General features: G+C 62.8%; 32 protein-coding genes. 16 read left to right on the top strand and 16 right to left on the bottom strand.

The features are described from left to right. Positions 1-102: 102 nt before the first annotated feature. The 4 genes from QRN10_RS22345 (at position 103) to QRN10_RS22360 (ending at position 3,425) form a co-directional block, all read left to right on the top strand. Positions 103-591, top strand: a complete 489-nt coding sequence (locus tag QRN10_RS22345) for a DUF1289 domain-containing protein (RefSeq protein ID WP_181081815.1) — start codon at positions 103-105, stop codon at positions 589-591. Positions 592-684: 93 nt separating this feature from the next. Then, on the top strand, positions 685-1,611 hold the full coding sequence (locus QRN10_RS22350; RefSeq protein ID WP_253507126.1) for a class I SAM-dependent methyltransferase: 927 nt from the start codon (positions 685-687) through the stop codon (positions 1,609-1,611). 147 nt (positions 1,612-1,758) lie between these two features. After that, positions 1,759-2,475: a phosphatidylcholine synthase gene (pcsA, locus tag QRN10_RS22355; RefSeq protein WP_181081817.1), complete on the top strand. Its 717-nt coding sequence runs from the start codon at positions 1,759-1,761 to the stop codon at positions 2,473-2,475. Positions 2,476-2,645: 170 nt separating this feature from the next. Next, a complete protein-coding gene (locus QRN10_RS22360; protein WP_181081818.1) occupies positions 2,646-3,425 on the top strand; it encodes a TSUP family transporter in 780 nt (259 codons plus the stop codon). Here the strand turns inward: QRN10_RS22360 and nudC are convergent. Further along, the gene (nudC, locus tag QRN10_RS22365) at positions 3,393-4,226 is read right to left on the bottom strand and encodes an NAD(+) diphosphatase (protein ID WP_285429171.1); all 834 of its coding nucleotides are present in this window, start codon (positions 4,224-4,226) and stop codon (positions 3,393-3,395) included. The genes QRN10_RS22360 and nudC overlap by 33 nt on opposite strands. A 5-nt stretch (positions 4,227-4,231) precedes the next feature. Beyond that, entirely contained in the window at positions 4,232-5,044 is an 813-nt protein-coding gene (locus QRN10_RS22370) for a crotonase/enoyl-CoA hydratase family protein (protein WP_181081820.1), read from the bottom strand. A gap of 185 nt (positions 5,045-5,229) precedes the next feature. On the opposite strand from QRN10_RS22370, the gene QRN10_RS22375 reads away from it, so the two are divergent. The 3 genes from QRN10_RS22375 (at position 5,230) to QRN10_RS22385 (ending at position 7,553) form a co-directional block, all read left to right on the top strand. After that, positions 5,230-5,784 carry a UPF0149 family protein gene (locus QRN10_RS22375; RefSeq protein WP_285429172.1) on the top strand — a complete coding sequence of 185 codons (555 nt, stop codon included), beginning with the start codon at positions 5,230-5,232 and terminating at the stop codon, positions 5,782-5,784. Between the two features lie 91 nt (positions 5,785-5,875). After that, positions 5,876-7,132 carry a 3-phosphoshikimate 1-carboxyvinyltransferase gene (gene aroA / locus QRN10_RS22380; protein ID WP_285429173.1) on the top strand — a complete coding sequence of 419 codons (1,257 nt, stop codon included), beginning with the start codon at positions 5,876-5,878 and terminating at the stop codon, positions 7,130-7,132. 31 nt (positions 7,133-7,163) lie between these two features. Next, positions 7,164-7,553 (top strand): hypothetical protein, encoded by a 390-nt coding sequence (locus QRN10_RS22385; RefSeq protein WP_253507116.1) that lies wholly within the window; start codon positions 7,164-7,166, stop codon positions 7,551-7,553. A gap of 1 nt (position 7,554) precedes the next feature. Here the strand turns inward: QRN10_RS22385 and QRN10_RS22390 are convergent, their stop codons facing one another. Beyond that, entirely contained in the window at positions 7,555-8,154 is a 600-nt protein-coding gene (locus QRN10_RS22390) for an NAD(P)H-dependent oxidoreductase (protein ID WP_285429174.1), read from the bottom strand. 71 nt (positions 8,155-8,225) lie between these two features. Between QRN10_RS22390 and QRN10_RS22395 the strand changes: the two genes are divergently transcribed. Continuing rightward, entirely contained in the window at positions 8,226-8,828 is a 603-nt protein-coding gene (locus tag QRN10_RS22395; protein WP_181081825.1) for a TetR/AcrR family transcriptional regulator, read from the top strand. Here the strand turns inward: QRN10_RS22395 and QRN10_RS22400 are convergent. Both QRN10_RS22400 and QRN10_RS22405 read right to left on the bottom strand, forming a co-directional pair. After that, positions 8,809-9,489, bottom strand: coding sequence for a GNAT family N-acetyltransferase (locus tag QRN10_RS22400; RefSeq protein WP_266249065.1), 681 nt, complete (start codon positions 9,487-9,489; stop codon positions 8,809-8,811). The genes QRN10_RS22395 and QRN10_RS22400 overlap by 20 nt on opposite strands. 57 nt (positions 9,490-9,546) lie before the next feature. Then, on the bottom strand, positions 9,547-10,428 hold the full coding sequence (locus QRN10_RS22405) for a LysR family transcriptional regulator (protein WP_285429175.1): 882 nt from the start codon (positions 10,426-10,428) through the stop codon (positions 9,547-9,549). Between the two features lie 113 nt (positions 10,429-10,541). On the opposite strand from QRN10_RS22405, the gene QRN10_RS22410 reads away from it, so the two are divergent. The 3 genes from QRN10_RS22410 (at position 10,542) to QRN10_RS22420 (ending at position 15,030) form a co-directional block, all read left to right on the top strand. Further along, the gene (locus QRN10_RS22410) at positions 10,542-11,750 is read left to right on the top strand and encodes an MFS transporter (RefSeq protein ID WP_253507105.1); all 1,209 of its coding nucleotides are present in this window, start codon (positions 10,542-10,544) and stop codon (positions 11,748-11,750) included. An 81-nt stretch (positions 11,751-11,831) separates the two neighbouring features. Further along, complete coding sequence (locus QRN10_RS22415) at positions 11,832-12,686, top strand: CAP domain-containing protein (RefSeq protein ID WP_181081829.1); 855 nt, start codon at positions 11,832-11,834, stop codon at positions 12,684-12,686. A gap of 157 nt (positions 12,687-12,843) precedes the next feature. Beyond that, on the top strand, positions 12,844-15,030 hold the full coding sequence (locus QRN10_RS22420) for a GAF domain-containing hybrid sensor histidine kinase/response regulator (RefSeq protein ID WP_285429176.1): 2,187 nt from the start codon (positions 12,844-12,846) through the stop codon (positions 15,028-15,030). Between the two features lie 5 nt (positions 15,031-15,035). Here the strand turns inward: QRN10_RS22420 and QRN10_RS22425 are convergent, their stop codons facing one another. The 5 genes from QRN10_RS22425 to QRN10_RS22445 all read right to left on the bottom strand — a co-directional run bounded on the left by QRN10_RS22425 (position 15,036) and on the right by QRN10_RS22445 (position 24,739). After that, positions 15,036-16,202, bottom strand: coding sequence for a GGDEF domain-containing protein (locus QRN10_RS22425; protein ID WP_285429177.1), 1,167 nt, complete (start codon positions 16,200-16,202; stop codon positions 15,036-15,038). Between the two features lie 51 nt (positions 16,203-16,253). Continuing rightward, positions 16,254-18,491 carry a 1,4-alpha-glucan branching protein GlgB gene (gene glgB, locus QRN10_RS22430; protein WP_253507098.1) on the bottom strand — a complete coding sequence of 746 codons (2,238 nt, stop codon included), beginning with the start codon at positions 18,489-18,491 and terminating at the stop codon, positions 16,254-16,256. Further along, complete coding sequence (gene treS, locus QRN10_RS22435) at positions 18,488-21,835, bottom strand: maltose alpha-D-glucosyltransferase (RefSeq protein ID WP_285429178.1); 3,348 nt, start codon at positions 21,833-21,835, stop codon at positions 18,488-18,490. Before treS ends, glgB begins: the two co-directional genes overlap by 4 nt. Positions 21,836-21,902: 67 nt before the next feature. After that, positions 21,903-23,888: an alpha-1,4-glucan--maltose-1-phosphate maltosyltransferase gene (locus QRN10_RS22440; RefSeq protein WP_181081834.1), complete on the bottom strand. Its 1,986-nt coding sequence runs from the start codon at positions 23,886-23,888 to the stop codon at positions 21,903-21,905. Positions 23,889-24,244: 356 nt separating this feature from the next. Next, positions 24,245-24,739, bottom strand: a complete 495-nt coding sequence (locus QRN10_RS22445; protein ID WP_266249055.1) for an MgtC/SapB family protein — start codon at positions 24,737-24,739, stop codon at positions 24,245-24,247. Between the two features lie 119 nt (positions 24,740-24,858). Between QRN10_RS22445 and QRN10_RS22450 the strand changes: the two genes are divergently transcribed. The 3 genes from QRN10_RS22450 to mapR all read left to right on the top strand — a co-directional run bounded on the left by QRN10_RS22450 (position 24,859) and on the right by mapR (position 28,178). Next, positions 24,859-25,098, top strand: a complete 240-nt coding sequence (locus QRN10_RS22450) for a DUF3203 family protein (protein ID WP_253507089.1) — start codon at positions 24,859-24,861, stop codon at positions 25,096-25,098. A gap of 184 nt (positions 25,099-25,282) precedes the next feature. Continuing rightward, on the top strand, positions 25,283-26,692 hold the full coding sequence (gene ccoG / locus QRN10_RS22455) for a cytochrome c oxidase accessory protein CcoG (protein ID WP_253507086.1): 1,410 nt from the start codon (positions 25,283-25,285) through the stop codon (positions 26,690-26,692). Between the two features lie 76 nt (positions 26,693-26,768). Further along, a complete protein-coding gene (mapR, locus tag QRN10_RS22460) occupies positions 26,769-28,178 on the top strand; it encodes a GntR family transcriptional regulator MpaR (protein ID WP_181081838.1) in 1,410 nt (469 codons plus the stop codon). Between the two features lie 703 nt (positions 28,179-28,881). On the opposite strand, the gene QRN10_RS22465 is transcribed toward mapR, so the two are convergent. From QRN10_RS22465 to tpx, 6 genes are all read right to left on the bottom strand, one after another. Continuing rightward, positions 28,882-30,978, bottom strand: coding sequence for a putative bifunctional diguanylate cyclase/phosphodiesterase (locus tag QRN10_RS22465; protein ID WP_285429179.1), 2,097 nt, complete (start codon positions 30,976-30,978; stop codon positions 28,882-28,884). Between the two features lie 201 nt (positions 30,979-31,179). After that, positions 31,180-32,631 (bottom strand): efflux transporter outer membrane subunit, encoded by a 1,452-nt coding sequence (locus tag QRN10_RS22470; protein ID WP_181077341.1) that lies wholly within the window; start codon positions 32,629-32,631, stop codon positions 31,180-31,182. Further along, the gene (locus tag QRN10_RS22475) at positions 32,628-35,735 is read right to left on the bottom strand and encodes an efflux RND transporter permease subunit (RefSeq protein WP_285429180.1); all 3,108 of its coding nucleotides are present in this window, start codon (positions 35,733-35,735) and stop codon (positions 32,628-32,630) included. The genes QRN10_RS22470 and QRN10_RS22475 overlap by 4 nt, the downstream gene beginning before the upstream one ends. A 112-nt stretch (positions 35,736-35,847) precedes the next feature. Continuing rightward, positions 35,848-38,940 carry an MdtB/MuxB family multidrug efflux RND transporter permease subunit gene (locus QRN10_RS22480; protein ID WP_181077338.1) on the bottom strand — a complete coding sequence of 1,031 codons (3,093 nt, stop codon included), beginning with the start codon at positions 38,938-38,940 and terminating at the stop codon, positions 35,848-35,850. Next, positions 38,937-40,235, bottom strand: a complete 1,299-nt coding sequence (locus QRN10_RS22485) for an MdtA/MuxA family multidrug efflux RND transporter periplasmic adaptor subunit (RefSeq protein ID WP_181077336.1) — start codon at positions 40,233-40,235, stop codon at positions 38,937-38,939. Before QRN10_RS22485 ends, QRN10_RS22480 begins: the two co-directional genes overlap by 4 nt. Before the next feature lie 233 nt (positions 40,236-40,468). Beyond that, positions 40,469-40,969 carry a thiol peroxidase gene (gene tpx, locus QRN10_RS22490; RefSeq protein ID WP_181077334.1) on the bottom strand — a complete coding sequence of 167 codons (501 nt, stop codon included), beginning with the start codon at positions 40,967-40,969 and terminating at the stop codon, positions 40,469-40,471. Between the two features lie 159 nt (positions 40,970-41,128). On the opposite strand from tpx, the gene QRN10_RS22495 reads away from it, so the two are divergent. Next, positions 41,129-42,418: a glycosyltransferase gene (locus tag QRN10_RS22495; RefSeq protein ID WP_253507074.1), complete on the top strand. Its 1,290-nt coding sequence runs from the start codon at positions 41,129-41,131 to the stop codon at positions 42,416-42,418. Positions 42,419-42,489: 71 nt separating this feature from the next. Further along, the gene (locus QRN10_RS22500) at positions 42,490-43,395 is read left to right on the top strand and encodes an AraC family transcriptional regulator (RefSeq protein WP_181077330.1); all 906 of its coding nucleotides are present in this window, start codon (positions 42,490-42,492) and stop codon (positions 43,393-43,395) included. Positions 43,396-43,475 lie beyond the last annotated feature (80 nt).

Genomic DNA, 43,475 nt, shown 5'->3' on the forward strand with positions numbered 1-43,475 from the left:
TCGAAACCCGCGTGATCGAGTACCAGACCGGCGGCGCGCTGAGCTGGGATTGATTGAGACGGCCCCTTCGGGGGCCGTGTTGTTTACTTGCCGATATCTTTTATGCCCAATCACACCATCAAGACCCCCTGCGTCGGCCTGTGCTCCACCGTATACGGCGACCTGGTCTGCAGGGGCTGCAAGCGGTATCACCATGAAGTGATCCAGTGGAACGGCTACACCGCCGAAGAAAAGCAGGCGGTGTGGCAACGCCTGGAGCAGTTGCTGGTGCAGGTGATGGCCAGCAAGCTCGAAGTGTTCGACGTCGAGCGCTTGCGCCAGCAGTTGCAGGACCGCCAGATCCGTTTCATGCCGCACCAGTCGCCGTATTGCTGGGCGTATCAATTGATCGCGCGTGGCGCACGAGTAATCTCCAGGCTGGACGCCTACGGCCTGGCGCTGCTGCCGGAGTTTCGCGAGCGCCATCTGGCGGACTTGCGCGATGCCATCGACCGAGAGTTTTTCCTGCTGTCCGAGGCCCATTACCAGCGGTATATCGCACCGAGCTTCCTGAAAGACGCATTTGGGCCCGCCCTGATTGCCGCGTTGTAACCCCTGGGTTCAAACAGGTGCCCGTCGGTTCATACCGCTCAACCCCCTGCTTGTGGTTAAAATGCCGCCCGCTCAATGACCTGATGCTCAACGATGACCCCTGACGCACTTGCTACTCTGCACACCCATCTGCTCACCGCACTGGCTGATCCGCCCAGTGAAACCCGGCGTCTGTTCCACGGCCGAGGCCGTTGCTGGCCGGGCCTGGAGCAATTGACCGTGGACTGGTTGCAAGGCGTGGTGCTGGTGGCGCTGTTCAAAGCGCCGGAACCGGCAGATCTGGAGGCATTGAAAAGCATGCTGCTGGACATCGACTGGGCACACGCGGGTGCGCACACCGTCGCCCTGCAGCACCGCTACCTGCCACAAAGCACCACCGAATGGCTGGTGGGGCAAGCGATCGATGAGCTGATCATTACCGAGGGCGGCCTGCGTTACCTGATCGATCTGGGTAAAAAACAGAACACCGGTCTGTTTCTCGATATGCGCTACGGGCGCAACTGGGTGCGCGAACAGGCCAGGGGCCAGCGGGTACTCAACCTGTTTGCCTACACCTGCGGCTTTTCCGTGGCGGCCATCGAAGGTGGCGCCGAGCAGGTGGTGAACCTGGACATGGCGCGCGGCGCCCTGAGCCGCGGCCGCGATAACCATCGGCTTAACGGCCATGATCTGAGCAAGGTCACGTTCCTTGGGCACGATCTGTTCAAATCCTGGGCCAAGGTGATCAACAGCGGCCCTTATGACCTGGTGATCATCGACCCACCGTCGTTCCAGAGGGGCAGTTTCCTGCTGACCAAGGACTATCAACGCGTGCTGCGCCGCCTGCCGGACTTGCTCGCCGCCCATGGCACGGTGCTGGCGTGCATGAACGACCCGGCCCTCGGCGAAGATTTCCTGATCGACGGTGTGACACGCGAGGCACCGGGTCTGCGCTTCGTACAGCGTCTGGAAAACCCGCCCGAATTTCCCGATATCGATGCGCAAAGTGGTCTGAAAGCCCTGGTGTTTCGCCAGGACTGATGCCGAAAAGTCCTACGCTTGCTACCCTAAGCGATACGCCGGGCGGTGAACCTTATCCCCCCCTACCCGGTCGATACCTGCATTCCCCGGCCAGACCCGACGGCGTCACGTTGTCGGCTGCCCCGTTCCACCTTTGGAGAACCGCCCGTGATATCGACCCTGCATGTAGCCAGAATCAAAGCCTGGGGCGCCCACGGCTTTACCGCCACCGGTGTGGTCCTGGCCTTCCTCGCCACCCTGGCCCTGCTGGAAAACTCGCCCAAGGCCTGCCTGCTGTGGCTCGGCCTGGCACTGGTGGTGGACGGCGTCGACGGTTCCCTGGCGCGCCGCCTCAATGTCAGCACGGTGCTGCCCAGCTTCGACGGTTCGGTGCTGGACCTGGTGATCGACTACCTCACCTACGTGTTCATCCCCGCCCTGTTTATCTACCGCTACATCGATCTGCCGGACTTTACTCACCTGTTTACCGTGTCGGTGATCCTGGTGTCGTCATTGTTCTGCTTCTGCAACGTCAATATGAAAAGCAAGGACAACTATTTCGTCGGCTTCCCCGCCGCCTGGAATGTGGTGGCCCTGTGCGTGTACATCATCCAGCCGGACGCCTGGGTGACCTTGCTGACGGTCATCGGCCTGGCCCTGCTGACCGTCACGCCGATGAAGTTTCTGCACCCGTTTCGGGTCAAGCGCTTTATGCCGATCAATATCGCGGTGACCACCATCTGGTTGCTGTGCAGCTTTTTGATGGTCGTGGATTATCCCAACACCAATCCGTGGACATTCGGCCTGTGGTCGCTGATGTCGGCATACTTTCTGGGGATTTGCATCTGGCGCACCGCGCTGGAGTGGCTGGGCACCCACAAATAGCCAAATAGGTGGGAGAGGACTTGCCCCCGATGGCGATGTGTCAGTCAGCTTATCTGTCACTGATACACCGCAATCGGGGGCAATCCCCTTCCCACAGTTGGTTCTGCATACATTCGGCAGGTAAGATGGCGACCTTCCGCATAGCGCCCTGCCAACCATAAGCCCTGCCCATGCCCTTCGAACTCAGCGTTGACCTCACCACCCTCGCCATTCTTGCCGTTGTGGCCTTTATTGCCGGATTCATCGACGCCATCGCCGGCGGCGGCGGGCTATTGACAACTCCGGCGCTGCTCACCGCCGGCATGCCGCCGCACCTGGTGCTGGGCACCAACAAGCTCAGTTCCACGTTCGGCTCGGCCACCGCCAGCTTCACCTTCTATCGTCGCAAGCTGTTCCACCCGCGCCAGTGGGTGCACGCCATCGTCGGTACGCTGGTCGGCGCGCTTGCCGGGGCGGTGGTCGCCCATTACCTGCCGGCCGAGACCCTGAACAAAATGCTCCCGGTCATCGTATTCGCCTGCGGCCTGTACCTGCTGTTCGGCGGCACGCCCAAGGCACCGCTGGAAGCCGACGCACCGATCAAGAAGAAATGGCAGGCCACCCAAGGCTTCGGCCTGGGTTTCTACGATGGTGTAGCAGGCCCGGGGACCGGCGCGTTCTGGACCGTCAGCACCCTGCTGCTGCACCCCATCGACCTGGTCAAAGCCAGCGGCGTGGCGCGCAGCATGAACTTCGTCAGCAACGCGGCAGCGCTGTCGGTGTTTATCTTCAACGGTTCGGTGGACTGGATAGTCGGCCTGGCGATGGGGATCTCAGTGATGGGCGGCGCCTTCTTTGGCGCCCGCAGCGCAATCAGCGGCGGCGCCAAATTCATTCGTCCGGTGTTTATCACCGTGGTCCTTGGCCTGACCGTGCGCCTAGCCTGGCAGCACTGGTTCAGCGTGGCCTAAGCGGCGCGCCACATAGAGATCGATCAGGTAGCGCGCAATCGAGCGTGACGCCGGCAACGGCGGCAGGTCATGGATGTTGAACCACTGCGCGTCTTCGATCTCGTCGGCCTGGGGCACGATATCGCCACCGGCGTATTCGGCATGAAAGCCCAGCATCATCGAATGCGGGAACGGCCAGCACTGGCTGCCCACATACTGAATATTCCTGACTTCCACCTGCACCTCTTCGCGCACCTCGCGGATCAGGCAGTCTTCGGCCGACTCGCCCGGCTCGGCAAATCCGGCCAACGTGCTGTAGACCCCGGTCACAAAACGCGGCGAACGCGCCAGCAAAATCTCGTCGCCACGGGTCACCAGCACAATCATGCTCGGCGAGATGCGCGGGTAACTGCGCAGGTCGCACGCCTGGCAATACATCGCGCGTTCGCGCGGCACCTGCATCATGGCTTGGCCGCAGCTGCCGCAAAAGCGATGTTCGCGGGCCCAGGTGCCGATCTGCGCGGCATAGCCCAGGACCTTGTAGAGCGTGTGATCGCCCTGCAGCATAAAGCCGCGCAAGCCCTGCCAACTGCAACCCGGCACCTCGCCGGCCGAGTTGAGCTCAAGCAGGTACACCGGCTCGCCGTCGAGGTGGCCGATGCCGTGTTCGGCGAACACCGACAGGTCCTGGCGCTTGAGCCATTCCCGGGGGAACAGCGGGCCATTGGCGTCATGCAAAAAGCCCTCGCGGCTGCGGGCGACGGCCCAGCCGCCGGGGGCGCCGTTGTCCAGCAGCGTTGTGGTAATCCAGCCTGGGGTCATGTTTATCAATCCACGAATTCGGGTGTCTGCTTGCTCATGTGAGCCGCGATGGCCACACGCAGGTCGTTGGATTGCAACATAGCCGAGTTCCAGGTGGCAACGTATTCCAGGCCATCATTGATCGTGTGGTCACGCATGTAGCTGATCATCGCCTTGGTGCCGGTCACGGCGATCGGCGACTTGGCCGCGATGTCACGGGCCATCTCCAGCACGCCGGCCAACAGGCTCTGGTGATCGGCATACACACGGTTGACCAGGCCGATACTGCGCGCCTCTTCGGCGCCGAACATGCGCCCGGTATAGGCCAGTTCGCGCAGCATGCCGTCGCCGATAATGCGCGGCAGCCGTTGCAAAGTGCCGACGTCGGCAGCCATGCCGATATCGATTTCCTTGATGGAAAACTGCGCGTCCTCGGCGGCGTAGCGCATGTCGCAGGCGCTGATCAGGTCGATGGCGCCGCCGATGCAATAGCCCTGGATCGCCGCCAGCACCGGCTTGCGGCAGGTGTCCACGGCGTTGAACGAGGCTTGCAGCTCAAGGATCTTGCGCCGCAGCAGGCGCGCGTTGCGGCCCACATCCTTGCCCAGGTCATTGGCCACCGAGGCCAGCATCATCAAGTCGATGCCGGAGGAGAAATGTTTGCCGGCGCCGCTGAGCACCACGGCGCGCACGGCGTCGGTGTCGTCGATCCATTGGAAAATGTCGATGATCTCGGTCCAGAACGCGGCGTTCATCGCGTTGATCTTTTCCGGGCGGTTGATCTGCACATGGGCAACGTTGTCGTGGAGTTCGACGACGAAGGCTTGGTATTCGGACATGGCCATGATCCCTGACTGGCGGGTGAGAAGGCCCAGACTATAACAAGGCTGCGCGACGGCGCATCGGCCAAATGCGGGACTGGTCGACGGGATCGAAAAGACGCTGGATAAAACCTCGCGCACGCGCCATCCTTCGCGCTTTAAGCCGCGCAGTGCGCGGCGCTCGACGTTTGAAGGATATGCCCATGCACGCCCAGCCCCTCGCCCCCGCCGATTTCGAAGCCCTCGAAGACACCCTGCTCAGGTACGGCGATGACCATTCGGTATTGAACGTGGCCGAACTCGACGGCTACTTCACCGCCCTGGTCTCCGGCCCGGCGCCGGTGGCCATCGACGAGTGGTTCCCGGCGATCTGGGGCGGCCAGAACCCCAAGTGGGAAAGCGCCGACCAAGCGCAGCAGTTTCTGGACCTGTGCGTGCGCCACCTCAACACCCTGGCGGCCCAACTGGCCGGCGACGCCCGGGGCTTTACGCCGCGCTTCGACGAAACCGAGCATCGGGCCCAGACGGTGACCCTGGCCGAAGAATGGTGCTTCGGCTACCTGCGTGGCGCCGCCATCGGTAACTGGCCACCCCTGCCGACGGAACAGGCGGCGAACCTGGAAAAAATCTCCTGGTGCGCCGAGCAGGACAACTTCGAATTGCCCGCCGACCTGGATATCCCGGCCCACCAGCAGCGCGCCAGCGAGATCGAACCGGCGGCGCGGGCGCTGCATGATTACTGGTCGAGCCAGCGCTAAGCCTCGACAGCACGGCATCAATACCCGATTATTCGGGTCCGCCCCGTCGGCCACTCCGTGCCACTTTGCCTTGAATCAGGAGCCTTGTACCTTGAGTTCGCAGAAAACCGTGACCGTTACGCCACCCAACGCCCCGCTCATCGGCAAGGTCGCGCCCCCCGGCTCCAAATCCATTACCAACCGCGCGCTGCTGCTGGCGGCCCTGGCCAAGGGCACCAGCCGCTTGAGCGGCGCGCTGAAAAGCGACGACACCCGCCACATGTCGGTGGCCCTGCGCCAGATGGGCGTGACCATCGACGAGCCGGACGACACCACGTTCGTGGTCACCGGCCAGGGCAAGCTGCAGTTGCCGACACAACCGCTGTTTCTCGGCAACGCCGGCACCGCCATGCGCTTTCTCACCGCCGCGGTGGCCACCGTACAGGGCACCGTGGTGCTTGATGGCGACGATTACATGCGCAAGCGCCCGATCGGCCCGCTGCTGGCCACCCTCGGCCGGAACGGCATCCAGGTCGACAGCCCGACGGGTTGCCCACCGGTTACCGTGCATGGCCGTGGCAAGGTGCAGGCCAAGCGCTTCGAGATCGACGGCGGGCTGTCCAGCCAATACGTATCGGCCCTGCTGATGCTTGCCGCCTGCGGTGAAGCGCCGATTGAAGTGGCACTGACCGGCAAGGACATCGGCGCCCGCGGCTATGTGGACCTGACCCTGGATTGCATGCGCGCCTTCGGTGCGCAGGTCGACGCTGTCGACGACACCACCTGGCGCGTCGCGCCAACGGGCTACACCGCCCATGACTACCTGATCGAACCGGACGCTTCCGCCGCCACCTACCTGTGGGCCGCCGAAGCGCTGACCGCTGGCCGCATCGACATTGGCGTGGCCGCCCAGGATTTCACCCAACCGGACGCCAAGGCGCAGGCGCTGATCGCCCAGTTCCCTGATATGCAGGCCACCGTGGTGGGCTCGCAGATGCAGGACGCGATCCCGACCCTGGCAGTGCTGGCGGCGTTCAACAACACCCCGGTGCGCTTTACCGAATTGGCCAATCTGCGGGTCAAGGAATGTGACCGGGTACAGGCGCTGCACGACGGCCTGAATGAAATCCGCCCGGGCCTGGCGACCATCGAAGGCGACGACCTGCTGGTGGCCAGTGACCCGGCGTTAGCCGGCACCGCCTGCTCGGCGCTGATCGACACCCACGCCGATCACCGCATCGCCATGTGCTTTGCCCTGGCCGGGTTGAAGGTGACGGGCATTCGCATCCAGGACCCGGACTGCGTGGCCAAGACCTATCCCGACTACTGGAAGGCCCTGAGCAGCCTGGGTGTCGCGCTGACCTATTGAGCCCGGCGCGCCGGAATGGGGAGGACTGAACATGAACATTCGCCAACCCTGCCCACCCGGCGCCTGCGTATGCGAGCGCGAGCAATTGCTGCAAGCACCCGACGCCGACTTACGCATCCTCGGCCTCACCCGCCAGGAAGAAAAACGCCTGCTTGAACGTCTGGAAAACCTGCAGAACCTGCAGGACCTGGAGCGCATGCAGCAACGCATGTACGAACTGCTGGGCATCCGCGTGCACGTCGCGCCGGGCCATACTGAAGTCAAGAGCATGCGCGGCATTCAGATTGTCATCGACGACCTGCCCGGCCTGTGCCGCAAAACCCGGCAGGCCATTCCGGCGGCGATTCGCCGCGGCATGGAAAAACGTCCGGAGATTGCCTATCGCCTGCTGGACGCCCACGACCTGTTTCGCGACGGGTGAATCAACCTGCCACCGTCTCGGCCTTGAACAGGCCCTGGCCCACGGTTCTCGCGGTGCTCAAATGGGCCTCTGCGCTGCCGCTTTCCGACTCCAGTAGCAGTTCGGATGTGAGCACCTTCGCGCCACAGTAATCAAAGATGCCGTAGTCAATCTGCGTGTGCATCGATTGGGCATAACCATGCCGTTCGAACGCGCTGAAGTCCGCCGCGCCAAGCGCCAGCAGGTGCACCTGTAAATGCCCGAGTTTTTTCACGACCGGGGTGTCCGGGCCGTAGCCGATGGCCCAACCGTTGACGAACACGCGGTCAATCCAGCCCTTGAGCAGGCCAGGCATCGACCACCAATAAATGGGAAACACCAGAACCAAAGCATCGGCGCGGTCGATGCGGGCTTGCTCGGCCAGCACATCGGCCGGTGGTGTGGCGCGCTCGCGGTGCACCCGATGGTCGGCGGCGCTGTAACGGGGGTCGAAGCCCTCAGCGGCGAGGTCGGCGATTTCAGAGGTGTGACCCGATAGGCGCAGGCCATCGGCTACCTGGGCGGCGATGCTGTGAGTCAGGGATTGTGGGTCGTGATGGGCAACAACGATCAGTGCGTGCATGACATTCACTCCGGTTCGGTTTAGGCTCTGGGCTTAAGTTACGAACAGTAAGTTACTTTTGGTATATAAGCATGTCAAGTCACGATTCCCCTGCACCCCGCCGTCGTCTGTCCCGCGAAGATCGCCTGCAGCAATTACTGGAGGTGGCCTGGCAACTGGTGCGCGATGAAGGCACCGATGCCCTGACCCTGGGTCGTGTTGCAGAGTTGGCCGGCGTCACCAAGCCGGTGGTCTATGACCATTTCGTCACCCGCGCGGGGTTGTTGGCGGCGCTGTACGAAGACTTCGACGGGCGCCAGAACCAGGCTTTCGTCGACGCACTCGACGCCAGCGAGGCCACCCTGGAAGGCCGCGCAGGTGTGATTGCCTCGTCCTACGTCGATTGCGTGTTACTGCAGGGCCGTGAGATCCCGGGCGTGATCGCGGCGTTGAGCAGCTCCCCGGAACTGGAAACCCTCAAGCGCAAGTACGAAGCGATCTTCCTCGACAAGTGCCGCGATGTCCTGACGCCCTTCGCCCCCTCCGGCACAGTGTCTCAAGCCGGTTTGAGGGCAATGCTCGGGGCGGCCGAGGCGTTGTCCCACGCAGCGGCCAACGGCGAGATCAGCCGCGAAGAGGCGCAACAGGAATTGCAGGCCAGCATTTCAGCCATGGTCAATCGCCCGCGCCCGTGACGAACACCTGCACCTTGCGCGCCAGTTGATCCAGGTGCCGGTCGCGCTGGCGCTCCGCGTCGACCATGGCGCGTTTGCCGTGCCGTTGCAGCAGGTAGGTGTGAATCTGTTGCACTTCCAGCGAGCGGTAAATCGCGGCCACGTCCAGCACGCCCATCAACCCGTCGGTGCCGTAGTGGCGCGTGTTCATCAGCACCTGGGTGTCGCGCGCACCGCGTACCTGAAAGCCCATGGCCTGGAAGGCCGGCACCTTTTCCACGGAGCAGGCCAGTTCCGCATGGGGATAGCGCCCCAGCACGTCCTGCATCATGGCGCGCCCTACCCCGTGGCGCCGCGACCCGGCCTGCACGGCCATAAAGGGAATGCCGCAGGCCTCGGGGTCATCCTTGACCGGTAGACACAACAGAAACCCGATCACCTGTTCCGGGTCCTCGGCATCCGTCGCCACCACCAGCTCGACCGCGATGCCCTTCTCACCGTTCAACGCCTCCAGGTACAGGTGCACCTCGTAGCCGATGGCGTACTGATAAATGTTGTACAGCAGGTTGCTGGGCGGCAGCGCGACGCTGCTGATGTCGGTGAGGTTGTCCACCACCATCTGCAGGATCTGGCCGTTGATGGGTTCGGGGCACGGTGCGGTGTAACGGGTGAGGCTGAACATGCACATTCCTGGGGGTCGGGCTTCAAGGCAGTGGCGATTGTACCTGTTACGCCGGGGTCATGGTCCGCACACCTCACGCAGGCAGCCGCGCAGCCAGCGATGGGCCGGGTCCGCGTCCAGCCGTGGGTGCCAGAGCATGGCCACGCTGAAGGTGGGCAGGCTCAGCGGCAGGTCAAAGCAGAACAGCTCGCTGCGATGGGCGATGTAGCGTTCGGGGACGCTGGCAATCATGTCGGTGTCGCGCGCCAGGGCGATGGCGGTGGCGAATCCGGCGACGATGGTGTGGATCTGCCGCGTAACGCCCAGGGCTTGCAGCGCATCGTCGATCTGGCCGCGGTCCTGGCCTCGGCGGGAGACATACAGGTGTTGGCCGTCGGCGTAGCGCTGCAGGCTGACTGCGCCGCGACTGAGGGGATGGCCGCTGCGCACCACGCCGACCAGGCGATCGCGGAACAGTGCCTGGGTCAACAGCTCGGGGCCGGCGTCGGCGTCGACCACGCCGATGTCCAGGTCCACACGGGCGTCGCGCAGCGGCGCGGTGTCCTTGTCGGTTTTATTCAGCAGGCGCAGGCGCACACGGGGTGCCTCCAGGGCCATGCGGGCAAGCAACGCGGCGCCGAAACACGCGACGAACTCCTCACTGGTGCGCAACGTAAAGGTGCGCTCGACCTGGGCCATGTCCACCGCCCGTGCCGGACGCAAGGCCGCCTGGGCGTCCTGCACCAGCCGGCCGACCTGCTCGCGCAACGCCAGCGCATGGGGGGTCGGCACCAGGCCCCGACCGGCGCGCACCAGCAACGGGTCGCCCGTGGTGTGCCGCAGGCGCGCCAACGCACGGCTCATGGCCGAAGGGCTCAAGCGCAGGCGCTTGGCCGCGCGTTCGACGCTGCCTTCGGCCAGCAGCACATCCAGGGTGATCAGCAGGTTCAAATCGGGCATCAGCACTCCCCAACAGGCGTTTTGTGCAGGTATTCAATGCAATCCCTGCGTCTTCCGCCATGGTAGGTCAGGCCGTAGAGTTGCGACAGTCACAATCATTAAGGAATCCCCCCATGCACGCTTCTTCGCGCGGCGCTCTGGTCAGCCTGGGCCTGGCCATGCTGCTGGCCTCGCTGGGCACCAGCATCGCCAATGTCGGCCTGCCGACGCTGGCACAGACCTTCAACGCAGCGTTCCCGGCAGTGCAATGGGTGGTGCTGGCGTACCTGCTGGGCATCACGGCGGTCATCGTCAGTGCGGGTCATTTGGGTGATCGCCTGGGTCGGCGCCGGGTGTTGATCGCCGGGTTGCTGCTGTTCGCGGTGGCGAGCGCAGTGTGCAGTGTCGCCCCGTCGTTGAACGGCTTGATTACCGCGCGCGTGCTGCAAGGCCTCGGCGCGGCAAGCATGATGGCGATGGCCATGGGCCTGGTGGGCGATACCGTGCCCAAGGCGCGTATGGGCCGAGTCATGGGGCTGCTCGGCACCCTGTCGGCACTCGGTACGGCGATGGGTCCCAGTGTCGGCGGCCTGCTGCTCAGCCTGTGGGGGTGGCGCGCGTTGTTTGGGGTGGGCACGCCACTGGGGCTATTGGCTGCCGCGCTGGCCTGGCACTATCTGCCGGTGGATCTGCCGCACGCACGCGCGCCCGGCAGCTTGTGGTCACCCTTGAAAGCCGCGTCATTACGCACCGGCCTGGCCATGAGCGCGCTGGTGTCGGCGGTGATCATGGCCACCTTTGTGGTCGGTCCGTTCTATTTATCCCGTGGGCTGGGCCTCGCGCCTGAATGGATGGGCCTGGCGATGGCCGTCGGGCCGGGTGTCGCCGCGCTCACCGGCGTACCCGCCGGGCGCCTGACCGACCGCCTGGGCAGCCGACGCGTCACACTGATCGGGCTGAGCACACTGCTGGGTGGCGCGCTGCTGTTGTCCCTGGCGTCGGGGCTGATGGCCTATCTGGGAGCGCTGGTGATGCTGACCTGCGGATACAGCCTGTTCCAGGCCGCCAATAACACCGCCGTCATGAGCAACGTGGACGCCGCCCGCCGTGGCACGGTCTCGGGCTTGCTCAACCTGTCACGCAACCTGGGCCTGATTCTCGGCACGTCAGCCTTGGGCGCGGTATTCGCGTGGGCCAGTCCGGACGTCATCCACGCCACACCTGCATCTGTCACCCACGGCCTGCACATCACATTCCGCGTCGCGGTGGGCCTGATCGTCCTGGCCGCTGCGATGGCAGTTTGCCGCATTGCCACTTTGAATACCCCGCTGAACACCCGTTGAGGCAAAAAAACAAAAAAGGCGTTGCGCCAGACCGGGTTACATCGCGCATCATGGGCACTTTCAAGCTCAAGGGTAACGTCCATGCGCGTTCTGTCATTGATGATGGGTCTTACGACGCTGGCCGCCACTACGGTGTTCTGCGCCAGCGCGATGGCGAATGAAGAAAGTCAGTTGGTACAACAGATCAACGCCTACCGCAGCCAGGTGCAGCGCTGCGGCGACCAGGGCTCCCAGGAATTGCCGCCGCTGACCAGCGACACGCGCCTGGTGCTGCCGGCCAACAGCGCCGGCGATCTGCAGCAGGCGCTGGCCCGGGCCGCGTACCCGATGGTGAACGTGCAGGCCATCAGCCTGTCCGGTCCCAAGGACGCGGCAGCGGCCATGAAGGCGGTGAGCGAGAGCTTCTGCCGTGTAGTGCTCGACCCGCAATACGTCGATATCGGCGTGAGCAACACCGGCCAGGACTGGCGCATCGTGCTGGCCCGCCCATTGCTGTCCAGCGGCCGAGGCGACTGGCAGACCGAGGGCAAGCAAGTGCTCAGCCTGATCAACGCCGCCCGCGCGCAGCCGCACCAGTGCGGTACGCAAGCCTTTACCGCCACCACCGCGCTGACCTGGAATGACAACCTGGCGGGCGCGGCCAACAGCCATACGCGCAATATGGCCAACGGTAATTTCTTCGATCACCTGGACCACGATGGCCGTACCCCCGGCGACCGTGCCGAACTGGCCGGCTATACCGCCAAAACGGTCGGCGAAAACATCGCCGCCGGCCTCGACACGCCGCGCAAGGTGGTAGACGGCTGGCTTGCCAGCCCCGGCCACTGTGCCAATCTGATGAACCCGCAATTTCGCGAGCTGGGCGCCGCGTACGCCATGGACCCGAAGAGCGATGCAGGCATCTATTGGACGGCGCTGTTCGGCACACAACAATAGAGGGCGGTCGGCAACCCTCGCCTTTTAAAACCAACAGAGCATCAAAATGCCATCTCGTGGATAATCCGCTGAACTGGCGGCGGCCATTCGGGTCTGTAGCTTGGCTGCCTGGCCTATCCAAGTAACTAACGAGCGTGGCAAACAAGGTGTTACCCCAATGATGAATTGGCTGCAAAGCAGCAGCGACATGGCTGAACAGGTTCGTCAGCATGATTGGGCAAGTACGCCCCTGGGGCCGTTGGAGCAGTGGCCGGATGTTTTGAAGACCACCGTGGCGCTGTGTTTCGCGTCGAGCTTTCCCCAGGCGATCGTCTGGGGGCCGCAACTGATCACGCTCTACAATGACGCCTTCATTCCGATCCTGGGCAACAAGCCCTATGCCCTCGGCCGCCCGTTCAGTGAAATCTGGAGCGAGGTCTGGGACGAGGTCAGTCATATCGCCAGCGCGGCCTTCGAAGGCCATGCGACCTACATCGAAAACTTCCCGCTGATGATCGAGCGCGGCCCGACGCCGGAACAGGCGTACTTCACGTTCTGCTACAGCCCGATACGCGACCCTCAGGGCAAGGTGGTCGGCATGCTCGACACCGTGACCGAAACCACCGCCACGGTGTTCCTCGCGCGTCGCCTGGCGCTGCTGGACGCCATCGGCAGCGCGGTAACCAACGCCAACGACGCCCAGGCGATCATGACCACCACCACCCGCCTGGTGGCTGAACATTTGCAGGTGAGCAACTGCGCCTACGCCGACATGGACGACGATGAAGACGGCTTTACCATCCGCGACAATTGGACCGCACCCGGTTCGCCGAGCATTGTCGGCCGTTACAGCCTTGCGGCATTCGGCGAGCGCGCGGTCAAGTGCCTGCGCGCCGGTGAGCCGCTGGTGATCCATAACAATCTGCGCGAACTGCCGCCCCATGAAGCCGCGCAATTCCAGGCACTGGGCTTGACCGCCACCATCTGCATGCCGCTGATCCGCAACGGTCGCCTGAGCGCGCTGATGGCCGTTCACGACAAAACGGCGCGGCCGTGGTCGCAGTACGACCTGGCCGTGCTGCGCGAAGTCACCGAGCGCTCCTGGGCACATATCGAGCGCGTGCGCGCCGACGCCGATGTGCGCGCCGGCCTGGCCGCCTATGCCGAACTCAATACCACTCTGGAACAGCGTGTCGAAGAGCGCACCCTGGCGTTGGCCCAGGCCGAAGCGGCACTTCGCCAGTCGCAGAAGCTGGAGGCCATCGGCCAGTTGACCGGCGGCGTGGCCCACGACTTCAACAACCTGCTGACCATCATTCGCTCCTCGGTGGACTTTCTGCGCCAACCGGGCTTGTCCGAAGAGCGCCGCCAGCGCTACATGGGCGCGGTCTCCGATACCGTCGAACGCGCCAGCAAGTTGACCAGCCAGTTGCTCGCTTTCGCAAGGCGCCAGCCGCTGAACCCGGAAGTCTTCGACGTCGGCCAGCGCGTGCAGAATATCGGCGAGATGCTCGAGAGCGTCACCGGTGCACGTATTCAAGTGCGCGTCGAGCTGCCGACGCAGCCCTGTTTTGCACGGATCGACCCAAGCCAGTTCGAAACCGCACTGATCAATATCGCCCTCAATGCGCGGGACGCCATGGACGGCCAGGGCACGCTGACCCTGCGCGTCACCGGCCAACGCCCGCTGCCGCGCATCCGTGGCGATGCCGGCTCGCGCCAGGCGCATATCGCTATCGCACTGGCCGACACCGGCCCCGGCATTGCCAGCGACACCATCGAGCGTATCTTCGAGCCGTTTTTCACCACCAAGGCTGTCGGCAAAGGCACAGGGCTGGGGCTCTCCCAAGTGTTCGGTTTCGCCAAACAGTCGGGAGGCAATATCGACGTGGCCAGCACCCTGGGCCAGGGCTCGGTGTTCACCCTGTACCTGCCGCAGGTCGAAGCTCAGGCGTCGGTCCACCCCGGCCGGACTGACGAACCGGCACCGGCCCATGACACCGCGCACTGCCGTGTGTTGATCGTGGAAGACAATCTTGAGGTCGGACGCTTCGCCAGCCAGATCCTGCAGGACCTGGGCTACCAGACAACGTGGGCCACCGATGCCGAACAGGCGTTGACCCTGGCCGGCCAGGACGCGAACGCATTCGATGCGATTTTCTCGGATGTGGTGATGCCCGGCATGACCGGCGTAGCCATGGCCAAGGTGTTGCGCCAACGCCGCGCCGATCTGCCGGTGGTGCTCACCTCGGGCTACAGCGAAGAACTGGCGGAAAACGGCTATGAGGGATTTGAGTTCCTGCCCAAGCCCTACTCGGCCGATCAGGTCTCTCGCGTGCTGATCAAGGCCATGCTCAGGGATTGAGCGCCCTACTCCGCCACCGCGACCTGGTTGCGGCCCAAAGCCTTGGCGCGGTACAGCGCTTTATCTGCGGTATTCATCAGCCCGTGCAGGTCCTGCTGCCCAGGGTGGGTGGACGCCACACCGAGGCTGGCCGACAGGCCCTTGACCGGCTCGGCGGCCATGCCGGCGATGGACGCAATCAACTGCTCGGCGATAGCGCGCGCCGTCTCCAGCGAAGTGTTGGGCAGCAGCACCGCAAATTCCTCGCCGCCCAGACGCCCGTACACGTCGGCCTGCCGGAACGAGGTGCTGATCACTGCGCCGATCTGGCGCAGCACCTGGTCGCCGGCCTGGTGGCCGTAGGTGTCGTTGATCTGTTTGAAATGGTCCATGTCGAGCATCAGCGCGCACAGCGGCTGCTGGTGATGTCGACACTGTGCGTACAACGCCTGGGCACGCTCGAAAAACGCCCGGCGATTCATCAGCCCGGTCAGTTCGTCGGTCTGTGCGGCACGAGTGGATATGCTATGGGCCCGTTCCATCTGCCGCGTCAGGCGGAAAGCCTTCTCCAAGGCGTCGGACAGCTTGCGGGTGGCGCTGAATACAAAAGTGGAGAACACCAGCACCGCAATCGCGACGCCGACCTGCATCGACGACGGCTGCAGCAACAGCCACACCGTGCAGGGCATCAGCACGAGGCTGATGGAGACCACCGTCATGTAGCGATACGCCGAATAACAGGACACCGCAGCCACCGACATGCCCACGGTGAACAGCATGACCAGCACCTGGGACAGGCGGTCATCGGTGGGTATCAGCGCAAACGCACCGCCGCCCCAGATCCCCGCAGAAAGCACCAGCGTGATCCAATAGCGCCGTTCCCAGCGCGCCGGCAGGCGCTCGCTGTTGGGGCAGCGAAACCACTCCATGAACATCAGGATGCGCAACAGCGATGAAACGCCCAGGGCCGCCAGCCAGAACAGCATGATGGGTTGATCCAGGCGGTCCCAGCACAACCAGCACAGCATCGCTGCCGCCAGATAGCTGCCGAATATCGCCGCGAATGACTGCCGGAACAGCTGGTGCAGGCGGTCGGCCCGCACTTGCTGCTCGATGCGCTCATCCTGATCCTGCCCGTGTCCAAGGCCATTCATGAAATACGCCTGATTCCGTTGCCGCGACAAAGGCGCCATTGTGGCACCCTGCCAGCAACGCGGACAACAGAATCCCGCACCGCAGAGCCTTTAACTCGGCTCGGGCCGCAGAATCAGCACCCCCAGTGGCGGCAGATTCAACGACAGCGAAACGGGCTGACCATGGCGCGGCTCGTCGACGGTGAACACTTCGCCACCATTGCCGAAATTGGAACCGGCGTACATATCCGCGTCACTGTTGATCACCTCGCTCCAGCGCCCGGCAAACGGCACGCCCACGGCATAGTGCTCGCGAGGCACCGGCGTGAAGTTGGCCACCACCAACACCGGTTTGCCGTCCTTGCTCCAGCGCAGCCAGGCGTAGACGCTGTTGATCGCATCGTCGCCGATCAGCCACTGGAAACCTTGCGGCGCGTCGTCCTGCTCGTGCAGGGCCGGCTCCTGGCGGTACAGGCGATTCAAGTCGCCCACCAGCTTTTGCACACCCTGGTGTTCCTGGTATTGCAGCAGGTACCAGTCCAGTTGCTGGTCATGGTTCCACTCGCGCCACTGGCCGAATTCGCAGCCCATGAACAGCAACTTCTTACCCGGATGCATCCACATGAACGCCAGGTAGGCGCGCAGATTGGCAAATTTCTGCCAGCGGTCGCCGGGCATCTTGTCGATCAGCGAATGCTTGCCATGGACCACTTCGTCATGGGAGATCGGCAGGATGAAACGCTCGGACCAGGCATACACCAGACCGAAACTCAGCTCGTTGTGATGATGGGCACGGTATACCGGGTCCTGCTGGATGTAGTGCAGCGAGTCGTGCATCCAGCCCATGTTCCATTTGTAATTGAAGCCCAGGCCGCCTTGCTGGGTCGGCTGGCTGACGCCAGGCCAGGCCGTGGACTCCTCGGCGATCACCAGGGCTCCCGGCGCTTCCAGCGCAACCACGTCGTTCAAGTGGCGCAGGAAGTCGATGGCCTCCAGGTTCTCGCGCCCGCCATGCCGGTTGGGCACCCACTCGCCGGCTTTGCGCGAATAGTCGCGATACAGCATCGATGCCACCGCATCCACGCGCAGACCATCGACGTGGAAGTGTTTGAGCCAGTGCAGCGCCGACGCCAGCATAAAGCCGTGCACTTCGGTGCGGCCCAGGTTGTAGATCAGCGTGTCCCAATCCTGGTGGAAGCCTTCGAGCGGGTTGGCGTATTCGTACAGCGCGGTGCCGTCAAATTGCGCCAGGCCGTGGGTGTCGGTCGGAAAATGCGCCGGCACCCAATCAAGGATCACACCGATATCAGCCCGGTGGCAGGCATCGACGAAGTAAGCGAAATCTTCCGGCGAGCCGAAGCGCGCGCTGGGCGCGAACTGCGACAGGGCTTGATAGCCCCAGGACCCGCCAAAGGGGTGTTCCATGATCGGCATCAGCTCGATATGGGTGAAGCCCAGTTGCTGAACATAGGGAATCAAACGCTCCGACAGTTCCCGCCAGCCGTACTGCCGGGCCACTTCACCGGCCTCGTCCAATTCGCACTGCCAGGAGCCGACGTGCAATTCATAGATCGACAAGGGCGCGCTGGACTTTTGCTTGTCGGCACGCGCCTGCATCCAGTCGTGGTCCTGCCAGTCTACTTGCAGCGGCGCGGCAACTTTCGAGGCGGTGTCCGGCGGCAGTTGGGTCGCCAGCGCCACGGGGTCGGCCTTGAGGGGCAAAATACCGTGGGCACCGAGAATCTCGTATTTGTAGGCGGCACCCGGCTGCAGGCGTGGGATGAAGATCTCCCACACGCCTGAAGGATGGCGCAGGCGCATCGGATGACGGCGTCCGTCCCAGATATTGAAGTCACCCACCACCGACACACGCCGGGCATTCGGTGCCCACACGGCAAAGCGCACGCCCTGCACGCCGTCGACGCTGGTGACCTGTGCACCCAGGCAGTTGCCCAGGTCGCGGTGATTGCCCTCGGCAAACAGATACAGGTCCATTTCCCCCAGCAGCAATTGGCTGAAGCTGTAGGGGTCTTCAGTGATCTGCTCGCCGCCGGCCCACTGAATTTTCAATAAGTACGGCTGACGAGTAGAGAAGTGCCCGACAAACAGCCCAGGCACCTGGGTCGCGTCAAGGCTGCCGAGCGTTTCACCACCGTCGCGGCTCAGCACCTGCACACTCAATGCCTCCGGCAGGAATGCACGGATAAATTGGCCACCCTGCTCATCGTCATGGGGCCCGAGAATCGAAAACGGGTCGTGGTGCTCGGCGCGCACCAGCGCTTCGACGTCCTTGGACGCCGGCATTGCAGTCAACTTTGGCTGCAGCGGTTCTTTATGTGTATAGCTCATGACGTCTCCCCACCGCGTGCAGTTTTCGATATAGGTATAAGCCCGCTCAACAGGCTGTGCAGCCCTTGCAGAGGCACGGGCAACCAGGTCGGGCGGTTTTCCGCTTCGTAGGCCACTTCATACGCGGCCTTCTCCAGGCTGAACAAAGTCAGCGCGGCGTCCTGGCCGTTGGCATCCTGCCAGTCATGCGCCAGTGTAGACGTAGCCTGCTGATAAGCCTGGATAAATGCCTGACGCGCCTCCTTCACATAGCGCTCGGTCACACGCTGGCGTGCCTGATCGGCCTGGGCCGAATGGTCGACGCCTTGCAGATTCAAAGCCATCGCCGCCGCGTAATCGAAGGAGCGCAGCACACCGCTGACATCTTTGTACGGGCTGTGCTTGCCCCGTCGCTCATGCAGCGGTCGCGCCGGTTCGCCTTCGAAGTCGATCAAATAGGCATCGCCCTTCACCACCAGTACCTGGCCGAGGTGCAGATCGCCATGGACGCGAATGCGCAAGCCGCCCAAGGTGGCCTTCGCCAGGCTGTTCACGTGCGTGGCGATGGCTTTTTTCTGCGCCAGCAATTCACTGACCAGTGCCTGATCGGCAGGGTTCAATTGGTTTTGATGCAGTTCGAGCAGTTGCAGCGCGCGACTGATCTGCGCCCCGACATCCTTGGCCCAGGCCTGGGTGTCTTTGACGCTGGTGACTTCGGGCTCGAAGTCTTTATGGGCGGTAGTGGCGCCGAGCACTTGATGCATTTCGCCCAGGCGCTGGCCGAGCAGCGCGGCAAAATCCTCCAGTTCGCCCAAGGCGTTGTAGTGCTGCTCCTGCTCGGAAAGGGCCTCGGCCAGTTCGTCACGGATCGCGCGTTCCAGATTGTTCTGGGTCCACGTCCAGGCGTCGCCCTGATTGCTTAGATAGCCCTGGGCGATCATCAGCAGGTTGTCCTGGCCGTCGCTGTCGTGACGCACCATGGCGCCCATCAACGGCGAAATATTCGCGTAACCGGCTTCGGTCAGGTACGCGCTCATCTCAAGCTCCGGGTGCACCCCGGCGCTGACTTTGCGGATTAACTTGAGCACCAGGCTCTCGCCTACCACCACCGAACTGTTGGACTGCTCGGCAGACAAGTAGCGCACCGGCGACTCATCGTTCAATTGCAGCGCGCCCAGGTGTTGCGTCGCGTCGAACCGCAACTCGCCGTCATTGCAGGCCAGCCGCGTGCCGGCTTGCAGGCCCTGGATCACCGCGCGAACAAAATGCTCAAGGCTGAACGCGTCGGTCACCAGCCCCACTTGGCGGGCTCGACGTACGCGGGCCATGGCCAGTTGCTGCGGCAAGGCGCTGGTGAATTGGTCTTCACCGAGGAAGCCCAACGGCAATTGATAACGGCTGACCTGGCCGCCGGCACTGACTTCCAGCTCGCTCAGCAACACCGGATGCTCGGCATCGCCAAATCGCACGCCGTAGGCAATGCGTACGCTGTCGATCGCCGTGTCCTTACCGGCAAACCAGCGCCGTTTGGGCAGCCAGGCCGGCAATGAGGTCTGTTCCAGGGTGGTGCGGCAAGGTTCTTCGAGCAGTTCTTCCATGCGTTTTTTCAATACCAATGTGGTGAAGTCGGGCATGCTCTGCGCCGGTTCCACATGCCAACTGGGCATCTGGTTTTCCGCGGCGAGCACAAACCAATAAAACCCGTAGGGCGCCAGGGTCAGCAGGAAATTCAGCTGGCCGATGGGCGGGAACGCGTTGCCGCCGAGCATCTCTACCGGGACCATGCCGGCAAATGCCGACAGGTCCAGCTCGGCCGCCTGGGCGCTGCGCGACACGTTGGCCACGCACAGGATGATCTCCGTGCGGCCATCGGCGCCGGTGTATTCGCGGGTGTAGGCCAGGATGCGGCGGTTGGCCGGCGAGAGCATTTTGAGGCTGCCGCGACCGAACGCCTTGGACTGCTTGCGTACCGCCAGCATGCGCCGGGTCCAGTTCAGAAGGGAGTGCGGGTCCTGGGTCTGGGTTTCGACGTTGACCGACAAATAACCGTAGAGCGGGTCCATGATCGGCGGCAACACCAGGCTGGCCGGGTCGGCGCGGGAGAAGCCGCCGTTACGGTCGATGGACCATTGCATCGGCGTGCGTACGCCATCGCGGTCGCCCAGATAGATGTTGTCGCCCATGCCGATTTCATCGCCGTAATACAGGGTGGGCGTGCCCGGCATCGACAGCAGCAGGCTGTTAAGCAATTCGACCCGGCGGCGGTCACGCTCCAGCAAGGGCGCCAGGCGTCGACGAATGCCCAGGTTGATCCGCGCGCGACGGTCGGCGGCATAGTAGTTCCACAGGTAGTCGCGCTCCTTGTCCGTCACCATTTCAAGGGTCAGTTCATCGTGGTTACGCAGGAAGATCGCCCACTGGCAATTGGCGGGAATTTCCGGGGTCTGGCGCAAAATATCGGTGATAGGGAAACGATCTTCCTGGGCCAGCGCCATGTACATGCGCGGCATCAACGGGAAGTGGAAGGCCATGTGGCATTCGTCGCCGTCGTCGCCCTTTTTGTCGCCGAAATACAGCTGGGTGTCTTCCGGCCACTGGTTGGCTTCGGCCAGCAGCATGCGGTCGGGGTAATTGGCGTCGATCTCGGCGCGGATCTGCTTGAGCACCCCGTGGGTTTCTTCAAGGTTCTCGTTATTGGTGCCATCGCGCTCGATCAGGTATGGAATGGCGTCCAGGCGCAGGCCGTCGATGCCCATGTCCAGCCAATAGCGCATCACTTCAAGCACCGCTTTCATCACGTGCGGATTGTCGAAGTTGAGGTCGGGCTGGTGGGAATAGAAGCGGTGCCAGAAGTACTGGCCGGCGACCGGGTCCCAGGTCCAGTTGGACTTTTCGGTATCGAGGAAGATGATGCGGGTGCCGTCGTATTTCTGGTCGTCATCGGACCACACGTAGAAGTCCCGTGCGGCCGAACCGGGCTTGGCCTTGCGCGCCCGCTGGAACCAGGGGTGCTGATCGGAGGTGTGGTTGATCACCAATTCGGTGATCACCCGCAGGCCGCGTTTGTGCGCTTCGGCGATAAAGCGCTTGGCGTCGGCCATGGTGCCGTAGTCACTGTGCACACCGCGGTAGTCGGCAATGTCGTAGCCATCGTCGCGGCGCGGCGATGGATAAAACGGCAGCAACCAAATGGTGTTCACGCCCAGATCGGCGATGTAGTCGAGTTTGGCGATCAAGCCTGGAAAATCGCCGATCCCGTCATTGTTGGAATCGAAAAAAGATTTTACGTGCACCTGATAGATCACCGCGTCCTTGTACCAGAGCGGGTCTTTGATAAAGGTGGCAGCCTTGGGTTTCTTCGCCATTGGAAACTCCTGAAACACTCGATAAATCTTGCAGGCTCAATGTGCAAGGGGCTTGCCCCTTCCCACATCAGGTGGTGATGCGCCAGATCCCGAACGGCATCTGCGGTTCCAGGCGCGTCCACTGAGTCTTGCCATACCAGGTCCAACGATGGCCGTTCATCAAGTCTTCGCCTTGGGTCTGGGCATCATCCGGCAGGCCCATCTCCCACAATGGCAGTTCGAAATGGGCTTCCTGGGCGTTATAAGGGTCGAGGTTGACCGCCACCAGAATGAAGTTACTGCCGTCCTCGCTGCGCTTGCCGAAGTACAGGATGTTGTCGTTCCACGCGTTATAGATCTTCAAGCCCAAGTGCGTGTGCAGCGCCGGGTTCTGGCGACGGATGCGATTGAGCTGGGCAATCTCGGCAATGATGTTGCCGGGCGCGGTGAAGTCCCGTGGTCGGATCTCGTATTTCTCCGAGTCCAGGTATTCCTCTTTGCCCGGCACCGGCGCGGCTTCGCACAGTTCGAAACCCGAATACATGCCCCACAGGCCGGAGCCCATGGTCGCCAGCGCTGCACGGATCAGAAAACCCGGGCGCCCGGACTGGTGCAGGAACGCGGGGTTGATATCCGGCGTGTTGACGAAAAAGTTCGGCCGGTAGCACTCGCGCCACGGCGACTGATTGAGCTGAGTGAAATATTCGCTCAACTCGGCCTTGGTGTTGCGCCAGGTGAAATAGGTGTAGCTCTGGGAGTAACCCACCTTGCCCAGGCGCGCCATCATTGCCGGCGTGGTAAACGCTTCCGCCAGGAAGATCACGTCGGGGTACTTGGACCGCACATCGCTGATCAGCCACTGCCAGAACGGCAGCGGTTTGGTGTGGGGATTGTCGACGCGAAAGGTCTTCACGCCCTCTTCCACCCAACCCACGACGATATCGCGCAATTCGGTCCACAACCCCGGAATCGCATCGGCGGCATAAAAGTCGACGTTGACGATGTCCTGATACTTCTTCGGCGGGTTCTCGGCATATTTGATCGTGCCGTCCGGGCGCCAGTTGAACCAGCCTGGATGCTCCTTGAGCCACGGGTGGTCCTGGGAGCACTGGATGGCGAAGTCCAGAGCGATTTCCAGGCCGTGATCGGCGGCGGCCTTGACCAGGCGGCGGAAGTCTTCACGGCTGCCCAACTGCGGATGGATGGCCTCGTGACCGCCCTCCTCGCTGCCGATGGCGTAAGGGCTGCCGGGATCGTCCGGGCCGGCGGTGAGTGAGTTGTTCCTGCCTTTGCGGTGGCTGCGCCCGATCGGGTGGATCGGCGGGAAGTACAGCACGTCGAAGCCCATGTCGTGGATCATCGACAGGCGCGAGTGCACGTCATTGAACGTGCCGTGACGCGCTGGATCGTCGGTGATCGAGCGCGGAAACAGCTCATACCAGCTGGCAAATTGCGCGCGTTCACGTTCGACGTCAATCGGGTAGACCGTGCCGATGCTCAAGTAAGCGCGGTGGTCGGCCTGGGTCATCAGGTGTGCACTGTCTTCGTGCAGAAACAACGCAACTTGCTCGGTTTCCAGCAAACCGGAAAGTTCATGGTGCAGCAGCATCAGGCGATCGCGCAGTTCGTTGTCGCTGCGCTCGGCGGCCTGCTGCACCAGGCTGCGGCCTTCCTGCAGCTCCAGGCTCACCGGCACGCCGGCTTCGTGCTTCTTGCGCAACTCGTAGCAAAAGCTGGCGTAGGTATCGATCCAGGCTTCGATGCAGTATTCATGGGGCCCCTGTTGGGCCACCGTGAACGCGCCTTCCCAGCCATTGTTACCGACGTCGGTCATCACCACGCTATGCCAGCTCTCGTCACGCAGCGGGCGCCAGCGGATCAGCACGGCCAGCTTGTCATGACCGTCGGCAAAGACTTTGCTGGTCACGTGAATGCGCTGGCCGACCACGGCCTTGACCGCGAACTCGCCACCGTCAATCACGGGGCTGGTGCTTTCGATCGCGATCCTGGGCAATAACAAAGCCTGGGACAGCGGCAATACGGCAGTGTCTGGAACCTGTGTTTCAGCAGTCATCGAGCATCTTCCCCTTACGCCCAGTGGACGCTCTTTGCTAGATCCGAATCCAATACGCCAGCACTCTCCCTGAGCGTTGGCGCATTAGGTCCGAGCCTGCGCCTGCATTAAAAGTTCAGGTGGATGTGCCGCCATTGGGCGGGAATCAAATCGCCCGTGCGGATGTCCACCGGTAGAGCAAAGCACAAAGGAGGCCACACCGATGACGATCCCGATCCCGGCTGAAACGCCCGACCCGAATATCGATAACCCGACCCTGCCGCCTACTGAACCGGAGCCGATCCCCGAGCAGGAACCGCCTGAAAACCCTCCACCGCCCATGCAGGAGCCACCTGCCCCCCATCCTGGCGTGGTTGTCAGTCCTTCTCGAAGCGCTTGACGATCATCGGCACCACGCTGAATACCGCCAGCGCCAGCAACGTACTCAACACCGCTGTCGCTTCGCGCCCCATGCCCGCCGCCACGCCGATGGCGGCGGTCATCCACAGCCCGGCCGCGGTGGTCAGGCCCTTGACTTGCTGGCCTGCCTCGTCCTCCTTGCCTTTGAGAATGGTACCGGCGCCCAGGAATCCGATCCCGGCAATCACCCCTTGCACGACCCGACTCATGGCATCGGCCTGGTTGCCGGACATCTGTGGCACCAGCACAAACAGTGCCGCGCCCAACGCCACCAGCATATGGGTGCGCACCCCGGCAGCCTTGCCCTTGTGCTCGCGCTCAAACCCCAGAATGCCGCCCAGGAGCGCGGCGATCAGCAAGCGCACGGTGATCTGGGTCACTTGCCGCGCATCGCCGATATCGGCGAACTCAGCCTGCAGGGTCACCCACACTTCATCCCACCAAGCGTCCATACACCTTTCCTTTCTAATTATGGGTAAAGGATGGACAGCGGCGACCACCAGTCAGTTGCCGGGAACGTCGGGCACGTGCCGACGCCCTAACGGCTGAATGTCTATGAAAGGAGAACGCCATGCCTGTCCGTATCGATAACCAGACGTGTTTTTTCAAGGTCAATGACGAAGGTCGCGAATACAGCCTGCCGGCCGCGGAAGTAACGGTAAGCACCGACATGCCCCGCGCCATGTCGTATGTGGATGTAGGTGCCGAGCGCGTCTACATCACCGAACAGGAGGCCGCCGCTCTTACGGTGGCCGGCGCAATCGATGGGCGCCAGCACAAAAAGGTCACTGAATCGGGATCGGCGATTTGATTGATCTGTATCAACGCGCAGTGCAACCGACTGCACCCTGATAGCCCTGGGGTGCAGCACACTGACGCAGGCCTGCGCCTGCAGAGCATCTGATCCGCTTTTTATCGTTCCAGCTGAGTCTGTTCTGCAAACGGCTTGCCGCGCATAGTCCATTGGCCTGATGGAGGCTGATGAGCGAACGACCATGAGCGAACGAATCCCTACCGTGGAAATGTTTGAGCCTGTGCACCCAAAGAAGGTCAAGGCCAAATCCAGCGACACCCTGATCCATACCCGCAGCTTCACCGGGCTGTTCCGCACCTTGCGCGTGTTCGGTGCCGGCTTTCTGTTCGTGGCCTTCTTCGGCACCGTGTGGCTGAACTGGAGCGGCCGGCAAGCCGTGCTATGGGACCTGGCGCAAAGCAAGTTCCACATTTTCGGTGCGACGTTCTGGCCCCAGGACTTCATCCTCTTATCGGCGCTGTTGATCATCTGTGCCTTCGGCCTGTTTGCCATTACGGTCTTCGCCGGGCGTGTCTGGTGCGGCTACACCTGCCCGCAAAGCTCGTTCACCTGGCTGTTCATGTGGTGCGAAAAAGTCACCGAGGGCGAGCGCAACCAGCGCATCAAGCTGCAAGCGGCGCCCTGGAGCCTGAACAAACTGGCGCGGCGCTCGGCCAAGCACACGTTGTGGCTGGGCATCAGTGTGCTGACCGGTCTGACCTTTGTCGGTTATTTCACCCCCATCCGCCCGCTGGCGACGGAACTGCTGACCTGGCAGATGGGCGGCGTCAGCCTGTTCTGGGTACTGTTCTTTACCGCCGCGACCTACCTCAACGCCGGCTGGCTGCGTGAAGCGGTGTGCATGCACATGTGCCCCTACGCGCGTTTCCAGAGTGTGATGTTCGATAAAGACACCCTCACCATCTCTTACGACGCCGCGCGTGGCGAGCAGCGCGGCCCGCGTAAACGCGAGGCCAGGCCGGCCGACCTCGGCCTGGGCGATTGCATCGACTGCCAGCTGTGCGTTCAGGTGTGCCCCACCGGCATCGACATCCGCGACGGCCTGCAAATGGAATGCATCGGCTGCGCGGCCTGCGTCGACGCCTGCGATTCGATCATGGACAAGATGGGCTATGCGCGCGGCCTGGTGCGGTACACCAGCGAACATCAACTGCAGGGCGGCAAGACACACCTGCTACGCCCTCGCCTGATCGGCTACAGTGCCGTGCTGCTGGTGATGATCGCCGCGCTGGTGGTGGCCCTGATGCAACGGCCGATGGTGTCGCTGGACGTGACCAAGGACCGTGGCCTGTTCCGCGAAAACAGCCAGGGCCTGATTGAAAACATCTACAGTCTCAAGGTCATCAACAAGACCCAGCAGCGCCAGCAATACCGGGTGGAGCTGGTGGAAGCCGACGGTTTCCAACTGCAAGGAAAGACCGAACTGAGCCTGGCGCCGGGGGAGATCGTCGATGTGCCGGTGTCGGTCACACTGCTGGCGGACAAGCCGGCGAGCAGTTCGCAGACGCTGCGCTTCAAGGTGACGGATGTGGATGAGCCGTGGGTCTACAGCGCTGCTGAAAGCCGCTTCGTGGCGCCGCTCAACCGCTGAGCGCGCGGTATCGAAAAATGATGGTGATCCAATGTGGGATCTGCACTCATATAAAAAACATAAGTTTAAGGCCCCCATGAAACGCTACGAAAAATTCGCCGACGACATCGCCGAACTGATCCGCTCCGGTGTCCTGGGGCCTGGCCAGCGCGTGCCGTCGGTGCGTTATGCCAGCCAGACGTACGGCGTCAGTCCCTCTACGGTGTTCCAGGCTTATTACCTGCTGGAGCGCCGTGGACTGATCCGCGCCCGTCCGCGTTCCGGGTATTTCGTCAATACCCACGCACCGCGCCCGTTTTCCGAGCCGGTGGTGAGCGAGCAGGTGCATGAATCCACCGAGGTGGATGTGAGCGAACTGGTGTTCTCGGTGCTCGACTCGATCAAAGACCCCAACACCGTGCCCTTCGGTTCGGCGTTTCCCAGCCCGATGCTGTTCCCGTTACCGCGCCTGGCCCGCTCCCTGGCCAGCGCCAGCCGGGAGATGGACCCGCGCCTGGTGGTTACCGACATGTCGCCGGGCAACCCGCAATTGCGTCGGCAGATTGCCCTGCGCTATATGGTCGGCGGCCTGATGCTGCCCATGGAAGAACTGCTGATCACCAACGGCGCCCTCGAAGCGCTGAACCTGTGCCTGCAGGCCGTGACCGAGCCGGGCGACCTGGTGGCCATCGAAGCACCGGCGTTCTATGCCTGCCTGCAGGTTCTGGAGCGTTTGAAGCTCAAGGCGGTGGAGATCCCGGTGCACCCGCGCGACGGCATCGATCTCAATGCCCTGGCGCAAAGCCTTGCGCGCTACCCGATCAAGGCGTGCTGGAGCATGACCAGTTTCCAAAACCCCATGGGCGCCACCCTGCCCGAAACCAAAAAACAAGCGCTGGTGGAACTGCTGCGCAGCCACCAGGTGCCGTTGATCGAAGACGATGTGTACGCCGAGTTGTACTACGGCCAGCACGCGCCCAAGCCGGCCAAGGCTTTCGACACCGAAGGCCTGGTGATGCACTGCGGCTCCTTCGCCAAGAGCCTCGCGCCGGGGTATCGGGTGGGATGGGTTGCCGCCGGGCGCTATGCGCAGAAAGTCGAGCGTTTGAAGCTGATGACCTCGTTGTGCCCATCGATGCCGGCGCAGGCGGCGATAGCCGACTACCTGCAACACGGCGGCTACGACCGGCACCTGCGCAAATTGCGCTATGCCCTGGAGGAACAGCAAAGCGCCATGCTCGCTGCCATCGGCCGCTACTTCCCGGCACAAACCCGCGTCAGCCAACCGGCCGGTGGTTACTTCCTGTGGCTGGAACTGCCGGAACAGATCGACTCGTTAAAACTGTTCCAGATGGCATTGGCCCAAGGCATCAGCATCGCGCCGGGGCCGATCTTCTCCGCAACCCAGCGCTTCAGGAATTGCATCCGCTTGAATTACGGCAGCCCCTGGACAGAAGCGTCGGAAAAAGCGATGGAGACGCTGGGGAGGATTGCGCGGTCGTTTTGACTGGAACCGAAGCGTCAGCCGGGACACGATCATCGATCGGCACAGAGGATTATCGAGCAAAGCCCGGACCTGCCGCGCTTTCTGGAAAGCCGTGATCATTACCCGCTGGCCGACGCGCTCAAGTGGCAGATCAACGGTTTCTTCAATGCGGGCTACGGCATCCGACTAAAATCCGAAGCCAGCCTGCTCAGCGAGTTTTCCAGTAAAGGTTATGCCGCGCTGCGTTATGTGTGGATATGAGCGCATTGGTAGCATCCTGGTCGGCTGTGAGGCCGCCATCGGCGGCATAGATATTCTTAAAGGCTGACAAATAACTTTGTGATAGCGGGCTTGTTGTGGTGCGCAGGTTTTCTGTGGTGAGCGGGCTTGCCCCGCGCTGGGCTGCGAAGCGGCCCTATCTCAGGCGATGTGGTTTAGCTGACACACCGAGTTGCCTGGGTTTGGGGCCGCTTCGCAGCCCAGCGCGGGGCAAGCCCGCTCACCACAACAAGCGCCTCACCACAGAAAGCCTGCCCACCACCAGAACCTCATTTTCCAAGGCTATGTTTTTACCGAAGATGTGCAGCCACCAACCCTAACCACGATGCGAAGCGAGCCGCTCTTGCTTTTGACCTCAGGCGCCCCGCTAACCAAGCTGGGCGGATTACGGGCACACCCAGCCTGAGCGAGGTGCCGAGTGGGGCGAAGCGTTTTTGAGACCCCCTCAGCCCAGTTTTTTGTCAGGCGCCGCGGCGTCTTCGGCACGGCGAATATCGGCCATGAAACCGTCTGCCGGCAGCGGATGGCCCAGTAAGTAGCCTTGCAGGGAGTTACAGCCCAGGCGCGTCAGAAAATCCTGCTGCCGGTCGGTTTCCACACCTTCGGCCACGATCCGCAGCCCCAAGGCCTGGCCGAGGGCGACGATGGCCGAGACGATGGCGGCGTCGTCGCTGTCGTGTTCCAGATCACGCACAAAGCCCCGGTCGATCTTCAGCTCGTTGGCCGGCAGGCGCTTGAGGTACATCAGGCTGGAATAGCCGGTGCCGAAGTCATCAATCGACAGGTCGACACCCATGTCGGACAGCTGCTGCAACACGTTCATGCTCGCGTCGGCATCGCTCATGGCGGTGGTTTCGGTGATTTCCAGGGTCAGGCTGTTAGGCGGCAACTGATGGCGTTCAAGCGCGGCAGCGACGCTGTCGACCAGCCCGGCATGGCAAAACTGCAACGCGGACAAGTTCACCGCAATGCGCCACTCTTCATAACCCTGCACGTACCACACGCGCATCTGGCGGCAGGCTTCATTCAGCACCCATTCGCCGATGGGAATGATCAGCCCGGTTTTCTCCGCCAGGTCGATAAACGTCGCGGGCATCAACAGGCCCTGTTGCGGATGCTCCCAGCGCAACAAGGCTTCGGCGCCCACCGCAATGCCGCTGGCGGCATCGAACTTGGGCTGGTAATACAAGCGAAACTGCTGCTGCTCCACGGCATTGCGCAGGTCCTGCAACAGCTGCAGCTGTTTGCGCGCATTGGTGTTCATCGACACATCGAAAAAGCTATAGCCGTTCTTGCCCAGCCCCTTGGCGTGGTACATCGCCGCGTCGGCATTCATCAGCAGGTCCTGCGGGGTGCCGCCGTTGCCGGGGAACAACGCGATACCGACACTGGCAGAGATTTTCAGTTCGTGTTCGGCCACCTGGAACGCACGGTTGATCAGTTGCACCTGGCGCTCGGCAAGACCGAGGGCGTCGTCCGGCTGGTTGAGTTGCACCAGCAGTACAAACTCGTCACCGCCAATGCGCGCCAGGGTGTCGTGGCTGCGCAAGTCCTCGCGCAGGCGCAGGCCCACCTCGCGCAGCAATTGGTCGCCCAGATGATGACCAAAGGCATCGTTGACCGGCTTGAAGCCATCCAGGTCGATAAACATCAGCGCAAAGCAACCGCCTTGTTCCTCCACCGCCTGCATGGCCTGTTGAATGCGATCGGCGAGCAGGCTGCGATTGGGCAGACCGGTCAGCATGTCGTGCAGGGCCAGGTGGGTCAGCTCCTGGTTGGCCTGGGTCAGGGACGTGGCGAGCACGGCGGTGCGCGCTTCCAGGCGGGCGTCGAGCAATGAAGTCAGCAAGGCGATGGCAAGCACCGCCAGGGTGGTGACCAGCACCAGGTTGTCCAGGCCGTTGCCGCTCAGACCGTCCAGCGCGGCGGCGCAGTAGCTGTCATCGGCAAAACTGGCCGCCGCCATCCCGGTGTAATGCATGCCGACGATGGCCACGCCCATCACCACTGCGGCACCACCGCGCAGCAGGCGCACATGGGGGGTGTTGCGCCGCAGGTTGAACGCGATCAGCAGGGCCGCGCCCGAGGCCGCCACCGCAATCAGCAGCGAAGCGCCGAACAAGGTCGGGTCGTAGTCGATGCCTGGGGTCATGCGCATCGCCGCCATGCCGGTGTAATGCATGCAACTGATGCCGGCGCCCATCACCAGCGCGCCGAACAGCAATTGCCAGGCGGGTAAACGGGCCTGGCTGACCAGCCACAGGGCGAAGCCACTGGACAGCACCGCGATCAACAGCGACCACGCAGTGATGCCGACGTCGAACCCCAGGGCGAACGGCAAACGCAGCGCCAACATGCCGATAAAGTGCATCGACCACACCCCTACCCCCATCGCCAGCGCTCCGCCGGCCATCCACAGGTAGACAGCGCGCCCCTGGGCGGTGGCGATGCGGCCGGACAGGTCGAGTGCCGTGTAGGAAGCCAGGATCGCAACGAACAGCGAGATCACGACCAGCGAAGGGGAATAGCTACCGATAAGCATGACGAGTCTCGCGGGCGACGAGCTGGAACGCCCGTACCGAGTGGCAAAGCGGCGGATTGTAACGATAAATATTCGGCGACAGTTGAATAATTATCACAAGGCCATCATGGGCTTTTTGACGTCAATCCGCCGGCTCAAAAACGCCCCGTGCGCGGCCTTGTGTATCCAGCTGTCCGCGATAGCAAGCGCGAGTGCTGCGGCTTAATCCTTGGCATCGATCGGCGTCTGCCCATCCCAGCCGCCCCCCAGTGCGGCAATCAATTGCACGCTGGCCACCAGGCGCGACTGCAGCAAGGTCAACACACTGCGTTCGTTACTCAGAGCGGTAGCCTGTACGGTGACCACGTCCAGGTAAGCGATCAGCCCGGCCTTGTACTGGTTCTGGGTCAGGCGCAATGACTCGCGTGCCGCCTCCAGCGCTTCGTTGCTGACCACGGCTTCGTCCTCCAGCACCTTGAGTTGAACCATGTAGTTCTCCACTTCGCGGAAGCCATCCAGCACGGTCTGACGGTACTTGGCCACGGTTTCGTCATAGGACGCCACGGTGCGGTCGACTTCCGCCGAGCGCTGGCCACCGTCGAACAGGGTCATGGCCAGTTTCGGCCCCACCGACCAGAAGCGGTTGGGCAGGCTGATCCAGTCGGCATAGGTACTGCTGGAATAGCCACCGGCCAGGCTCAGGGTCAGGTCCGGATAATAGGCCGCCTTGGCCACACCGATATTGGCGTTGGCGGCGATCACCGCGCGTTCGGCCGAGGCGATGTCCGGGCGGCGTTCGAGTAACTGCGACGGCAGGCCGACCGGGATCTGCGGCAACTGCGGAATGTCCTTGCTCACGGCCAGGTTGAAGTTGGCCGGCGCCTCGCCGATCAGTACCGCGATGGCATTTTCCAGCTGAGCGCGCTGCCAGATCAGGTCGATCAGGCTGGCCTGGGTGGTCTTGAGCTGTGTCTGTGCCTGGGCCACCGCTTCTTTGCCCGAGACTCCGGCGCGGTACTGGTTCTCGGTCATTTGCAGGGAGCGCTGATAGGTGTCGAGGGTGGCCTGCAGCAGCCGCGTCTGTTCATCCATCACGCGCAGTTGCAGGTAGCTTTGCACCAGTTCCGATTGCTGGCTCAGGCGCATCGCGGCCAGGTCCGCCGAGCTGGCTTCGGCGCTGGCCTCGTTGGCCTCCAGGCCACGGCGCAACTTGCCCCAGACATCCGCCTCCCAGCTCACGCCCAACTGCGCGTTGAGGGTGTCGCGGATGCCGCTGCTGGAGCTGCTGAGGCTGGCACTGCTGCTGCCGGTGCCCTGGCTGGCGCGGGTCTTGCCCACGCTGAGGTCGACGCTGGGGTAGAACGCGCCGCGTGAGCTGCGCACCAATGCCTGGGCCTGGCGAAAGCGCGCCTCGGCCTGGGCCACGGTCTGGTTGGCATTGTTCAGGCGCGCGACCAGGTCATTGAGCTGACGATCGCCATACAATTCCCACCAGGCGCCACGGGCCAGTGAGTCGCTTGGCGTGGCCTGGCGCCAGCCTTGCGCTTGCTTGAACTGCGCGGGTTCGATGACCTGCGGGCGCTGATAATCCGGGCCGATGGCGCAGGCGCTGAGCAACAGACCGCAGAGTGCCGCTGCCAACAGCTTTTTCGGGGCGAGGGATGAATCGGTCATAGCGCAGTGTCCAGGGCAGCATCGGTCCGTACGCCGCGCCAGGCATTGAAGCGGTGGCGCGCGCGGTCGAGGTAAAGGTAAACCACCGGGGTGGTGTAAAGGGTCAGGATCTGGCTGAACACCAGGCCGCCAATGATGGTCAGGCCCAGGGGCTGACGCATTTCCGCGCCGTCGCCGGCGCCGAGCAGCAGCGGCAAGGCGCCGAGGATGGCGGCCAGGGTGGTCATCAGGATCGGCCGCAGACGCAGCAGGCAAGCGCTGCGGATCGACTCGAGCGGGCTCATGCCGTCATGGCGTTCCAACTGCAGCGCCAGGTCGATCATCAGGATCGCGTTTTTCTTCACCACTCCGATCAGCAGGAACAGGCCCAGCAATGAGATCAGGCTGAACTCGCCACCCAGCAGGTAGATCGACAGCAATGCACCGACACCGGCCGAGGGCAACGTCGACAGGATCGTCAATGGGTGGATATAGCTCTCGTAGAGAATCCCCAGCACCAGGTACACCGCCACCAGCGCGCCGAGGATCATGAACGGCTGGCCCTTCTGCGTCGCCGCAAAGGCATCGGCGGTGCCGGCCATCTTGGCGATCACATCCTCCGGCAGGCCAACCTTGGCAATCGCCCGTTCGATGGCGGCTGTGCCCTGCTCCACCGTGAACCCGGGAGCGATGTCGAAAGCAATATTTTCCGAGGCGAACTGGCCTTCATGGCTGACGCGGTCGTCCGCCAGGCTGTTCTCGTAATGGGCGATGGTGGACAACGGTACCCGTGCGCCGTCGGCGGTAATGACCTGCACCTGGTTCAGGGTGATCGGGTCCTGGGCATATTTGGGATTGACCTCCATCACCACCTGGTACTGGTTGAGGCTGTCGTAGATCGTGGAAATCTGCCGCTGGCTGTAGGCGTTGTTCAGCACCCCCGTGACCATGTTCATGTCGATGCCCAGGCGCTTGGCCTGGTCGCGATCGACCACCAGCGTCACCTGCGCCGCCCCCCGGCCTTCGCGGGCGTCGATGGCGGTCAATTCCGGCAGCTCGCGCAGCGCGCCAACCACTTTCGGGTACCACAGGCGCAGCGCGGCCAGGTCACCGCTTTGCAGGATGTAGGAATACTGGGCGCTGGTCTGGTCGCGACTGCCGCCGAACTGCAGGTCCTGGTCGGCCATCAGGAACAGGCGCCCGCCCGGCACCGGCGGCACGTTCTTGCGCAGCCGCTCGATCACCGCCTGGGCCGAGACCTTGCGCTCTTTGATGGGTTTGAGCCGCACCAGCATCACGGCGTTGTTGGTGCCGTTGTTGCCACCGATAAAGCCGGCCACGCTGAGCACTGCGGGGTCCTTGAGCACGGCCTGGCGAAAGATTTCCATCTTCGGTTGCATCACGCTGAACGACAGGCCGTCGTCGCCGCGCACAAAGCCGATCAACTGCCCGGTGTCCTGCTGCGGCATAAAGGTTTTCGGCACCACGATGTACAGCGCCACATTGACGCCGATGGTCAGCAACAGGCTGAGCAAGGTCAGGCGCCGATGGCGCAGCACCCAGTCCAGGCTGCGGGCGTAGCCGGCGACCATGCGCTCGTTGATCCTGTGGCTCCACCGCTGCAGACCGGTCATATGGCCTTTGACGTGGGGCCTGAGCCAGCGCGCGCAGAGCATCGGCGTCAGGGTCAGCGACACCACCAGCGACACAATGATCGCCGCCGACAGGATGATGGAAAACTCGCGGAACAGGTTGGTGACGATCCCGCCCATAAACAGGATCGACAGGAACACCGCCACCAGCGACACGTTCATCGACAACAGCGTAAACCCGACTTCCTGGGCGCCCAGATAGGCCGCCTTCATCGGCGGCACGCCGTCATCGATATGCCGGGAGATGTTCTCCAGCACCACAATGGCATCGTCCACCACCAGACCGGTGGCCAGGATCAACGCCATCAACGAAAAGTTGTTCAACGAGAACCCGTACAGGTACATCACCGCGAACGTGCCCACCAGCGATACCGGCACCGCCAGGGTCGGGATCAGCGAAGCGCGGAAATTGCCGAGGAACAGGTACACCACAAGAATCACCAGCCCCACCGCGATCAGCAGGGTCATCTCCGCTTCGTGCAGGGTGGCGGTGATCACGGGCGAGCGGTCCATGGCCAGGCTGAGCTTGACGCTGGAGGGCAGCACCGCCTGCAGCGCCGGCAATTGCGCCTTGATCTGGCGCACGGTCTCGATAATGTTGGCCCCGGACTGGCGGTTGATCACCAGCAAAACGGCCGCATCGTTGTTGAAGAAACCACTGTTGTAGCGGTCTTCCACGCCGTCGCTGATCCTGGCCACATCCCCCAGGCGCAAAGCCGCGCCGTTCTGGTAGCGAATCAGCAGCGGCTCGTAGTCCTTGGCCTTTTCCAGCTGGTCATTGGCTTGGATCTGCCAGTTGCGTTCGCTGTCTTCCAGCGAGCCCTTGGGCCGGCGCTGGTTGGCATTGGCGATGGTGTTGCGCACATCGTCCAGGGCCACGCCGTACTGGTCGAGGGCCTTGGGTTCCAGTTCAACGCGCACCGCCGGCAGGGAGCTGCCGCCGATCTGCACCTCGCCCACCCCCGGCACCTGGGACAGGCTCTGGGACAGGATGGTGGACGCCAGGTCGTACAGCTGGCCCTTCTGCAATACGTCCGAGGTCAGCGACAGCACCATGATCGGCGCCTGGGACGGGTTGATCTTCTTGTAGGTGGGCATGCTGCGCATGCCGCTGGGCAGCAGGTTGCGCGAGGCGTTGATGGCCGCCTGCACTTCCCGCGCCGCGCCGTTGATGTCGCGGTCGGAGTCGAACGCCAGAATCACCCGGGTCGAGCCCTGGCTGGAACTGCTGCTCATGGTGGTGATGCCGGCAATCGAGCCGAAGGAGCGCTCCAGCGGCGTGGCTACGGTGGACGCCATGACCTCGGGGCTGGCGCCGGGCAGGCTGGCCGACACCACGATCACCGGGAAGTCGATCTGCGGCAACGGCGACACCGGCAGCAGGTTGAAGCTCACCCCGCCGAGCAACATGATCGCCAGGCTCAGCAGCATGGTCGCTACCGGCCGGCGAATGAACGGTCCGGACAGGTTCATGGGGGGGAGCTCCAAGCGGCAAGTTTCAAGCTACCTGCAAATGACGTAGGCTGCCCCTGCCGTTCCCTTGCAGCGTGCCGCTTGCCGCTTGCCACTGCTTTCGCCACGCCCATCACACCACGTCCTCAATGTCGGTCTTGCGCCAGCGGCGTCCCAACCGATCGAAATACAGGTAGATCACCGGCGTGGTGAACAGCGTCAACACCTGGCTCACCAGCAGCCCGCCGACCATCACCAGGCCCAGGGGCTGGCGCAGCTCCGCACCGGAACCGCTGGCCAGCATCAAGGGCACGGCGCCGAACAGCGCGGCCAGGGTGGTCATCAGGATCGGTCGGAAACGCAGCAGCGCGGCCTGATAGATCGCGGTCTGCGGGTCGAGGCCCTGGTTGCGTTCGGCGTCGAGGGCGAAGTCGATCATCATGATCGCGTTCTTTTTGACGATACCGATCAGCAGGATGATGCCGATGATCGCGATCATGCCCAGGTCATTACCACTGAGCAGCAACGCCAGCAAAGCCCCCACCGCCGCCGAGGGCAAGGTGGACAGGATGGTGATCGGATGGATATAGCTCTCGTAGAGCACGCCCAGCACGATGTACATGGTGACCACCGCCGCCAGGATCAGCAGCAAGGTACTCGACAGCGAGGCTTCGAACGCCTGGGCCGCGCCCTGGAACTGGGTCTGCACGCCCACCGGCATGCCGATGTCTTTCTGCGTCTGGTTGATCAGCTCCACGCCCTTGCCCAGCGCCACGCCGGGCGCCAGGTTGAATGACATCATCACCGCCGGGAACTGGCCGATGTGCGCCACGGCCAACTGGGCCTGGCGCTGCTCCACCTTGGCCAGGCTCGACAGGCGCACCTGGCCGCCGTCGGTGGTTTTTACGTAGATCTGGTTCAGCGCGTCCGGGCCGAGGGTTTCGCCGGACTGGGCCTGCAGCACCACGCGGTACTGGCTGGCCTGGGTGTAGATGGTCGAGATCTGCCGCTGGCCGAAGGCGTCGTACAGCGCATCGGTGATGGTCGAAACGCTGACGCCCAGGCGCGAGGCCGCGTCGCGGTCGATCACCAGGTACACCTGCAGGCCTTTGTCCTGCAGGTCGCTGGCCACGTCGGTGAGTTCCGGCAACTGGCTGAGGGCGTGCACCAGTTTGTCGCTCCACAGCGCCAGCAGCTCGGCGTCCGGCGACGACATGCTGAACTGGTACTGGGTGCGGCTCACGCGGTCTTCGATGGTCAGGTCCTGCACCGGCTGCATAAACAGGCGAATGCCCACCAACTGGTCGATCTGCGGCTGCAGGCGGGTAATCACCTGGGCGGCGCTGAGGTCGCGCTGGCCATGGGCCTTGAGGTTGATCAGCAGGCGGCCGCTGTTGAGGGTGGCGTTGTCGCCGTCCACACCGATATAGGACGACAGGCTTTGCACCGCCGGGTCGGCGAGGATGATTTTGGCCAACTCCTGCTGGCGCTGGCTCATCGCCGCAAAGGAGATCGACTGCGGCGCTTCGGAAATACCCTGGATCACCCCGGTGTCCTGCACCGGAAAAAAGCCCTTGGGCACCACCAGGTACAGCACCACGGTCAGGCCGAGGGTGGCGATGGCCACCAGCAGGGTCAGCGGTTGGTGCTTGAGCACCCATTGCAACTTGCGCCCGTAGCCTTCGATCAACCAGTCGATCCAGGCGCCGCTGGCCTTATAGAAACGGCCCTGCTCTTCTTCCTTGGGTTCACGCTTGAGCAGACGCGCGCACATCATCGGCGTCAGGGTCAGGGACACCACCAGGGAAATCAAAATCGCTACCGCCAAGGTGATAGCGAACTCGCGGAACAACCGCCCGACCACATCGGCCATGAACAGCAGCGGGATCAGCACCGCAATCAACGACAGCGTCAGGGAAATCAGGGTGAAACCGATCTGCTTGGCGCCCTTGAGCGCGGCAGCCAGCGGCGTTTCGCCCTCTTCGATATAGCGGGAAATGTTTTCCAGCATCACGATGGCATCGTCCACCACAAAGCCGGTGGCGATGGTCAGGGCCATCAGCGTCAGGTTGTTGATGGAAAACCCGGCCAGGTACATCACGCCAAACGTACCGACCAACGACAGCGGCACCGCAATGGACGGGATGATCGTGGCGCTGAACCGGCGCAGAAACAGGAATGTCACCATCACCACCAGGGCAATGGCGATCAGCAGCTCGTGCTGCACGTCCTTGACCGATGCGCGGATGGTCTGGGTGCGGTCGGTAAGCACGGTGACTTCCAGGCCGGCCGGCAGGTTGTCGGTAATGCTTGGCAACAGTGCCTTGATACGGTCGACCACCTCGATCACGTTAGCGCCCGGTTGGCGCTGGATATTGAGCAGCACGGCCTGGTTCAGGTTGGCCCAGGCGGCCAGGCGTTCGTTCTCGGCGCCGTCGACAATCTGCGCGACGTCCTTAAGACGCAGCGGCGCGCCGTTGTTGTAGGCCAGGATCAGTTCGGCGTATTGCTGGGGCGAGACCAACTGGTCGTTGGCATCGAGCATCGAGACCCGCGTAGGGCCATCGAAGTTGCCTTTGGGCTGGTTGACGTTGGACGCCGCGATCAAGGTGCGCACGTCCGACAGGTTCAAGCCGTTGGCCGCCAGGGCTTCGGGGTTGACCTTGATGCGCACCGCCTGGCGCTGGCCGCCGGCGATGCTGACCATGCCGACGCCGCTGATCTGCGCGATTTTCTGCGCCATGCGCGTATCGACCAGGTCATTGAGCTTGGGCAGCAGCATGGTCTTGGAGGTGATCGCCAGGGTCAGCACCGGGGTGTCCGCCGGGTTGACCTTGTTGTACACCGGCGGCGCCGGCAGGTCCTTGGGCAGCAGGTTGGTGGCGGCGTTGATCGCGGCCTGCACCTGTTGCTCGGCCACGTCCATATTGATGTCGAGGTTGAAGCGCAGGGTCAGCACCGAGGCGCCGCCGGAGCTGGTGGAAGCCATCTGGGTCAGGCCGGGCATCTGCCCGAACTGGCGTTCCAGGGGGGCGGTGACCGCGCTGGTCATCACATCAGGGCTGGCGCCGGGGTACAGGGTCATCACGCGGATGGTCGGGTAATCCACCTGCGGCAAGGCCGACACGGGCAGCAAGCGGTACGCGATGATGCCGGCCAGGACAATGGCCAGCATGCTCAGAGTGGTCGCGACCGGGCGAAGGATAAACAGCCGCGACAGGTTCATGAACCGACCTTTTGCGCCTTGCCGGCGGTGTCGCCGGTCTCCCCTTTGGCCGCGGGCTTGCCCTGCAGGTGTTGAGTTGGCGTGGTCGGTACTTCGCTGCTGTCATTGACCACTTCGACCTCACTGCCATCCTTGAGGCGGTCGGTGCCTTCCAGCACCACCCGGTCGCCGGCGACCAGGCCTTGCTTGATCACGGTGTTGTCGCCGTCGGTGTCGCCCACTACCAGTGGCTGGACCTTGACCTTCTTGTCGCCATCAAGCTTGTAGACGAAGGTGCCGTTGTTGCCGAACTGAATGGCCGCCGAGGGGGCCAGTACCACGTTGTGCAAGGTGTCGGCCAGCAGGTGCACATTCACGAACTGGTTGGGGAACAGCGCCTGGTCCTTGTTATCGAAGCGTGCCTTGAATTTCAGGGTGCCGGTGGTGACATCGATCTGGTTATCCAGGCTTTGCAGCACGCCGGTGGCCTGAATCTTCGCGTCGCCACGGTCCCAGGCTTCCACGGGCAGCTTATTGCCGGCGTGGTAACGGGCCAGGACCGTGTCCAGGGTATTTTCCGGCAGGGTGAAGGCCACGCTGATCGGCTGGGTCTGGGTGATCACAGCCAGCGCGGTGGTGTCGTTGGCCGCTACCAGGTTGCCCACGTCAAGCTGTCGCAGGCCTACGCGGCCACTGATGGGCGCGCGGATCCTGGTGAATTCGAGGTTGAGCTTGGCGTCATCCACCGCACCCTGGTTGGTCTTGACCGTGCCCTGGTATTGCAGGACCAGCGCTTCGGCGGTGTCCAGGGTCTGTTTGGCGATGCTGTCCTGGGCATACAGGTCGCGATAGCGCTGCACGTCGACCTGGGCGTTCTTCAACTGGGCCTGGTTCTGCAACAACGTGCCCTGGGCCTGGAGCAATGCGTTCTGGTAGCTGCGCGGGTCGATCTCGGCGAGCAGGTCGCCGGCCTTGACCATCTGCCCTTCTTCAAAGGCTATTTTTACCAACTCCCCGCCCACGCGGCTGCGCACGTTGATGGTGTTGAGCGCCGTGACCGTGCCCAGCGCCTTGTAGTACACCGGGAATTCCCCCAACACCGCCGGCGCCACGCGCACCGGCACCGGGCCGGTAGAGCCGCCGAAGCCCGGGCGCGCCATGCCGGTTTTGCCGGTGTGCCCGGCGGGTGCGTCTTTATGGGCCGCGCCGCCTGGCCAGAATTTCCAGCACAGGCCGGCGATAACCAGCAACACGAGCAGGCCGAACAGCCAGCGACGGGAACGACGGGGGGAGGATTGCATTGAGTGGTCAACCATTGGGCGCGAGAGCTTCTTCTTTGGGAGGCTGAAAGATAAGCACTGGGGCGCATTTAGAAAAGCGCCTTTACCGGCTATTTACCTTGGGCTTACAACGTCTGACTTCAGCAGCTCAGTTCATCGGCTATTTGAGCTAAGCACCTGAAGCGCAAATAAAAACGGCCTGGACTAGGCCAGGCCGCAATCATGTATCAAGCGTGTTACCGCCAAGCGACAGCAATGCGCCGAAACAGTTACTTCAAAACAGCCAGGGCTGCTTCGTAGTTCGGCTCCTGGCCGATTTCCGCTACCAGCTCGCTGTGCAGCACGGTGTCGTTCTCGTCCAGCACGACGACCGCGCGGGCGGTCAGGCCTTTGAGCGGGCCGTCAGCAATGGACACGCCGTAATCAACCGCGAAATCCGAATCACGGAAATCCGACAGGCTCTTGACGTTTTCCAGGCCTTCGGCGCCGCAGAAGCGCGCCTGGGCAAATGGCAGGTCGGTGGAGATGCACAGTACCACGGCGTTGTTCAGTGCATTCGCCTGGGCGTTGAACTTGCGCACCGAAGTGGCGCAGGTCGGGGTGTCGACGCTTGGGAAGATGTTCAGCACTTTGCGCTTGCCGGCAAAGGTCGCCAGGGTTGCGTCCGACAGATCGCCGGCGGTCAGGGTGAAGTCGTGGGCCTTGGCGCCAACTTGCGGCAGTTCGCCTTCAACCTGGACGGGGTTGCCTTTGAGGGTGACTTGAGCCATGAACAGAATCCTTATGCTGAGTTTGGGTTAAACGAATTCGAGAGGCCGAAGTTAACCACAAAGTACGGTGACCACCTACCGCCGGACACAAATTGTCATGTCGTCGGTTGTGGTTTAATTGCGCGCCTTTCGCCCTGCCCTGCAAGGAAACCGTTGTCGATGAAGTCGCCTGCTACCCGAGTCCTGGTCATTGGTTACGTCTGGCCGGAGCCGCGCTCCTCGGCTGCGGGCGGGCATATGATGCAGATCCTCGAAACTTTTCTGACGCAAGGTTGGGACATCACCTTCAGCAGCCCCGCCGCACTCGGCGAGCACAAGGCCGACCTGTCGGCGCTGGGCATCGCCGAATGCGCCATCGAGCTCAATAACAGCAGTTTCGATGACTTTGTCCGCGAACTGGCCCCGGATATCGTGCTGTTCGACCGTTTCATGATGGAGGAGCAGTTCGGCTGGCGCGTCGAAAAGCACTGCCCGAACGCCCTGCGCGTGCTCGAGACATCCGACCTGCAGAGCCTGCGCGACGCTCGCCATCAGCGCCTGAAGGCGCGCCTCAAGGCCGAGCCCGACAGCGATGACTTTGCCGACCTGTTCGCCCCGGCCCTCGCCGAGGAGTTCCAGCACATGGCCGACACCGACCTGGCCAAGCGCGAAATTGCCGCGATCTACCGATGCGACATCAGCCTGATGATCTCCGACGTGGAAATCCGCCTGCTCACCGAGCAGTTCAAGGTGCCGGCCACCCTGCTCCACTGGTGCCCGCTGATGCTCGAGCCGCCGAGCGAGCCGTTCACGCCGTTTGAAGACCGCGCGCACTTTCTCAGCATCGGTAACTTTCGCCACGCCCCCAACTGGGACGCGGTGCTATGGATGAAGAACAGCCTGTGGCCGCTGATCCGTCAGCATCTGCCGGGCGCCCAGTTACATATTTATGGCTCCTACACCCCGCCCAAGGCCACTGCCCTGCACAACCCGGCACAGGGCTTTCATGTCATGAACTGGGCTGAAGATGCGCTGCAAGTCATGAGCGCTGCGCGCATTTGCCTGGCGCCGCTGCGCTTTGGCGCGGGCATCAAGGGCAAGCTGGTCGATGCCATGCTGTGTGGCACGCCAAACGTGACCACGCCGATCGGCGCCGAAGCCATGGGCGACGAGCAACCATGGCCGGGAGCCATCGCCACAGATGCCAATGCACTGGCCATCGCTGCCGTAGCCCTGTATCAAGACCGCGGGCGCTGGAATCGGGCGCAGAACGACGGCCGCAACCTGATTGCCCGCCGTTACGATCAGGCGGTCCATGGCCCGGCACTGATCGAATGCCTGCAACAATGCCGCCACCACCTCGCGGCCCATCGCCGCGACAACTTCACCGGCAGCATGCTGCGCCACCACGCGCATAAAAGTACTCAGTACATGGCACAGTGGATCGAGGCGAAAAACCGCAACGTGTAATCACAGACGTTGGCGACGTGGTGCACAAGGGGCATTATCCTACGCAGCGACCACAATAAAGCGACGGCAGCATGACCCGAGCAACGCGCATCACCGACCCTTCCTACGAGCTGATGGACGATCACAACGGTCTGTCCATCATCTATCGCCAGCATGGTTTCCCCTGCCCGCTGGTGCGCTGGCATTTCCACAAGGAATACGAACTGCACCTGATCGTCGCCAGCTCCGGCAAGGTGTTTATCGGCGACTATATCGGCAACTTCTACCCCGAGAGCCTTTTCCTCACCGGCCCCAACCTGCCCCACAACTGGATCAGCCAGGTGGAGGAAGACGAAGTGGTGCCCAAGCGCGACATGCTGGTGAACTTCACCGATGAACTGCTTGAACAGGGCAGCCATATTTTCGCCGAACTCAAAAACCTCGCGCCGCTGCTGGAGCGCGCGCAGTCGGGTATTGAGTTTCGCTGCAAGCACACCATCGCCCAGGCCATGGCCTTGATGCAGCGCATCGAGGACGCCCAGGGCATGGCGCGCCTGGGGCATTTCTTTATCCTGTTGGACGTATTGAGCGCGTGTGACGACTACCAACTGCTGTCCGGCGTGACCGCACCGCAAACGGCCGACGAACACAGCATCGACCGCACCAACCGCGCGGTGGACTACATTTTCGCCCACTACGCACGGGAGTTGCCGCTCGAAGAAGTCGCCGAGCACCTGGGCATGAAACCCACCTACTTCTCCCGCGTGTTCAAACAGGCCACCGGGCGTACGTTTATCGAATTCGTCAATCGGCTGCGCATCAGCAAGTCCTGCGAGCTGCTGGCCGATGGCGATAAGGCCGTGACGGATGTGTGCTTTGAGTCGGGCTTCAATAACATCTCCAACTTCAACCGACGCTTTCAACAGCTCAAGGGCATGACCCCGTCCCACTACCGGCGACTGGCGGTACAACGCTTGACCGAGCAGAACCTGGCCTGAGGGTGACCGTTCACTGGCTGATATTAAAGGTTAAGTACTGCACTGATCGTTCCCACGCTCCCGCGTGGGAATGCAGCCCG

It is taken from the genome of Pseudomonas sp. lyk4-R2A-8 (assembly GCF_030209095.1).
Classification (GTDB): Bacteria; Pseudomonadota; Gammaproteobacteria; order Pseudomonadales; family Pseudomonadaceae; genus Aquipseudomonas; species Aquipseudomonas quebecensis.

What these genes read in the sequence shown, in the direction of transcription:
- QRN10_RS22345 (WP_181081815.1), top strand. Translation starts at nt 103, where the DNA reads ATGCCCAATCACACCATCAAGACCCCCTGCGTCGGCCTGTGCTCCACC.
- QRN10_RS22350 (WP_253507126.1), top strand. Translation starts at nt 685, where the DNA reads ATGACCCCTGACGCACTTGCTACTCTGCACACCCATCTGCTCACCGCA.
- QRN10_RS22360 (WP_181081818.1), top strand. Translation starts at nt 2,646, where the DNA reads ATGCCCTTCGAACTCAGCGTTGACCTCACCACCCTCGCCATTCTTGCC.
- nudC (WP_285429171.1), bottom strand. Translation starts at nt 4,226, where the DNA reads ATGACCCCAGGCTGGATTACCACAACGCTGCTGGACAACGGCGCCCCC.
- QRN10_RS22370 (WP_181081820.1), bottom strand. Translation starts at nt 5,044, where the DNA reads ATGTCCGAATACCAAGCCTTCGTCGTCGAACTCCACGACAACGTTGCC.
- QRN10_RS22375 (WP_285429172.1), top strand. Translation starts at nt 5,230, where the DNA reads ATGCACGCCCAGCCCCTCGCCCCCGCCGATTTCGAAGCCCTCGAAGAC.
- QRN10_RS22385 (WP_253507116.1), top strand. Translation starts at nt 7,164, where the DNA reads ATGAACATTCGCCAACCCTGCCCACCCGGCGCCTGCGTATGCGAGCGC.
- QRN10_RS22390 (WP_285429174.1), bottom strand. Translation starts at nt 8,154, where the DNA reads ATGCACGCACTGATCGTTGTTGCCCATCACGACCCACAATCCCTGACT.
- QRN10_RS22395 (WP_181081825.1), top strand. Translation starts at nt 8,226, where the DNA reads ATGTCAAGTCACGATTCCCCTGCACCCCGCCGTCGTCTGTCCCGCGAA.
- QRN10_RS22400 (WP_266249065.1), bottom strand. Translation starts at nt 9,489, where the DNA reads ATGTTCAGCCTCACCCGTTACACCGCACCGTGCCCCGAACCCATCAAC.
- QRN10_RS22405 (WP_285429175.1), bottom strand. Translation starts at nt 10,428, where the DNA reads ATGCCCGATTTGAACCTGCTGATCACCCTGGATGTGCTGCTGGCCGAA.
- QRN10_RS22410 (WP_253507105.1), top strand. Translation starts at nt 10,542, where the DNA reads ATGCACGCTTCTTCGCGCGGCGCTCTGGTCAGCCTGGGCCTGGCCATG.
- QRN10_RS22415 (WP_181081829.1), top strand. Translation starts at nt 11,832, where the DNA reads ATGCGCGTTCTGTCATTGATGATGGGTCTTACGACGCTGGCCGCCACT.
- QRN10_RS22420 (WP_285429176.1), top strand. Translation starts at nt 12,844, where the DNA reads ATGATGAATTGGCTGCAAAGCAGCAGCGACATGGCTGAACAGGTTCGT.
- QRN10_RS22425 (WP_285429177.1), bottom strand. Translation starts at nt 16,202, where the DNA reads ATGGCGCCTTTGTCGCGGCAACGGAATCAGGCGTATTTCATGAATGGC.
- glgB (WP_253507098.1), bottom strand. Translation starts at nt 18,491, where the DNA reads ATGAGCTATACACATAAAGAACCGCTGCAGCCAAAGTTGACTGCAATG.
- treS (WP_285429178.1), bottom strand. Translation starts at nt 21,835, where the DNA reads ATGGCGAAGAAACCCAAGGCTGCCACCTTTATCAAAGACCCGCTCTGG.
- QRN10_RS22440 (WP_181081834.1), bottom strand. Translation starts at nt 23,888, where the DNA reads ATGACTGCTGAAACACAGGTTCCAGACACTGCCGTATTGCCGCTGTCC.
- QRN10_RS22445 (WP_266249055.1), bottom strand. Translation starts at nt 24,739, where the DNA reads ATGGACGCTTGGTGGGATGAAGTGTGGGTGACCCTGCAGGCTGAGTTC.
- QRN10_RS22450 (WP_253507089.1), top strand. Translation starts at nt 24,859, where the DNA reads ATGCCTGTCCGTATCGATAACCAGACGTGTTTTTTCAAGGTCAATGAC.
- ccoG (WP_253507086.1), top strand. Translation starts at nt 25,283, where the DNA reads ATGAGCGAACGAATCCCTACCGTGGAAATGTTTGAGCCTGTGCACCCA.
- mapR (WP_181081838.1), top strand. Translation starts at nt 26,769, where the DNA reads ATGAAACGCTACGAAAAATTCGCCGACGACATCGCCGAACTGATCCGC.
- QRN10_RS22465 (WP_285429179.1), bottom strand. Translation starts at nt 30,978, where the DNA reads ATGCTTATCGGTAGCTATTCCCCTTCGCTGGTCGTGATCTCGCTGTTC.
- QRN10_RS22470 (WP_181077341.1), bottom strand. Translation starts at nt 32,631, where the DNA reads ATGACCGATTCATCCCTCGCCCCGAAAAAGCTGTTGGCAGCGGCACTC.
- QRN10_RS22475 (WP_285429180.1), bottom strand. Translation starts at nt 35,735, where the DNA reads ATGAACCTGTCCGGACCGTTCATTCGCCGGCCGGTAGCGACCATGCTG.
- QRN10_RS22480 (WP_181077338.1), bottom strand. Translation starts at nt 38,940, where the DNA reads ATGAACCTGTCGCGGCTGTTTATCCTTCGCCCGGTCGCGACCACTCTG.
- QRN10_RS22485 (WP_181077336.1), bottom strand. Translation starts at nt 40,235, where the DNA reads ATGGTTGACCACTCAATGCAATCCTCCCCCCGTCGTTCCCGTCGCTGG.
- tpx (WP_181077334.1), bottom strand. Translation starts at nt 40,969, where the DNA reads ATGGCTCAAGTCACCCTCAAAGGCAACCCCGTCCAGGTTGAAGGCGAA.
- QRN10_RS22495 (WP_253507074.1), top strand. Translation starts at nt 41,129, where the DNA reads ATGAAGTCGCCTGCTACCCGAGTCCTGGTCATTGGTTACGTCTGGCCG.
- QRN10_RS22500 (WP_181077330.1), top strand. Translation starts at nt 42,490, where the DNA reads ATGACCCGAGCAACGCGCATCACCGACCCTTCCTACGAGCTGATGGAC.